The organism is Bacillus sp. V26 (assembly GCF_034296245.1).
GTDB classification, from domain to species: domain Bacteria; phylum Bacillota; class Bacilli; order Bacillales; family Bacillaceae; genus Bacillus; species Bacillus halotolerans.
Genome location: NZ_JAXKQF010000003.1, coordinates 288,358 through 345,841 on the forward strand (window position 1 = coordinate 288,358; position 57,484 = coordinate 345,841).

The 57,484-nt window shown below is 45.2% G+C and carries 62 protein-coding genes (2 of these 62 running past the window's edge); 10 read left to right on the plus strand and 52 right to left on the minus strand.

The genetic code is table 11. The features are described 5' to 3' along the window. From fdhD to UJ203_RS12260, 8 genes are all read right to left on the minus strand, one after another. Window positions 1-492, minus strand: partial view of a formate dehydrogenase accessory sulfurtransferase FdhD gene (fdhD, locus tag UJ203_RS12225; protein WP_322011099.1) — the 5' portion only. 315 nt of this gene lie to the left of the window's left edge; 492 of the gene's 807 nt are visible here — the first part of the coding sequence; its start codon is at window positions 490-492; its stop codon lies beyond the left edge, outside the window. Window positions 493-592: 100 nt separating this feature from the next. Next, window positions 593-754: a hypothetical protein gene (locus tag UJ203_RS12230; RefSeq protein WP_044159716.1), complete on the minus strand. Its 162-nt coding sequence runs from the start codon at window positions 752-754 to the stop codon at window positions 593-595. A gap of 90 nt (window positions 755-844) precedes the next feature. Further along, window positions 845-1,519: a vWA domain-containing protein gene (locus UJ203_RS12235; protein WP_229044178.1), complete on the minus strand. Its 675-nt coding sequence runs from the start codon at window positions 1,517-1,519 to the stop codon at window positions 845-847. A 320-nt stretch (window positions 1,520-1,839) separates the two neighbouring features. After that, window positions 1,840-2,523 carry a vWA domain-containing protein gene (locus UJ203_RS12240; protein WP_024123154.1) on the minus strand — a complete coding sequence of 228 codons (684 nt, stop codon included), beginning with the start codon at window positions 2,521-2,523 and terminating at the stop codon, window positions 1,840-1,842. Window positions 2,524-2,958: 435 nt separating this feature from the next. After that, entirely contained in the window at window positions 2,959-3,990 is a 1,032-nt protein-coding gene (spoIID, locus tag UJ203_RS12245; RefSeq protein WP_105954100.1) for a stage II sporulation protein D, read from the minus strand. A 195-nt stretch (window positions 3,991-4,185) separates the two neighbouring features. Then, the gene (gene murA, locus UJ203_RS12250) at window positions 4,186-5,496 is read right to left on the minus strand and encodes a UDP-N-acetylglucosamine 1-carboxyvinyltransferase (RefSeq protein WP_024123156.1); all 1,311 of its coding nucleotides are present in this window, start codon (window positions 5,494-5,496) and stop codon (window positions 4,186-4,188) included. 33 nt (window positions 5,497-5,529) lie between these two features. Next, entirely contained in the window at window positions 5,530-6,270 is a 741-nt protein-coding gene (locus UJ203_RS12255) for a YwmB family TATA-box binding protein (RefSeq protein WP_106019715.1), read from the minus strand. 142 nt (window positions 6,271-6,412) lie between these two features. Then, window positions 6,413-6,643, minus strand: a complete 231-nt coding sequence (locus tag UJ203_RS12260) for a DUF1146 family protein (protein WP_024123158.1) — start codon at window positions 6,641-6,643, stop codon at window positions 6,413-6,415. A 177-nt stretch (window positions 6,644-6,820) separates the two neighbouring features. Between UJ203_RS12260 and UJ203_RS12265 the strand changes: the two genes are divergently transcribed. After that, window positions 6,821-7,294, plus strand: coding sequence for a hypothetical protein (locus tag UJ203_RS12265; protein ID WP_322011103.1), 474 nt, complete (start codon window positions 6,821-6,823; stop codon window positions 7,292-7,294). 34 nt (window positions 7,295-7,328) lie between these two features. Here the strand turns inward: UJ203_RS12265 and UJ203_RS12270 are convergent, their stop codons facing one another. The 18 genes from UJ203_RS12270 to spoIIR all read right to left on the minus strand — a co-directional run bounded on the left by UJ203_RS12270 (window position 7,329) and on the right by spoIIR (window position 21,608). Continuing rightward, the gene (locus tag UJ203_RS12270) at window positions 7,329-7,727 is read right to left on the minus strand and encodes a F0F1 ATP synthase subunit epsilon (RefSeq protein ID WP_010332228.1); all 399 of its coding nucleotides are present in this window, start codon (window positions 7,725-7,727) and stop codon (window positions 7,329-7,331) included. A gap of 23 nt (window positions 7,728-7,750) precedes the next feature. Further along, window positions 7,751-9,172: a F0F1 ATP synthase subunit beta gene (gene atpD, locus UJ203_RS12275; RefSeq protein WP_024123162.1), complete on the minus strand. Its 1,422-nt coding sequence runs from the start codon at window positions 9,170-9,172 to the stop codon at window positions 7,751-7,753. A gap of 25 nt (window positions 9,173-9,197) precedes the next feature. Next, window positions 9,198-10,058: an ATP synthase F1 subunit gamma gene (gene atpG / locus UJ203_RS12280; protein WP_010332230.1), complete on the minus strand. Its 861-nt coding sequence runs from the start codon at window positions 10,056-10,058 to the stop codon at window positions 9,198-9,200. Between the two features lie 76 nt (window positions 10,059-10,134). Continuing rightward, window positions 10,135-11,643, minus strand: a complete 1,509-nt coding sequence (gene atpA, locus UJ203_RS12285; RefSeq protein ID WP_044159727.1) for a F0F1 ATP synthase subunit alpha — start codon at window positions 11,641-11,643, stop codon at window positions 10,135-10,137. A gap of 16 nt (window positions 11,644-11,659) precedes the next feature. Then, window positions 11,660-12,205, minus strand: a complete 546-nt coding sequence (locus UJ203_RS12290; RefSeq protein WP_101859817.1) for a F0F1 ATP synthase subunit delta — start codon at window positions 12,203-12,205, stop codon at window positions 11,660-11,662. Further along, entirely contained in the window at window positions 12,202-12,714 is a 513-nt protein-coding gene (gene atpF, locus UJ203_RS12295; RefSeq protein ID WP_024123166.1) for a F0F1 ATP synthase subunit B, read from the minus strand. The genes UJ203_RS12290 and atpF overlap by 4 nt, the downstream gene beginning before the upstream one ends. Window positions 12,715-12,876: 162 nt before the next feature. After that, entirely contained in the window at window positions 12,877-13,089 is a 213-nt protein-coding gene (gene atpE / locus UJ203_RS12300) for a F0F1 ATP synthase subunit C (RefSeq protein WP_003151167.1), read from the minus strand. Window positions 13,090-13,134: 45 nt separating this feature from the next. Continuing rightward, the gene (gene atpB, locus UJ203_RS12305) at window positions 13,135-13,869 is read right to left on the minus strand and encodes a F0F1 ATP synthase subunit A (protein WP_024123167.1); all 735 of its coding nucleotides are present in this window, start codon (window positions 13,867-13,869) and stop codon (window positions 13,135-13,137) included. A gap of 7 nt (window positions 13,870-13,876) precedes the next feature. Continuing rightward, the gene (atpI, locus tag UJ203_RS12310) at window positions 13,877-14,260 is read right to left on the minus strand and encodes an ATP synthase subunit I (protein ID WP_010332235.1); all 384 of its coding nucleotides are present in this window, start codon (window positions 14,258-14,260) and stop codon (window positions 13,877-13,879) included. Window positions 14,261-14,681: 421 nt separating this feature from the next. Beyond that, on the minus strand, window positions 14,682-15,311 hold the full coding sequence (gene upp / locus UJ203_RS12315; RefSeq protein WP_003235778.1) for a uracil phosphoribosyltransferase: 630 nt from the start codon (window positions 15,309-15,311) through the stop codon (window positions 14,682-14,684). Between the two features lie 134 nt (window positions 15,312-15,445). Continuing rightward, the gene (gene glyA / locus UJ203_RS12320; protein ID WP_044159736.1) at window positions 15,446-16,693 is read right to left on the minus strand and encodes a serine hydroxymethyltransferase; all 1,248 of its coding nucleotides are present in this window, start codon (window positions 16,691-16,693) and stop codon (window positions 15,446-15,448) included. A 208-nt stretch (window positions 16,694-16,901) separates the two neighbouring features. After that, window positions 16,902-17,444 (minus strand): TIGR01440 family protein, encoded by a 543-nt coding sequence (locus tag UJ203_RS12325; RefSeq protein ID WP_322011118.1) that lies wholly within the window; start codon window positions 17,442-17,444, stop codon window positions 16,902-16,904. Between the two features lie 12 nt (window positions 17,445-17,456). Then, window positions 17,457-17,906, minus strand: coding sequence for a ribose 5-phosphate isomerase B (gene rpiB, locus UJ203_RS12330; RefSeq protein ID WP_024123169.1), 450 nt, complete (start codon window positions 17,904-17,906; stop codon window positions 17,457-17,459). Window positions 17,907-18,063: 157 nt separating this feature from the next. Continuing rightward, window positions 18,064-18,516: a low molecular weight protein arginine phosphatase gene (locus UJ203_RS12335; protein ID WP_322011120.1), complete on the minus strand. Its 453-nt coding sequence runs from the start codon at window positions 18,514-18,516 to the stop codon at window positions 18,064-18,066. Window positions 18,517-18,590: 74 nt separating this feature from the next. Beyond that, window positions 18,591-19,148: a manganese efflux pump MntP family protein gene (locus UJ203_RS12340; protein WP_168748975.1), complete on the minus strand. Its 558-nt coding sequence runs from the start codon at window positions 19,146-19,148 to the stop codon at window positions 18,591-18,593. 77 nt (window positions 19,149-19,225) lie between these two features. Further along, on the minus strand, window positions 19,226-20,266 hold the full coding sequence (locus UJ203_RS12345; RefSeq protein WP_322011124.1) for an L-threonylcarbamoyladenylate synthase: 1,041 nt from the start codon (window positions 20,264-20,266) through the stop codon (window positions 19,226-19,228). Between the two features lie 156 nt (window positions 20,267-20,422). Further along, window positions 20,423-20,866, minus strand: a complete 444-nt coding sequence (locus tag UJ203_RS12350; protein ID WP_322011126.1) for a hypothetical protein — start codon at window positions 20,864-20,866, stop codon at window positions 20,423-20,425. A gap of 67 nt (window positions 20,867-20,933) precedes the next feature. Continuing rightward, window positions 20,934-21,608 carry a stage II sporulation protein R gene (gene spoIIR / locus UJ203_RS12355; protein WP_322011128.1) on the minus strand — a complete coding sequence of 225 codons (675 nt, stop codon included), beginning with the start codon at window positions 21,606-21,608 and terminating at the stop codon, window positions 20,934-20,936. A gap of 140 nt (window positions 21,609-21,748) precedes the next feature. On the opposite strand from spoIIR, the gene UJ203_RS12360 reads away from it, so the two are divergent. Then, on the plus strand, window positions 21,749-22,114 hold the full coding sequence (locus tag UJ203_RS12360; RefSeq protein WP_044159746.1) for a UPF0715 family protein: 366 nt from the start codon (window positions 21,749-21,751) through the stop codon (window positions 22,112-22,114). 15 nt (window positions 22,115-22,129) lie between these two features. Here UJ203_RS12360 and UJ203_RS12365 read toward each other — a convergent pair whose 3' ends face one another. From UJ203_RS12365 to prfA, 3 genes are all read right to left on the minus strand, one after another. Further along, window positions 22,130-22,417 carry a DUF5316 family protein gene (locus UJ203_RS12365; protein ID WP_322011139.1) on the minus strand — a complete coding sequence of 96 codons (288 nt, stop codon included), beginning with the start codon at window positions 22,415-22,417 and terminating at the stop codon, window positions 22,130-22,132. A gap of 74 nt (window positions 22,418-22,491) precedes the next feature. Next, a complete protein-coding gene (gene prmC / locus UJ203_RS12370; RefSeq protein ID WP_322011141.1) occupies window positions 22,492-23,358 on the minus strand; it encodes a peptide chain release factor N(5)-glutamine methyltransferase in 867 nt (288 codons plus the stop codon). 1 nt (window position 23,359) lies between these two features. Next, on the minus strand, window positions 23,360-24,430 hold the full coding sequence (gene prfA, locus UJ203_RS12375; protein WP_322011460.1) for a peptide chain release factor 1: 1,071 nt from the start codon (window positions 24,428-24,430) through the stop codon (window positions 23,360-23,362). A gap of 121 nt (window positions 24,431-24,551) precedes the next feature. On the opposite strand from prfA, the gene UJ203_RS12380 reads away from it, so the two are divergent. Beyond that, window positions 24,552-24,941: a VOC family protein gene (locus UJ203_RS12380; RefSeq protein ID WP_176471064.1), complete on the plus strand. Its 390-nt coding sequence runs from the start codon at window positions 24,552-24,554 to the stop codon at window positions 24,939-24,941. A gap of 121 nt (window positions 24,942-25,062) precedes the next feature. Next, entirely contained in the window at window positions 25,063-25,617 is a 555-nt protein-coding gene (racA, locus tag UJ203_RS12385; RefSeq protein WP_024123181.1) for a chromosome-anchoring protein RacA, read from the plus strand. A gap of 35 nt (window positions 25,618-25,652) precedes the next feature. On the opposite strand, the gene UJ203_RS12390 is transcribed toward racA, so the two are convergent. The 11 genes from UJ203_RS12390 to spo0F all read right to left on the minus strand — a co-directional run bounded on the left by UJ203_RS12390 (window position 25,653) and on the right by spo0F (window position 36,199). Next, window positions 25,653-26,612 (minus strand): AEC family transporter, encoded by a 960-nt coding sequence (locus tag UJ203_RS12390; protein WP_024123182.1) that lies wholly within the window; start codon window positions 26,610-26,612, stop codon window positions 25,653-25,655. 81 nt (window positions 26,613-26,693) lie between these two features. Further along, window positions 26,694-28,391: an oxaloacetate-decarboxylating malate dehydrogenase gene (gene malS / locus UJ203_RS12395; RefSeq protein WP_024123183.1), complete on the minus strand. Its 1,698-nt coding sequence runs from the start codon at window positions 28,389-28,391 to the stop codon at window positions 26,694-26,696. A gap of 288 nt (window positions 28,392-28,679) precedes the next feature. Beyond that, the gene (locus UJ203_RS12400) at window positions 28,680-29,267 is read right to left on the minus strand and encodes a thymidine kinase (protein WP_024123184.1); all 588 of its coding nucleotides are present in this window, start codon (window positions 29,265-29,267) and stop codon (window positions 28,680-28,682) included. An 89-nt stretch (window positions 29,268-29,356) separates the two neighbouring features. Beyond that, window positions 29,357-29,557 carry a 50S ribosomal protein L31 gene (rpmE, locus tag UJ203_RS12405; RefSeq protein ID WP_003151132.1) on the minus strand — a complete coding sequence of 67 codons (201 nt, stop codon included), beginning with the start codon at window positions 29,555-29,557 and terminating at the stop codon, window positions 29,357-29,359. 119 nt (window positions 29,558-29,676) lie between these two features. Further along, complete coding sequence (gene rho / locus UJ203_RS12410) at window positions 29,677-30,960, minus strand: transcription termination factor Rho (protein WP_010332253.1); 1,284 nt, start codon at window positions 30,958-30,960, stop codon at window positions 29,677-29,679. Between the two features lie 31 nt (window positions 30,961-30,991). After that, window positions 30,992-31,153 carry a hypothetical protein gene (locus UJ203_RS12415; RefSeq protein WP_032731180.1) on the minus strand — a complete coding sequence of 54 codons (162 nt, stop codon included), beginning with the start codon at window positions 31,151-31,153 and terminating at the stop codon, window positions 30,992-30,994. A gap of 214 nt (window positions 31,154-31,367) precedes the next feature. Further along, complete coding sequence (gene glpX, locus UJ203_RS12420) at window positions 31,368-32,333, minus strand: class II fructose-bisphosphatase (protein ID WP_044159762.1); 966 nt, start codon at window positions 32,331-32,333, stop codon at window positions 31,368-31,370. 31 nt (window positions 32,334-32,364) lie between these two features. Beyond that, window positions 32,365-33,654, minus strand: coding sequence for a UDP-N-acetylglucosamine 1-carboxyvinyltransferase (locus UJ203_RS12425; protein WP_024123187.1), 1,290 nt, complete (start codon window positions 33,652-33,654; stop codon window positions 32,365-32,367). Window positions 33,655-34,030: 376 nt separating this feature from the next. Continuing rightward, the gene (gene fsa, locus UJ203_RS12430) at window positions 34,031-34,669 is read right to left on the minus strand and encodes a fructose-6-phosphate aldolase (protein ID WP_024123188.1); all 639 of its coding nucleotides are present in this window, start codon (window positions 34,667-34,669) and stop codon (window positions 34,031-34,033) included. Between the two features lie 117 nt (window positions 34,670-34,786). Further along, window positions 34,787-35,644: a class II fructose-bisphosphate aldolase gene (locus tag UJ203_RS12435; protein ID WP_024123189.1), complete on the minus strand. Its 858-nt coding sequence runs from the start codon at window positions 35,642-35,644 to the stop codon at window positions 34,787-34,789. A 180-nt stretch (window positions 35,645-35,824) separates the two neighbouring features. Beyond that, entirely contained in the window at window positions 35,825-36,199 is a 375-nt protein-coding gene (spo0F, locus tag UJ203_RS12440) for a sporulation initiation phosphotransferase Spo0F (RefSeq protein ID WP_003227621.1), read from the minus strand. Between the two features lie 165 nt (window positions 36,200-36,364). Here spo0F and UJ203_RS12445 point away from each other — a divergent pair, with 165 nt between their 5' ends. Further along, the gene (locus UJ203_RS12445; protein ID WP_105954113.1) at window positions 36,365-36,886 is read left to right on the plus strand and encodes a DUF2529 domain-containing protein; all 522 of its coding nucleotides are present in this window, start codon (window positions 36,365-36,367) and stop codon (window positions 36,884-36,886) included. 82 nt (window positions 36,887-36,968) lie between these two features. Here the strand turns inward: UJ203_RS12445 and pyrG are convergent, their stop codons facing one another. The 4 genes from pyrG to UJ203_RS12465 all read right to left on the minus strand — a co-directional run bounded on the left by pyrG (window position 36,969) and on the right by UJ203_RS12465 (window position 42,789). Then, window positions 36,969-38,576: a glutamine hydrolyzing CTP synthase gene (gene pyrG, locus UJ203_RS12450; protein ID WP_095712807.1), complete on the minus strand. Its 1,608-nt coding sequence runs from the start codon at window positions 38,574-38,576 to the stop codon at window positions 36,969-36,971. Window positions 38,577-38,819: 243 nt separating this feature from the next. Next, window positions 38,820-39,353 carry a DNA-directed RNA polymerase subunit delta gene (rpoE, locus tag UJ203_RS12455; protein ID WP_024123192.1) on the minus strand — a complete coding sequence of 178 codons (534 nt, stop codon included), beginning with the start codon at window positions 39,351-39,353 and terminating at the stop codon, window positions 38,820-38,822. 182 nt (window positions 39,354-39,535) lie between these two features. Next, window positions 39,536-40,675, minus strand: a complete 1,140-nt coding sequence (acdA, locus tag UJ203_RS12460; RefSeq protein WP_322011163.1) for an acyl-CoA dehydrogenase AcdA — start codon at window positions 40,673-40,675, stop codon at window positions 39,536-39,538. Continuing rightward, entirely contained in the window at window positions 40,672-42,789 is a 2,118-nt protein-coding gene (locus UJ203_RS12465) for a heterodisulfide reductase-related iron-sulfur binding cluster (protein WP_322011165.1), read from the minus strand. Before UJ203_RS12465 ends, acdA begins: the two co-directional genes overlap by 4 nt. A 155-nt stretch (window positions 42,790-42,944) precedes the next feature. Here UJ203_RS12465 and cls (UJ203_RS12470) point away from each other — a divergent pair, with 155 nt between their 5' ends. The 5 genes from cls (UJ203_RS12470) to UJ203_RS12490 all read left to right on the plus strand — a co-directional run bounded on the left by cls (UJ203_RS12470) (window position 42,945) and on the right by UJ203_RS12490 (window position 46,211). Beyond that, entirely contained in the window at window positions 42,945-44,144 is a 1,200-nt protein-coding gene (gene cls, locus UJ203_RS12470; RefSeq protein WP_322011167.1) for a cardiolipin synthase, read from the plus strand. A gap of 12 nt (window positions 44,145-44,156) precedes the next feature. Beyond that, the gene (uvsE, locus tag UJ203_RS12475) at window positions 44,157-45,119 is read left to right on the plus strand and encodes a UV DNA damage repair endonuclease UvsE (RefSeq protein WP_044159776.1); all 963 of its coding nucleotides are present in this window, start codon (window positions 44,157-44,159) and stop codon (window positions 45,117-45,119) included. 80 nt (window positions 45,120-45,199) lie between these two features. Then, complete coding sequence (locus UJ203_RS12480) at window positions 45,200-45,472, plus strand: hypothetical protein (protein WP_010332264.1); 273 nt, start codon at window positions 45,200-45,202, stop codon at window positions 45,470-45,472. A gap of 142 nt (window positions 45,473-45,614) precedes the next feature. Next, complete coding sequence (locus UJ203_RS12485; RefSeq protein WP_044159778.1) at window positions 45,615-45,821, plus strand: helix-turn-helix transcriptional regulator; 207 nt, start codon at window positions 45,615-45,617, stop codon at window positions 45,819-45,821. A gap of 3 nt (window positions 45,822-45,824) precedes the next feature. Then, entirely contained in the window at window positions 45,825-46,211 is a 387-nt protein-coding gene (locus UJ203_RS12490; RefSeq protein WP_044159779.1) for a DUF3796 domain-containing protein, read from the plus strand. Window positions 46,212-46,261: 50 nt separating this feature from the next. On the opposite strand, the gene UJ203_RS12495 is transcribed toward UJ203_RS12490, so the two are convergent. The 8 genes from UJ203_RS12495 to UJ203_RS12530 form a co-directional block, all read right to left on the minus strand. Further along, complete coding sequence (locus UJ203_RS12495) at window positions 46,262-47,992, minus strand: ABC transporter ATP-binding protein (RefSeq protein WP_322011173.1); 1,731 nt, start codon at window positions 47,990-47,992, stop codon at window positions 46,262-46,264. A gap of 88 nt (window positions 47,993-48,080) precedes the next feature. Beyond that, complete coding sequence (gene cls / locus UJ203_RS12500) at window positions 48,081-49,583, minus strand: cardiolipin synthase (protein ID WP_322011175.1); 1,503 nt, start codon at window positions 49,581-49,583, stop codon at window positions 48,081-48,083. 104 nt (window positions 49,584-49,687) lie between these two features. Beyond that, window positions 49,688-50,317 carry a YitT family protein gene (locus UJ203_RS12505; RefSeq protein WP_322011177.1) on the minus strand — a complete coding sequence of 210 codons (630 nt, stop codon included), beginning with the start codon at window positions 50,315-50,317 and terminating at the stop codon, window positions 49,688-49,690. Between the two features lie 165 nt (window positions 50,318-50,482). After that, a complete protein-coding gene (narI, locus tag UJ203_RS12510) occupies window positions 50,483-51,175 on the minus strand; it encodes a respiratory nitrate reductase subunit gamma (protein ID WP_059292339.1) in 693 nt (230 codons plus the stop codon). After that, complete coding sequence (narJ, locus tag UJ203_RS12515; protein WP_322011180.1) at window positions 51,172-51,726, minus strand: nitrate reductase molybdenum cofactor assembly chaperone; 555 nt, start codon at window positions 51,724-51,726, stop codon at window positions 51,172-51,174. The genes narI and narJ overlap by 4 nt, the downstream gene beginning before the upstream one ends. 25 nt (window positions 51,727-51,751) lie before the next feature. Next, on the minus strand, window positions 51,752-53,215 hold the full coding sequence (gene narH / locus UJ203_RS12520) for a nitrate reductase subunit beta (RefSeq protein ID WP_127696383.1): 1,464 nt from the start codon (window positions 53,213-53,215) through the stop codon (window positions 51,752-51,754). Continuing rightward, window positions 53,205-56,891, minus strand: a complete 3,687-nt coding sequence (locus UJ203_RS12525; RefSeq protein ID WP_322011190.1) for a nitrate reductase subunit alpha — start codon at window positions 56,889-56,891, stop codon at window positions 53,205-53,207. The genes narH and UJ203_RS12525 overlap by 11 nt, the downstream gene beginning before the upstream one ends. 155 nt (window positions 56,892-57,046) lie before the next feature. Further along, window positions 57,047-57,484: the 3' portion of a Crp/Fnr family transcriptional regulator gene (locus UJ203_RS12530; protein WP_024123206.1), read on the minus strand. Its footprint extends 39 nt past the window's final position; the window shows 438 of its 477 coding nt (coding positions 40-477); the start codon falls outside the window, past its right edge; the stop codon is at window positions 57,047-57,049.

The window sequence follows — 57,484 nt, forward strand, 5'->3', positions numbered from 1 at the left end:
CGTATCGCAAAGCGCCGCATTATGCACGCCTCCCGTCTCCTGAAATGTCCCGCTCCCTTTTTGCATGTCTTTCATGAGCGCCAGACAAGATTCAGGCGAAATCTTCATTTGGCTGACAGCCGTCTTGGCGGTTTTGACATCCTGCTGAAAATAAAAATGGCGGCCCTTTCCGCAGCACGAGCCGATTACCCGTTTCGTATATTCCTGTTGATCCAATGTCTCAGGATGAACGAGATCGACATACACAAAACCGAGACTTTCATCTATTGTAAACCTTTTAATCTCTTTTTGAAATCGAATAACACCCTCAGATGCGAGAAATCCGATGACGAGCTCTTTGATATGCTCCGGTGTGCAAACAAGCGTGACAAACTCACTGCCGTTCACCATCACCGTCAACGGATATTCTGTCACCATCCGGTCGGTTTGCCTGCTCATTTCCCCTTGTTCATAACGCCATATCTCCCTGACCGCAGTTACTTTATCGTTCAATGTCTCTTCCCCTCCGCAATGTTCCTGCCTTTATATTTTTTCACACTCCTCAGATTTTGTCGAATCCTGTTATAAAAAAAAGAGCCCATTCTAAAGGACTCTACGTTTGGTTATGCTGATTCTTTTTCAGGATCATAAACAGCACAAGAGCTGCGATCAAAGTGAGCATGCTGACAAAAAAGAAAGCTGCCAGTTTCAGAAAAACACCGAGCAATATGAAGGCCACGGCGGCTATAAGGAATATCAGTCCTAACAATCTCATGTTTTCAACCCCTTTTACGGGTATCATTCCCGCCGGCCCTGTTTTTAAACCAATAGAAAAAGGCGCCTGGGGGAGCGCCTTTTCATTCGGTTACTCAGTAAATTTTTGTGCTTCTTTTTCCCAGGCCTGCTCAAATTCTTCCGCGCTGTCAGCTGAAATATATTCTCCGCCGCCAGCAACAGCCGCCTGTTTCATTTCCGCGTTTCCTTTCACATCAAAGTTGAAGCCGATAATATTTACAATCGTATCTACATTCGCTTCACGAAGCTTTTCAATTTCATCAGCAGGATTTCCGCCGCATGTTTCTTCACCGTCAGTGATTAAATACACCACGTTTTTCCCGTCTGCATCAAACGCTTCAAATTCTTTTCTTGTATCAGAAAGCGCTTTGGCAATTGGCGTCCAGCCGGTCGGTTTGACGCCGCTTAATGAATGGTCAAAGAGCGTTCCTTCATATGGATGGAGGCCGTAAATCGTTTCTGTTGTGCTGCATGAAAGAGCCTTTCCGGAAAGTTTATTGTTTCCCGCATGTCCAAAGACGCGAAGCATCAGATTTGTATCCTCAGGAAGCAGCTCGGCAAAAGACTTTACAGATTTTTTGGCAATGTCTATTTTTCGTTCTCCTCCTGTTTTTTGAACCATACTTCCGCTTCCATCAAACAGGACAGCTACATTCGTGTCGGCTTTTTTCTCAGCGGCAAAAGACGGTGACGCGATGGAGACAGTCAACAGTCCAATAATACCGGCAGTCAGTAATTTTTTCATGTTCAACTTCCTTTCTTTATCATATTTTCCAACCATTTGTTGGATTCTTCTTTATGCTAGAATATGAAACCACAAAATGATATAGGGCAAGCTGCCTTTTATCTCCCTTTCACTCTCTATTCAAAATCGCTGGAAACCTCAATATTTTTTAGCCATTTCCACCCAAAAAATATAGAAAGAATGTGACACCATTCATTCTTTCTTCTCCGTGATCAGGAGAGAAAAGCTGAAATCTGTTACTATGCTACAGGCGGGCAGCTGCTTACTTTTGAACGTTTTGTTAAAAACAAAAAGAGGCTGACCTTCCAGCCTCTTTTTTCTTATTTAGATAACATCAGTGATTGCTGAGTGAAAATTTTCTCAACATCTTTTTGCGTATAAGCAGGGAAATATTCTCCGCCGCCGACTTTAGCAATTGCGTTCAGCTGGCCTTTATACCCTTCTTTATAGTCAAATCCAATCACATTTACTGTGATGTTGTCTTTATGAAGTTCTTTTGCTGTTTTGATCGGGTTGCCGCCGCATGTTTCCTCACCGTCTGTTAGCAGGTAAACGACTTTTTCTCCTTTTGCATCAAGCTGATCGAAAGAGGATTTTGCCTCGTTCAGTGCTTTTGCGATCGGTGTCCAGCCAGTCGGCCCGATTGTGTTAAGAGAATTGAGGAAGCTCTGTTCGTTAAAGCTTTGGAAGCCGTATACGTTGCGAATGGCTTCGCATGATTGAACTTTTCCGGAATTCTTATTGTTTCCTTCTGAACCAAACACACTCATTTTCACTTGAGTGTCCGCAGGCAGTGAGCTTGCAAACTTTGAAATTTCTTTTTTGGCTGAATTAAATTTAGATACACCGTCTATTCTTTTCGCCATGCTTCCGCTAGCATCTAGCAAAACCGCCACGTTTGCCGGAGCTTCAGCCTTCGGTTCTGTTTTTTCAGCAGCAAAAGCAGGTGACGTCAGTCCAAATAGCAATCCTGTCATCATGATCAGTGAAAATCTTTTCTTCATGTTCGTGCCCCTTTTCAAGTTTGTTTCTGCGTGCAGATGTTCAACGCTGAACATAACTAATCGTAATCGACAAAAACAGAGAAATAAATAGGGCGGGCTTCCCCATTGCCGCTGTTTACTTTTGCATAGAAACCTTTGTTTTTATTAGTGATTTCCGCCTAACAGCAGGATGAAAAATCATGATTGTCAGCCTTTCGCCTTTCGTTATATGAGTCTGTCGAAGCCTGTCGATCAATGTGGATTACTTTACCACAATCTCAGTGTCAGCAAATATGAAAAAGGAACTGATTCCCTCATCATCATATAGGCTGTAAAATACGCAGGAGGCCTTTAGAAGGCCTTTAGAAGGTCTTTAACCGCTCTTACATAAAAATAGACTAAGGAACAGAATATACGCTTAAAAACGGCAAAAAAGACGCTTTATGAAGCGTCTTTTTATTTCTTCGCCATATATTTATTTAAAAACGAATCGGCGGTTGAAACCTGTGTTCCTTGATAATAGTACTTCACAATCTCATCAACTGTTTTGCCCTCTTTCGCCATAAAATTGGCTCCATACTGGCTCATTCCCACACCGTGTCCAAAGCCTTTTGTGGTAATGGTAATGGTGTCTCCGTTTCGTTTCCATTCAAAATCAGCTGAATTGAGGCCTAGCTTTTCGCGTATGTCCCTTCCTTTCAGCGTCTTGCCGTTAATGACGGCTGTTGCCACCTGATGGCCCGGTGTCTCTCCGGTAATTTTTCCGACTGTATTTGACCCATTCAGCTGGACGCCAAGCTTTTGTTCAAATTGCGCCACTGTAAAGGTTCTGGTGGCTTTATACTTCGGAGACTTTTTATCCCAAGAGCTTTTGACGCTTTTTAAATAAGGAATGGCACTTGTCCAATATGCTTCCGCATTTTCTGTATAACCGTTGCTTGTGGAGAAAAAGGAGGCTTCAATCGGCTGGTTGTTGTACGTTAAGATTTTGCCTTGCGTACTGGCAACCGCATCTGTGATTTTTTTCAGCTTTGCTTCATAATCTGCGCCCCACTGTTTCTTCAGCTCCGCTTTGCTTTTGTACACCTGAAACATCTGAGTATCATCCACCAGCGAGCCTTTAGGGGCCTCTACTGCAGAATTTGAGACCATCAGTCTGACAATAAACGTTCTTGCGGCGAGAGCCTGAGCCTTTAGCGCTTCAGGTTCAAAGGTAGCCGGCATTTCGGAGGCGACGACTCCGATGACATACTCTTCAAGCGGAATATCTTCTACGGATTGATTGGCGGTTCGATAGACTGGAATAGAAACAGGCGATGCTTTCAATGTTTCCGCTCCTTTTGATTCTTGTATCGTGTTGACTGCTGTCTTTCCTGATTCTCCTCTGGCCCCGGCTTCTTTATTATGCTGAAACGGGATCACTAAGAGTGTGGGGACCAAGAGAATCAATGCACATAGTACGGATAGTGTGATTGCGAATTGTTTCATATTCAGCTGCCTCCTGCTCGGGATTCGACTCTAGTCTAGTCTATGGGCAGGGACAAGCTAATATGACTCTCCTTTTGGACAGAAACTTTATTTGTCATTTACGTATTCTTTTTTGCTATTTTGCGCATAATGATGATAATACACTAAAAATAAAAAACCAGTATGCCAGAATGACATACTGATTTTTTCAATCCTTTATGCGTTTAAGTCTGAGACAACTTCTTTGCTTTCTTGCTCAGAAGCAGACTCATCGTTTACACGTTCGATGTCTGCACCAAGACCGGCAAGCTTCTGATGGAAATCAACATAACCGCGGTCTAAGTGTTTCAGTTCAGTAACACGTGTATGACCTTCAGCCACTAACCCCGCAAGAATCAACGCTGCGCCTGCACGCAAGTCAGTAGCTGCAACTTCAGCTCCTTGAAGCTGTACAGGGCCGTTAATAATCACAGAACGACCTTCAATCTTGATATCACCATTCATACGGCGGAATTCTTCCGCATGCATAAAACGGTTTTCAAAAACAGTTTCCGTAATCATGCTTGTGCCGCTTGCACGAAGCAGAAGCGCCATCATTTGTGACTGCATATCAGTCGGGAATCCAGGGTGAGGCATTGTTTTAATGTCGATCGGTTTCAGTTCTTTCGGACCGATCACACGAAGGCCTTCTCCTTCATCCTTAATCGTAACACCCATCTCTTCCATTTTTGCGATTAAAGAAGTGAGGTGTTCAGGAACCGCTCCTTTAACTAAAACATTTCCTTCAGTGATTGCAGCGGCAACCATGAATGTGCCCGCTTCAATACGGTCAGGTATAATATGGTGTCTTACGCCGTGAAGCTTGTCGACTCCTTCAATTTTAATGGTGCCGGTGCCCGCTCCGCGGATTTTTCCGCCCATGCCGTTGATATAGTTTGCTAAATCAACGATTTCAGGCTCTTTCGCCACGTTCTCAAGCGTTGTTGTTCCTTCAGCTAAAGCAGCTGCCATAATCAGGTTTTCTGTTGCTCCCACACTTGGGAAATCCAGATAGATTTTTGCGCCTTGCAGACGGCCTTTTACTTCAGCTTCAATGAAGCCATTACCGACTTTAATTTCTGCGCCCATTGCTTCAAAACCTTTTAAATGCTGGTCTATTGGTCTAGATCCAATTGCGCATCCGCCCGGAAGCGCTACTCTTGCATGACCTGTACGCGCAAGAAGCGGCCCCATGACAAGCACAGATGCACGCATTTTACGCACATATTCAAAAGGTGCTTCAGTTTGCAAAGCGTATGAAGCATTTACAGTGACTTCATTATTCTCAAAATGCACATCTGCTCCTAAATGACGCAACACTTCATTAATTGTATATACATCGGAGAGCGTAGGTACATCACAAATTACGCTTTTTTCTTCACTTGCTAATAAAGATGCAGCGATAACTGGTAAAACGGCATTTTTAGCGCCTTCAACTTTGACTGTGCCGTTTAACTTTTGACCGCCGCGGACGATGATTTTTTCCAAGGTATTCCCCTCCGCGTCCCTAAATTCTCTATATTAATATTCAGTCGTAACGATTGGTGTGCCAACCGTAACGATATGTTTTCCGCCCATTCCTGCACTTCTAAGTGCAATTTGCAAATTCATTTTATGTTCTGAGGTCATGATAGACTCTTTCCACTCATCTGTATACGCAGAAATAGAAACGAAACTTGGCTCAACTACATGTTCAACAGATCTTGCTTGAAATTCATTTAATAACTGATTTGCTTTTTTTTGCAAAACAATATTCATATTATCATCTAAATGACCATTTAGACAAGTAAAAATAACTACTTTTTCTTGGAATATCCCGAGTGCCTGCCGTTCAAACTGTTCATATGTATCATTCCAGCTAATCGGTGTCTCAAGACTCATTTGCTCATATAATAAATACGAAGTTGGGTTGTGTTTTTTGAGGGTTGTGACAAGCTGCAGTTTAAAAGAAGTATGATTTTTTTTGTCAGTATACGTGCCAATGGCCTTTACTATTTGGTCTTCCTGTGCAAGTGCCCAATTATATTGACGATACTCTGATTTTAAACGTTGCACTTTTTGATAAAATTCTTTTTCGGTCAGAGACATATTTTGTTTTGCATGCAAAGTCCACTTATCAATTGACACATTCTGGCGTTCCATTCCCTCTGCAATTTGTGCTAATGGCGTTAACTCACTCGCATGAATCGTATGGAAAACAGCAATGACGAAACTTAATACAACAGATACAATAATAGCATAGCTTACTTGTTTTTTCTTCATTATGATCTCTCCCCCTAATCTCCAGTTTTACCGGAGGCAAGGGGTGCCATACGTGGAATTCTTCGTCAAAACTCGCGTGATTACAGGAAGCGATTTAACCCGCTTCCCCAGCCATTCCCATGTTTTCGGCAATCAAAACCTATCAAAATAAATAGGGAAGCTGCTGTGAATAATTAAGGTAATCCAAAAAGAAGTTTCCGACAGTCGTTCCGATTGCAATGGTCAGCAAAATCATTAGAAGTCTTGCCTGCAGGACTTTGCCTTTTCTGATTAACGGATCAATATTGACGGCTTGAAGCGCCCACCAAGTGACCGCGATAAAAATCAAGTGAACGATAATGCCAATTGCAGCCTGCTGTCCCAATACGCTCATCTATACGCACTCCTTTCATCCATTCTCCGCTTTATACCCTTTCTTATTATATAAGAAGAAGAGATAAAGATGATACATTTTATACAGAACGGAATATTCATCCAAAACTAGGGCTAATCCCCGCTTAAACAGCGGCTCTTTTGCATGGTATACTTTTTTGGAAAGGAGCTGGCAATTATGAATCATTCATTTTTTCAGCCTGAAAAGCAATATGGTGAGGACTTGCCTGTATTTGAGCAGGAATGGGAAGCAATTGCATTCTATTATGATTATAGACAGTCACAGATTGAAGAACTGAATGAATTGTGTCAGTTTTATAACATTTCTCTCACCCAAACGAGAGAAAGCCTTGAAGAGCTTGAACATCTTTATTTTCAAAGCATACAAGAGCTTTTGCTTGCTGACTGGAATCTTCCTATTGAAGAATTCGAGAAGATGATCAGTGTTTATCTTATAGATTGTGTGATTGCCCATCACGAAGATGCCGAATGGATCGTAAAGCCTTATCCGTATAGAGACGGGGCCTATACAATGGGCTTTAGAAGACACCGTAAATCATGGCATACCGTGAATTGCTGTGAGCGTTTATACTTGCGTCAAAAAGAGAGTCAGCCGCTGCTGTCACTGTTTGATTCTCTTGTGCAGTCATAAAAAAATCCTTCTCATGAAGAGAAGGATTTTTTTATTATTTCCCTGCTACATCCAATCTGTTCAAAGCCCGCTGTAATGCAAGCTCAGCCCGACGAATGTCAGTATCATCTGATTGAGAATTCAAACGCTCCTGCGCCCGCTGACGTGCAGCTTCAGCGCGCTCTTTATCGATGCCTTCCGCTGTCTCAGCAGTTTGGGCAAGGATGGTCACCTGATCAGGACGAACTTCTATAAATCCGCCGCTGACGGCAACCAATTCAGTCTGTCCGTCTTTTTTCAGACGAACAGCGCCGATTTTAAGAGGAGCCACGGTTGGAATATGACCTGGCAAAATACCGAGATCGCCGCTTTCGGCTCTCACACTCACCATTTCGATATTCGCATCGTATACTGGGCCGTCGGGAGTAACGATATTGACTTGAACGGTCTTCATGCTTTTACCCTCCTAGGACCAGTTTAAACTTCTACACCCATTTCTTTTGCTTTCTCAATAACTTCTTCGATACGGCCTACAAGACGGAACGCATCTTCAGGAAGATGGTCGTATTTGCCGGCTAAGATTTCTTTGAAACCTTGAACCGTTTCTTTTACAGGCACGTAAGAACCTTTTTGTCCAGTGAACTGTTCAGCCACGTGGAAGTTTTGAGAAAGGAAGAACTGAATGCGGCGTGCGCGTTGAACGACAAGTTTATCTTCGTCACTCAATTCATCCATACCGAGAATCGCAATGATATCCTGAAGCTCTTTGTAACGCTGAAGCGTTGATTGAACTTCACGGGCAACCGCATAATGCTCTTCTCCGACAATTTCTGGAGCAAGGGCGCGTGATGTAGAAGCCAACGGATCAACCGCAGGGTAGATACCCATCTCAGTTAACTTACGCTCAAGGTTTGTTGTCGCATCCAAGTGAGCGAACGTCGTTGCCGGCGCCGGGTCAGTGTAGTCATCGGCAGGCACGTAGATCGCCTGGATAGATGTAACGGATCCAACGTTTGTAGACGTGATACGCTCTTGAAGCTGACCCATTTCAGTTGCAAGCGTCGGCTGATAACCAACCGCAGAAGGCATACGGCCGAGAAGGGCAGAAACCTCTGAACCCGCTTGTGTGAAACGGAAGATGTTATCGATGAAGAACAGTACGTCCTGTCCTTGCTCATCACGGAAATGCTCAGCCATTGTAAGACCTGTCAGTGCAACACGCATACGTGCGCCCGGCGGCTCGTTCATTTGTCCGAATACCATGGCTGTTTTGTTGATTACGCCGGAGTCGCTCATCTCGTAGAAAAGGTCGTTCCCTTCACGAGTACGCTCTCCTACGCCGGCGAATACAGAGATACCGCCGTGCTCTTGCGCGATGTTGTTGATCAATTCCTGGATTAATACGGTTTTACCTACACCGGCACCGCCGAACAATCCGATCTTACCGCCCTTGATGTATGGAGCAAGCAAGTCAACAACTTTAATTCCTGTTTCAAGGATTTCAACTTCTGTTGAAAGCTGATCAAATGAAGGAGCCTGTCTGTGAATCGGGTCCTTCTTCGCATCCGCAGGTACCGGCTCATTTAAATCAATATTTTCTCCGAGTACGTTAAATACACGGCCGAGTGTCACATTACCAACCGGAACTGAAATCGGCGCTCCCATATCGACAGCTTCCATTCCGCGCTGAACACCATCCGTAGATGCCATTGCGATTGTACGGACTGTGTCATCGCCTAAATGAAGAGCGACCTCAAGCGTCAAATCAATACCTACTTCGTTTTCACTTCCAGCCGGCTGTGAAATTTTAATCGCATTATATATTTCAGGTAAGTGACCGTCTTCAAAACGTACGTCGACAACTGGTCCTAATACCTGGCTAACGCGTCCTTTCTTCATCGCTATCCCTCCTGACAAAATCTTTCTATTCTAAAGCGGCTGCTCCGCCGACAATTTCCGTAATTTCTTGTGTGATCGCTGCTTGGCGAGCGCGGTTGTAAGAAAGCGAAAGTGAATCGATAAGATCCTTCGCATTGTCTGTCGCGTTTTTCATCGCCGTCATTCTTGCAGCATGTTCACTTGCTTTACTGTCAAGAAGCGCACCGAAGATTAAGCTTTCTGCGTATTGAGGAAGCAAAACCTCCAGAACCTCCTCTTCAGACGGTTCAAATTCATAAGACGCCGTTCTTTTTCCGCCGCCGCCCAAATCAGATAGCGGCAGAAGTTTTTTCTCCGTCACTTCTTGAGAAATGGCGCTGACATAATGGTTATATACAAGGTGCAATTCATCAAATGCACCGTCTATAAACATTTGAATCGTTTGACGGGCAAGGTCCTTAATTTCTGAAAACGACACTTCGTCTCCAAGTCCTGTTAACTCAGAAATGATCGGAATGTCGCGTTTTTTAAAGAAATCACGGCCCACTCGTCCGATAACGATCACTGCATACTCATCCTTAGACTGATGACGTTCTTGAATGGCCTGATAAGCACTTCGTAAAACCGAACTGTTAAAAGCGCCAGCAAGACCGCGGTCAGATGTAATAACGAGGTATGCCGTCTTTTTCACTTCTCTGCTGAGAAGCATCGGATGTTTCGCGCTGCCGGATACTTTTCCGACATTTGATACAACCTCTTGGATCTTATCCATATATGGCACAAATGATTTTGCATTGTTTTCAGCACGATTCAGCTTAGCTGCAGATACCATCTGCATGGCTTTTGTAATCTGGCTCGTTTTTTTCGTTGACGTGATCCTTGACTTAATATCGCGTAATGAGGCCAAAGATTTCACCACCTTTTCTCTTCATTTGCGTAAAAAGAGAGAAAAAGAGAACCTTTTTCTCTCATCAGCATTCGAGTTAGTTGCTTGGTGCAAATGTGCGTTTGAAGCCTTCGATTGCAGCTGCGAAGTCTTCATCAGCAGGAAGGTTCCCTGTTTTTGCAATTCCGTCAAGCAGCTCTTTATGGTTTTGGTCAAGGTACATGTAGTACTCTTCTTCAAAACGTCTGATGTCCGCTACAGGAATATCATCAAGATATCCTTTTGTCAGCGCATAAAGAATGGCTACCTGTTTTTCAACCGGAAGCGGCTTGTTCAGATCCTGCTTCAGCACTTCAACTGTGCGCGCACCGCGGTTCAGTTTCGCCTGAGTCGCTTGATCGAGGTCAGATCCGAATTGAGCGAATGCTTCCAGCTCACGGTATGATGCAAGATCAAGACGCAATGTTCCTGATACTTTTTTCATCGCTTTGATTTGCGCGGAACCGCCGACACGTGATACAGACAATCCGGCGTTGATCGCTGGGCGTACGCCTGAGAAGAACAAATCAGATTGCAGGAAGATCTGTCCGTCGGTGATCGAAATAACGTTTGTCGGGATATACGCTGAGATATCTCCGGCTTGAGTTTCTACGAACGGCAGAGCTGTAATTGATCCTGCGCCTTTCGCGTCGCTAAGCTTTGCTGCACGCTCAAGCAGACGGGAATGAAGATAGAATACATCCCCCGGGAACGCTTCACGGCCTGGCGGACGGCGAAGAAGCAAGGACAGCTCACGGTAAGCAGCCGCTTGTTTAGAAAGATCATCGTATACCACAAGAACGTGCTTGCCATTGTACATAAATTCTTCTGCCATTGTAACCCCTGCATACGGAGCAAGGTACAGAAGCGGTGCCGGCTGTGACGCAGACGCCGTTACAACAATTGTATAATCAAGCGCGCCGTGCTTACGCAATGTTTCTACTACGCCGCGGACTGTAGATTCTTTTTGACCGATCGCTACATATACGCAGATCATGTCTTGGTCTTTTTGGTTTAAGATCGAATCGATCGCAACAGATGTTTTACCTGTTTGACGGTCACCGATGATCAGCTCACGCTGGCCGCGTCCGATCGGAATCAGTGCATCAATTGCTTTAATACCAGTTTGAAGCGGTTCATGAACGGATTTACGGTCCATAACACCAGGTGCCTGGCTTTCGATCGGACGTGTTTTGCTTGTGAGGATCGGGCCAAGACCGTCTACCGGCTGACCTAACGGGTTCACAATACGGCCGATTAATTCTTCACCGACAGGAACCTCCATGATGCGGCCTGTTCTTTTTACTTCGTCCCCTTCACGGATCTCTGTGTAAGGTCCTAAGATAACGATACCTACGTTTGATTCTTCAAGGTTTTGAGCCATACCCAAAACGCCGTTTGAAAATTCAACAAGTTCACCGGCCATACAGTTGTCAAGACCGTGTACACGAGCGATACCGTCACCGACTTGGATGACTGTACCTACGTCATGAACTTCAATTTCAGATTGATAATTTTGTATTTGCTGTTTTATCAGCGTGCTAATCTCTTCAGCTTTGATGCTCACTTAGGTTTCACCCCTTCTATCGATTTTCCCCGGCAAGTTGACGTTCAATGCGCTGAAGCTTTCCGCTTACGCTGCCGTCAAAAATCCGGTTTCCAATGCGGACTTTAATGCCGCCTATTAAATCCGTCTGCACTTCATTTCTGATTCTCAGAGAAGCGACTCCGGCTTTTTTTGCAAACACTTGTGATAATGATGAAATTTCCGCATCCGTCAGCGGTTTAACTGAATATACAATTGCGTCTTCTGTTTGACGGGCCTCGTTTGCGAGTTTCACAAACTCATCTGTGAGATCAGGCACAATTGATGCCCGATGACGGTCAATCAAAAGAAAAATCGTATGGAGCACGGACTGTGATAAAGATCCAAAAGCGTTTTGGATGAGTTCTTTTTTCTTTGTGCCCGGCACCTTCGGATGGTTTAACACATCATTTAGCGCTTTTTCATTTTGAAATACTTCTTTTACAACTTTTAGCTCTTCTTCTACCTGATTGAGCTGAGAGGACTCATTGGCAATATCGAAAAGAGCTGATGCATATCGTTTAGAGACAGCTGATCCACTCATCGGCTTTCTCCTACCTCTTTAAGATAGTCCTGGATCAATTTCTCTTGAGCCTGTTCATCCAGTTCTTTTTCGATCACTTTCGACGCAATCATGACAGAAAGAGACGCTACTTGCTCACGGAGAGCAGAAACCGCCTGTTCTTTTTCCTTCACGATTTCAGTTCTGGCTGCTTCTTTCAGACGTTCAGATTCTGCACGCGCAGCCTGAATAATCTCTTCTTTTTGGTTCTCTCCCAGTTTCTTCGCGTTTTCGATAAGCGTTTGGGATTCCTGTCTTGCTTCTTTTAACATAGCGCGCTGCTCATCAATAAGCTGCTGCGCTTCTTTATTTTTTTCTTCAGCAGACGTAATTTCTCCAGCGATATGATCTTCACGCTGTTTCATTATGTTTAATAGCGGCCCTAAAGCGTATTTCTTCAGAAGCGCTAATAAAATTAACATAGCTAACAGTTGGAACAGGATATCTCCGCCGTTAAACGACAGTCCTAGTTCAAGTGGTAATTGAGACATCTACTACGGCAACTCCCTTCTGCAGGTTTTTCTTTGCTGATCCAGCAGCCGCACTTGTCTCTTTTCAGCCGGCAAGGCGGGATGCTTATCAGACATAAAGCAATGGCGAAGGTTCTCTTGGAATGATCTTCGCCATTTTTAGTTCATATAAGGCTTTTATGCTTAGCCAAAGAACGCTAAGAATGCGATAACGACAGCGATAATAGGAAGGGCCTCAACTAATGCGATACCCATGAACATAAGAGTTCTAAGTTCTTTACCTGCCTCCGGCTGACGGGCGATTCCCTCTACCGTACGTGAAACAATCAAACCGTTACCAATACCTGCACCAAGTGCGCCTAAACCAATTGCAATCGCAGCTGCTATTAAATTCATGAAAAAGTTCCTCCTTTAAAATGTTATCCGTTTGGATATAATGTTTTAATGATCATTACTGATTTTATGAGACATGTACACCATCGTCAGCATCGTAAAGATAAACGCCTGGATGGCACCTATAAATAAACTGAATGCCTGCCATGCCAGCATCGGCAGAATGGCACCGATTGTACCGACAAGTCCGAGAACCACGCTTTGCGAATAGAAGCTTGTCGCTAATCCCGCAAGCAGGCCGAGAAGAATCTCACCGGCGAAGATGTTACCATAAAGCCGCAAACCGAGAGTCAGCGTATTCGCAAACTCTTCTATGATTTTCATCGGGAGCATGAACGGAACAGGTCTTAAATACTCCTTGGAATATTCCTTGAGCCCTTTCATCTTTACACCATAATAATGGGTTAAAGCGACGACCATCACGGCAAGCGTTAATGTAATGGCAGGATCGGCTGTCGGAGATTTCCACCAGAGCTCATGTCCGATTGTGACAGAGAACGGCAGCCCCAGCATATTCGACACAAATATGTACATCAGCAATGTGACACCAAGTGCCAAGAAGTTAGCCCCTGTTTTCAAATCCATTGTACTGCCGATAATATTGCGGACAAAATCAACAATCCATTCCATAAAGTTCTGGGCTTTTCCGGGACGGATCGAAAGCGTTCTTGTGGTAAGGATGGCAATCAATAACACGATCACACTCGCCACAGTAATCATCAGAATGTTTGTCAGATTAAAAGTAAGTCCTAGAAATTCAATAGTTCTGTATTCATGATTCAAAGGGTTTTCACCTCTCTTCCATTGATGAACGTTTAAGCTGGATAAAGGAATCTATCATAATGACAGGATAAATTGTCATTAATCCAATAACTGTACTTGCCATATGAAAATGCTCGGGATATTTATAGGCGACAGCCGCAGCAAGAATCGCATTGCACCACCGCGCTGCGCTCCCAAGGGATCGTATGGACTTGCCTTTCGCAACGGCCCTGTCAAAAGCATTCATTCTTCTGACGAGCAGTAAAAAATTAAACAAACTGAAAACAGTTCCCAGAATAAGGCCTAAAAAAACGGTTTTATACGCTGTTAAACCATAACCCAGTACATACGCTGCCAAAATGAACAATAGATATTTTCGTTGTCTGCTAAATTGTAGCTTGGGATCGTCCATCAACTATCTGTCTCCTGATGAAAAAATAATGTATTTCTTGGATACGGCAAAATCAGCGGTTAACCCTAGTAGAAGACCTTTTTTGTCCGGCAAAACGGGCCTGTTCGAAAAAATCATTCATCCGCAAGCCTTGCAGGGATGCTGTTTCATTCGCTTGAATAAATCCTCATAAAACGGGTTTTCTGGGAGGATTTACATTGGGGATGAGGACTATAATGAAAGCTATGAAAACCTTCTCATAATACCCTCGTTTAGCATACAATAGCCCCTAACATGTGTCAATCTGTTTAAAGTTAAAAAACTTTTTATACTGTAAGCCTCCACAGAATGTTCACATTTTCACCTATAATTGTATAGAGATTCACCGAATAGCAAATAACTGGATAACAAAAAAAGAAAACCCGTTGGCGGGTTTTCTTTTTTATTTTGTTCCGAACATACGGTCTCCTGCGTCTCCGAGACCCGGAACGATATAACCTTTTTCATTTAATTTTTCATCAAGCGCCGCTATGTAAATATCCACGTCAGAATGATGCTTCTGCAATTCTTCCACACCTTCAGGCGCAGCTACGAGACACATGAAACGGATGTTTTTCGCACCGCGTTTTTTCAGGCTGTTAATCGCTTCAACCGCGGAACCGCCTGTGGCCAGCATCGGGTCAACCACGATGAATTCACGCTCTTCTACATCAGAAGGAAGCTTCACATAGTATTCCACGGGTTTTAAGGTTTCAGGATCACGGTACAGACCGACATGTCCCACTTTTGCCGCAGGGATCAGTTTCAAGATGCCTTCAACCATTCCTAAACCTGCTCTGAGAATAGGAACAACCCCGAGTTTTTTCCCTGAGATGACTTTTGATTTCGCAGTCTGAACCGGTGTGTTGATATCCACTTCCTCTAGAGGGAGATCACGGGTAATTTCAAACGCCATAAGCGTGGCTACTTCGTCTACAAGCTCTCTAAAATCCTTCGTTCCTGTCTCTACATTCCGAATATATGTCAGCTTGTGCTGAATTAAAGGATGATCAAATACATAAACCTTTCCCATACTGTGTTTCAGCTCCTTTTTTATTGTCCCATCGACAATTTCACACTTCTATTGATTCTACAAAAAAAGACATTGAGTTTCAAGGACATCCTCAAAAAACCCGCCGGGCATAAGCCCGAGCGGGTTTTTCAATCTTAGTAATCTAATTCTTTATATAGAGGGAACTTGCCAGTCAGAGCAGCTACGCGCTGTCTTGCTTCTTCAAGTTTTCCTTCATCTTCGTGGTTTTTCAATGCAAGCGCAATGATGGCACCGACTTCATCCAATGCCTCTCCGTCAAAACCGCGGCTTGTCACAGCAGCTGTTCCGAGACGGATACCGCTTGTTACGAACGGTTTTTCAGGATCGTATGGAATCGCGTTTTTGTTTGATGTAATCCCGATTTCATCAAGCACATGCTCTGCAACCTTGCCTGTCAGTCCGAGAGAACGAAGATCAACCAGGATGAGATGGTTGTCAGTTCCGCCGGAAACGAGCTGAATGCCCTCTTTTGTTAATGATTCTGCAAGACGCTTCGCGTTTGAAATCACGTTTTGTGCGTACGTTTTGAAATCATCGCGCAATACTTCGCCGAATGAAACAGCTTTTGCGGCAATTACGTGCATCAGCGGTCCGCCTTGAATGCCAGGGAAGATGGACTTATCAATTTTCTTGCCGAACTCTTCACGGCAAAGGATCATACCGCCGCGAGGTCCGCGAAGTGTTTTATGTGTCGTTGTTGTAACGAAATCAGCGTAAGGAACCGGGTTTGGATGAAGGCCTGCCGCAACAAGTCCTGCGATATGCGCCATATCCACCATAAAGTAAGCGCCGACTTCATCAGCAATTTCACGGAATTTCTTAAAGTCGATTGTACGAGGATACGCACTTGCTCCTGCCACGATTAGCTTAGGCTTGTGAGCGAGGGCTTTTTCACGCACGTCATCGTAATCAATATGTTGAGTTTCTTTATCTACGCCGTACTCAACAAAGTTATATTGAACACCGCTGAAGTTAACTGGACTTCCGTGTGTTAAATGACCGCCGTGGGAGAGGTTCATCCCAAGTACAGTATCGCCTTGTTCCAAAATCGTGAAATAGACAGCCATGTTTGCTTGTGCGCCTGAATGTGGCTGAACGTTTACATGCTCCGCTCCAAAGATTTCCTTCGCACGGTCACGAGCGATATCTTCAACGACATCGACGTGCTCACATCCGCCATAATAGCGTTTGCCAGGATATCCTTCAGCGTATTTGTTTGTTAAAACAGAACCTTGTGCTTCCATAACCGCTTCACTTACAAAGTTTTCAGAAGCAATCAATTCGATCTTAGTCTGTTGGCGTTCACGCTCATTTTTAATGGCGTTAAACACCTGTTCGTCTTGCGCAGGTAAATGTTTCATCAGCGAGATCCTCTCCTATCCGTATCCTGTTCTTTGTTTTTACCACCACTATTGTACATGGTTTTTTAGGCCGATGTAAAAGATTATTTTCAAAAAAACGAAAATTTTATTGGCAAAAACGAATATTTATAACTTAAATTTAATTTAAAGTTCGGAATTTATTTTGGCAGCGAAAATTAAAGAAAAGACTGGCCCATGCAGTCCTTTCTCATTCACACTCATAAACTGCCCGCATTCCGCCGATCAGCTTTGGCCGTGTGCGCGCCAATGTCACATGGGCAGCACCGAGACTGTTCTGAGAAATGCGTACAGGAACAGCAACCGGCTTTAAGTGCATGCCGATAAACGTGTCGCCTATATCTATTCCGGCATCTGCCTGAATGGTTTCTACCAGAACAGGAGACTTCATTTGCTTAAACGCATAAGAAGCCATCGCCCCGCCCGCTTTTGGAACAGGTACAGCGGAAACGGCCGGAAGCCTGAACAGCTCGGCCGTTTCTTCCTCCACTACAAGCGCTCTGTTTAGATGCTCGCAGCATTGAAACGCCAGATGGATTCCCGTTTTTTCCTTCAGCTCTGCAAGTCCGTTGTAGATGCTTTCCGCGATGTCTGTACTGCCTGATGTGCCGATATGGCTGCCGGCCACTTCGCTTGTGCTGCAACCAAGGACAAAGAGCTGATTTTCTTTCAATCCCGCTTTGTCCTGAAACTCTGACAGCATCGTCTTCCACGTTTGTGTGATCTCACTCATTGAGCAGCACCCCTACAGGTTTTTCTCTTCATAGTCCGAGATTTTTCCGATGCGGGTTTGGTGTCTACCGCCAGTAAATTCAGTGGTCAGCCAGATTTTAGCAATTTCACGTGCCAAACCGGGTCCAATCACCCGTTCGCCCATCGCGAGGATATTAGTATCGTTATGTTCTCTCGTCGCCTTTGCACTGAATGTATCATGTGCCAGCGCACAGCGGATGCCTTTGACTTTATTGGCGGAAATGCTCATGCCAATGCCTGTCCCGCAAATTAAAATGCCTCTGTCCACTTCACCGTTTACTACTTTCTCGGCCACCGGAAAAGCATAGTCCGGATAATCGACAGATCCGCTGCCGCAGTCACAGCCCATATCAACATATTCAATTTGCAATTCGTCCATTAGATCTTTGATTTCGTTTCGAATGTGAACGCCGCCATGATCCGATGCTATGGCTACTTTCATCAGCTTATCCTCCCAGCGTGTGTGATGCGGCCCGCCCGCTTTGTTGACCGCGCAGCCTGTCCGCTCATTGATTCACACCATATCGATGTGCTTTTCACTATATTCTACTCCTTCACGCAGGATTTGCAAATGACCTGTCTGCAGATTCTCTGACAAGTTATTTGCCGTTATTTTTCAATCGTTCTGCCAGCTGCTGAAGAAGCTCTTCAAGCTCATCTCTCGTTTTTTTGTAAATTTCAACGGAGCCGCCAAACGGGTCTATAATATCGCCCCGGCTGCCTGTCACATATTCTTTTAGCGTAAACACTTTATCACGATAACGTTCGAATTGGCTGACGATAACCTGTTTGTGCTGGTGGGTCATTGCCATAACCAAATCTGCCGATTCCATATGTTCTTCAGTTAATGGCGAAGAAACATGATTAAGGGCAATGCGCTTTTCAAAAAGCGCTTCGACCGCGTGAGGCGACGCTTTCCCGTTAGGTGAGGCAAATACGCCTGCCGAGCGGACGCTGACATCCAGCCCTTCCGCTTCTGCAATTGATTTAAAAAGCGCCTCAGCCATTGGACTGCGGCACGTATTTCCAGTACAGACAAAAATGATGTTCATGTCAGTCACCCCTTATTTTTTCTATTATATATGAAGAAAAAAGAAACGGCGACATCGTTTCTTTTATTGGTATATTAAATTGGCAAAAGCAGCTTAAGGCCAAATACGATTAATATGGTTCCCCCGAGCGCTTCACTGTATGAGCCGAGCCAGGACTGCACTTGCTTTCCGATCAGCAGGCCCAGCCAAGTCAACATCATGCTGAAAAGCCCAAACAGGGTAATGGTGAGAAGCGGATGCGAGCCGTAAATTCCAAGGCTCAGACCGACGGAGAAACTATCGAGGCTGACGCCGACTGCAAATAACAATAAGCCAGGCCCAGCCGGTGACATCAAACGTTCTTCTGACTGTTTAAAAGATGCGATCACCATTTGAACACCGAGAACAAACAGCAGCGAACCCCCGATATATACGGCTACCATGCCGAGGAGCCCTGACAGCATATTTCCCGCCGCCATCCCTCCGAGAGGCATGATGACGTGAAAGAGACCGATAATGAATCCAATATAGAATATCTGCTTTTTTCTGAGTTTGACCATGCCCATTCCGAGGCCGACAGAAAAAGCATCCATACCTAAAGCAAACGCCATGATGCTTAAGGTAATCAGTTCGCCTATAAACATATCCGACATCACATACATAACCCCCTTGGACACGCCCGCTTTTTTAGCCTATGCGTGTCCAAAAGGGGTTAGAACTTCTGACTGTGTCAGCGAATCACTCTTCCTCCGGCAGCTTTCATCAGCCTGTTCATAATAGCAAGTCCGACGCCTGTGTCAGGAAACGATTCTGCAATAATAAAATCAACCTTTTCTTCATCAAAACTGCGCAATGCATCATAAAGGGCTGCCGCTACTGTTTCAAGCTGATCTCTTCTGCCGCAGCTCTTCACATAGTCAGCCGAATAAAAATCCGCATTTTCTTCTGTCGTCAGGACGCCGACCCGTTTTCCGCCCTGCTGATATTCTTGAATAAGCGTTTGAATGCGCTCAGGGCTTCCTTCAGAAATAACAAGCGGCGCTGACGGCGCGTAATGTGTATATTTCATTCCCGGAGAAATCGGCTTCTCATTTTGATCAGCAAGCCCTTTATCCACAAGAATCGGTCCGATTTCGGCTTCTATTTGTTCTTTTGTAATGCCGCCCGGACGAAGGAGCACAGGGGTTTCTCCTGCACATGAAAGTACGGTTGATTCGACACCGATTCCCGTAGATCCCCCATCCATCATTCCAGCTATGCGGCCATCCAAGTCGTGAGCCACGTGTTCAGCCTTTGTCGGACTTGGTTTGCCCGATAAATTAGCACTCGGCGCTGCAATCGGGAGACCCGCGGCACCGATGAGTGCCAGAGCCAGCGGATGATCAGGCATTCTGACGGCCACTGTATCCAGCCCTGCCGTTACACGGGGTGACAGCGCACCAGGTTTACAAGGCAAAATCAGTGTAAGCGCCCCTGGCCAAAAGCGCTTCATTAATATTTTCGCCTTGTCTGGCGCCGGGCCTGTTAAACCGTCAAGCTGACTGATATCCGCAATGTGGACAATCAGTGGATTATCACTCGGCCGCCCTTTCGCCTCATATATTTTTTTGACAGCATCTGTGCTTTTCGCATTTGCGCCGAGACCATATACAGTTTCTGTCGGAAACGCGACAACCTCATTATCCCGGAGCAAAGCGGCTGCTTGTGCAATTTGTGGATCATTTGTGGATAACTCGTCCATTACATCCACAAACCATCTTTTCGTTTTCATTTCTGACCAAACTCCTTATTCACAACAATAAAACGATCGTTTTACGCGTGTAATCCTTTTGAAAGTATAAAAGATGTCCTGTAATAAAACAAGCGTTATCCACAAATTGTGGACAACGCATATAAAGAAGTGGATAAGTTTGTGTATAAATCTCACTTATCCGGATGTTTTTTTCATTAAGACGGCCCCTTCCGCTTGCCTCGATTCACAGAAGTGATCCGAGGCAAACAGCTCTTCCGGCACACTCTCTGCCCGTTCAAAGCCCATGGCCCCCAGGAAATCAGCCGAAGAATGCTGATTGGCTACCAAGTATACCGTTTTAATCTCATGCTTTTCACAAAGCACCTCCATGCTTTGAAAGAGCGATACAATATGACCTTGGTGAAGCTTGTCCGATATCACAAGTGAGCGAAGCAGGGCTTGATCGCAGCTGATTTTTTCGATCCCCAGACAGCCGGCTATGTTTTTCTCGCTGTCTTCCAGCATCAGAAACTGGGTGAACCCTTCCTTTACGCCCTCATGATTCGTTTTGGCCTGTTTTAAAAATTCCTCAAGTATGTCTCCGTCCTTTTCCCTTGCCACCCGCAGTTGATAAAACATTCGTTCACCCCGTTTTCAGCGTTCTTTCTTCCAATCTATGAGGCAAATCTATTTTTAGACCTGGCGATTAAGAAAAAAGATCGGAAAACCATTCGACGACGAAGAATTTTACTTCTGTATTGTCTTCTTTCTCTTTCTTATCTTCTTTTTCAGCTTTCTCCGCTTTGGCTGTTAAGTCCTCAAGCGCTTTTTCCGTTTGTTTTTTTGAGGCTTCTTGATCTTCTTGTTCTTTTACGGCTTCCCCATTCGAAAAATCAAGAAAGCAGAGCGGCGGGAATAACACGCACCACCAATTGGCGCCTTCACCGTTCCCAAGCGTAATCAGAATGGCTTCGTATTCTCCAGCAGGATATACCATGCTGCCGTAAAGTTTTGTCGGAAATGAGATTTTGTCAAAATCAACAGATATTGATTGACTGGCGCCTTCTTTTTCCATGGTTTCTTTTGCAATTTCCTTGATCTCAGGCAGCTTTGAGCGGATCAAACGCCGCGCTTCTTCAATAGAAGCAATATCCTTGACCCATGTTGTGATTTCTTTATTGACGGCGTCTCTGATATGACGCTTTAATTCTTGATCCTCGTCACGATCGCTGTTTGCCAATATTCTCAGGCGAATCGCCTCGTCCGGAATGACAACCGGCTCATTTTCAGATTGCTGTGCCGTCTCTTCTTTCGCCAATCCTACGAGTGCCCCAGATAATAAAAGAAACATATATATACAAATGATAACTGTTTTTTTCATCGGTCCCCACCGTTCCTCTCCGTGCTTTGTATCTAGCCCTATTATGGACAAGGAACGTATGGAGTAAACCTGCAGCGGCAAAAAAATCTAGCAAGCTTTTAATCTAATTTATGGTACGATAGTGTTTTAGGAGGTTTAAAATGAAATATAATTACACAGTGCTGCTGTCAGCGTTCACGATGTCAGTTCTTTATTCGATTATTTACATTCATTCCTTTATTATAGCTGCTCTCGTAACGATGGCCTTTTATTTCTTATTCCCTTATTTACTATTCGCGCTGCCGCTTCAGATCATGATGAATAAAAAGCCGAAACGGTTCAGCCCTTTGTACTTGCTGTATTATCTTGCCGCGGCGTTTATCGCCAACGCGATCATCTTTGGCGTGCTGCAGCCTTCCGGGCAATCCCTGCTTCAAAATACAGCCTTTTACATCTTCGCTGTATTAACAGCTGTTGTCTACTGGATATGGGATTCTGTTTTGCTGCAAAAAAAGGAAGCCTCCTAAGGGCTTCCTTTTTCATTAGATCAATACGGTCAATAGATAACATAGAATAGAAGGTATGGCAGCAACAAAGAAAGCAGCTGATATTTTCAAACGGGCTGTCCGGCCTTCTTTGGTTTCTGAATGATAATTCGCCCGCTGGTCGCTTCCGCTTACAGCTAAACCCGATGTCACAATGGCAAGCCCGATCAAAACAAGAGACGCAATGCCGAAAATGAATTCATAAGAAATGGCTTGCTCAAAAATAGAACCCACCATACTTTCAATGGCAATAAGTAAAATTCCTGCTGTCAGGGCCTTTTTCATCTTTTACATCCCCTTTGCTGGTGTTAAAACAGCTTGCTGGTCCCGTTCTTATCTCAAACTCACCAGCAAGCTGCTTATTTATTCTTATGAATTATCGCGCATATGGTTCTGTCTTTTCCGTTAATATCCTTCAGGACTTCAACTTCCGCATCCTTAAACGCATGCAGAATCAGCTCTTTTACAGCTGCGCCCTGCTTCCACCCGATTTCAAAGACGACAAGCGCGGTATTCTTCATGACCAGCGGAATGGCTTCCATAAACCGCTTATAAAATTTCAGCCCGTCTCCGCCGTCAGTGAGAGCATGCAAAGGTTCATGGAAACGGACAATCTCAGATAAATCGGCCATTTCTTCTTCAGAAATATAAGGAGGGTTTGAGACGATAATATCCGCTTTTTTTCCTGCCTTAATAAAGGGCTCAAGCAGGTCGCCTTGAAGAAAATGCACCTCCGCTCCGAGCTTTTCCGCGTTGCCTGAAGCAACGTCCAGCGCCTCTTTGGAGATATCAATCGCTGAAACAGAAAAGTTTTTGTTTTCCAGTGCAAGCGTGACGGCTATTGCTCCGCTGCCGGTGCCTACATCTACCACTTCGAGCTGTTCTCCTTCAGAAAAGACACTTCTATATTTCTCCAGAAGATGGCAGACAACCTCTTCCGTTTCCGGACGCGGGATCAGCACATCATCATTCACCATAAATTCCCGTCCATAAAAAAACTCTTTTCCTATAATGTATTGAACCGGCACGCCCTCTTTATGCATCTCAACGTGACGCTTAAAGCGATACAGTTCGTCTTCACCGATCGGTTCCTGTAAGCTTGCGAGCAGTTTGCTTCTCTCCATTCCGGTATCATAAAGCAATAGGAGCTCGGCCGCATTTTCTTCTCTTCCCGCTTCGGTTAAATAAGAAGAAGCCCATTTCAGGGCTTCGAATATCGTCTTCATCTTAACCTTCCGACTGCTGAAGCTTGCTTGCCTGATCTTCAACAATCAGCGCTTCAACCACTTCGTCAAGTTTTCCTTCAAGAATCTGATCAAGCTTTTGAATCGTCAAACCGATTCTGTGATCCGTCACACGGTTTTGCGGGAAGTTGTATGTGCGGATACGTTCAGAGCGGTCGCCTGATCCGACTGCTGATTTCCGTGTTTGATCATATTCAGCCTGGGCTTCCTGCTGAAATTTATCATAGATTCTGGCACGGAGAACCTTCATTGCTTTTTCTTTGTTCTTAATTTGAGATTTTTCGTCCTGGCATGATACAACAACACCTGTCGGCAAGTGAGTCAGACGAACCGCAGACATTGTTGTGTTAACGCTTTGTCCGCCCGGTCCGCTTGAAGCAAACGTGTCGACACGGATATCCTTCTCATGAATGTCAACCTCTACCTCTTCTGCCTCAGGAAGACATGCCACTGTTGCAGTGGATGTATGGATGCGTCCGCCTGATTCTGTTTCCGGAACACGCTGTACGCGGTGGGCGCCGTTTTCATATTTGAGTTTAGAATACGCGCCGCTTCCTGTAATCATAAAGATGATCTCTTTGTAGCCGCCCGTTCCGGTCACATTCGCTTCCATGACCTCTGTTTTCCAGCCTTGAAGCTCAGCATAACGGGAATACATTCTGTACAAGTTGCCCGCGAATAAAGCGGCTTCCTCGCCTCCCGCGGCTCCGCGGATCTCCATAATAACGTTTTTATCATCATTAGGATCTTTCGGGATCAGGAGCACTTTCAGCCGTTCTGACAGTGTTTCCGTTTCCTTCTGGAGTTCAGAAATCTCTTCCTTCACCATGTCGCGCATCTCAGCATCAAGCTTATCCTCAAGCATCGCTTTTGCATCAGCCAGCTGTTCTGACGCATCTCTGTATTGTCTATATACGTCAACTGTTTCTTGTATATCAGATTGCTCTTTCGAATATTCTCTAAGCTTTTTCGGATCGTTGACAACTTCTGGATCGCTTAAAAGCTCATTTAATTTTTCATATCGTTCTTCGATTGACTTTAAACGGTCTAACACGGTCTTCACCTCTGTTTTCCTGTGCGTAACATTCTCATTATAGTATAGGGACTATCGCCAGTCAAAAGCATTTCAATCCCAGTTAAAAAAGCCTCCTCTGCTATACTGAAAAAGAGGAGGGATCGTATTGCTTACATCCATACATCATATTGCAATCATATGCTCAGATTATGAAAAGTCGAAAGCTTTCTACGTACATAAGCTCGGTTTTCAGGTGATACAAGAAACATACCGAGAAGAGCGCGACTCCTACAAGCTGGATTTGTCGCTTAACGGCTCGTACGTCATTGAACTGTTTTCTTTCCCTGATCCGCCCGCACGTCAAACCCGTCCTGAAGGTGCAGGGCTCCGTCATCTTGCCTTTACGGTCAGCAGCTTAGAACAGGCTGTTCAGGAGCTTCACGAAAAAGGAATCGAGACAGAGCCGATCAGGACAGATCCGCTGACAGGCAAGCGGTTCACCTTCTTTTTTGATCCCGATCAGCTTCCGTTAGAGCTGTATGAGCAATAACGGTTTTTGAAGAAAAAAGGGAGATGCCCACTTTCTTTGCCGAATCTTTTCTTGTTTTGTCTAATAGGAAGGGAACCGCTCCCCATGGTCGAATACCTAGCTAAAAAGGAGGTATGGGATCATGAATACAAATATGGTAGCAAGTGAACTCGGCGTCTCCGCAAAAACAGTGCAGCGGTGGGTGAAGCAGCTGAACCTTCCGGCTGAACGGAACGAGCTCGGACACTATTCGTTTACGGCTGAAGATGTGCAAGTCCTGAAATCTGTCCAAAAACAAATTTCTGAAGGCACGGCGCTTCAGGATATCAATGTGCCGCAAAGCAATAAGAAGCGCACAGGCTTCCTTGTCCAAAAAACAAACAGTGACACAGAGAAAAGAATCGAACAGCTCGAACAAAAGCTTGACACCTTATTACAGCAAAAACAGGACGAAAACGGGCTGCTGGCAAGAATTGAGGAACTGGAACGCCAGCTTAAACAAAAAGCCGATGAAGGCGTATCCTATCAGCTTCTGCAGCACAGAAGAGAAATTGATGACATTCTTGCTGATCTGCAATCACTGACCTCACAAATGAAAGAATTCACCGCTCAGCCGACCCCTGAGACTGCTGCTTCTTCCGAAAAAATAAAAACAAGAAAAAAACCGCTGCTGTCACTGTTTAAATTTCAAACGTAAAGTAAAAAAGCTCCCCTTAAAGGGAGCTTTTTTGATTACGCAGTAAGCGCAATAATAATTGGAAGTGAAATCAATGACAGAATCGCACTGATCACAAACGCAGTCGCAGTTTCTTCCTCTTGTTTCTCGAAACGAGTCGCAATCATGGCTGCAACGGCAGAACCAGGGAATGCAACAAGAAGGATCGCTTTTGTTGTTTGGTCAGCTGGAAGTCCGACTGCAAGAGCAATCAGGAACATTAACGCAGGCTGAACCGCAACTTTTAGTAACGCAATACCGATAGCCGGCAGACTGAGTTTAATTTTACGAATACCAACGGTAACACCGACAGCAAAGAGAGCAACACCAGATGTTGTGCTTCCAAGCTGATCAAGCATTTTAACACCCAGCTCAGGAAGAGTGAAATTGAAAACCAGCACTAAGATCATACTGATTAACGGAGCAGCTGCAAGCGGCTCACAAAGACCATGCAGGATTGATTTCCCTGTCATCTTCCAGAAACTGTCGCCGCTCTCTTCGTTTTTCTTAGAAGACTCACCCACTGTAGCAACAATGATCGCAAGCGGATCAAGAATCGCGTTAACAACGATACCTGTTACAGCGATCGGAATCGCAACCTCTTGTGCACCGAACAAGCTTCCCAATACAGGAATACCCATAAATGCGAATGTCGGCTGTGCAGAGTTCAAAGAAAATACGGATGAGTTCGTTAAATCATACTTAAAGACAAATCTGCAAACCAATAGAATGATGATATAGAAACCAACAATTCCGATAAGTAAAGAAACCATTAATGGAACTTGTGATAAAAATTCACTTCTGGAAGTTGTCAAAATACCAGCGATAAAGTGAGCTGGAAGTGCGTATTTCGTTACTAACGTACTTACCCCTTTTGCTGACTTGGCATCATAACTTCCGAAATGTCCTGCAAACCAACCCAGCACGATAACAAAGAAGATCGGTGCCAGGAGGATTAAGATATCTAAGATGCTCAAAATATTCTCCTCCAAATCCTATGTCCGTATACTTTAGCTTTATTCAAAGCTTTCCCTCGGACAGAAAAATTACACGCTCAATTATTTTGCGATGACTTTTTTGTATTCAGGTGTCCACATTGCATCAAGAACAGCTTGTTTTACATCTTCAGGCTGACGATTTGCTACGCCGTCTTTGATCGCTGCTTCAGCTACAGCAATGGCAACTTGAATAGATACTTCTTGAAGCTTGTCGATGCTTGGAAGCAATCCAGCTCCAGGTGTTTCAAAATCAACCATTTCAGCAATCGCATCAGCTGTTGCAGCAAACATAGCAGGCGTAATAACACGCGCTTCAGCTACGATTGAACCAAGGCCAAGACCAGGGAATGCGAATGCGTTGTTAGATTGTCCGATTTCATAAGAAACGCCATTGTACTCGACATTGTCAAATGGGCTTCCTGTTGCTACAAGCACTTTTCCGTCAGTCCATTTGAACAGATCTTCAGGAACAGCTTCTGCAAGGTGAGTCGGGTTAGACATCGGCATGATCACCGGACGGTCTACGTGAGATGCCATCTCTTTCACAATTTCCTCTGTGAACGCTCCTGAAACCCCTGAAGTACCGATTAAGATTGTTGGTTTCGCTTGGCGAACCACTTCATCAAATGAAATTTGGCCTTTTTCATCACGTTTCCAGTCTTTCACTTCTGCTGCACTGCGAAGGTAAGGTTTTTGGAAATCAAGGATGCCTTCCATATCGTCTGTTAACAGGCCTCTGTAATCAAGTGTGAAGAACGCTTTGTTTGCTTCTTCCTCAGATAATCCAGCAAGCACCATTGTGTCACGAATTTGGTCAGCAATACCGATACCAGCTGAACCTGCACCGAAGACAACTACACGCTGATCTTTAATAGATGCGCCTGTTTTCTTCATAGCAGCAAGCACACCAGCAAGTGTAATTGCGCCTGTACCTTGAATATCATCGTTGAATGTCAGGATTTCGTTGTTGTATTTTTTCATGATATTGCGCGCGTTTTTGTTGCCAAAGTCTTCCCAGTGAAGAAGCGCTTTAGGGAAGAATTTAAGCGCAGCTTTTACATACGCATCAACGAATTCTTCATAACGTTCATCAGAAATACGTTCATGATGGTTACCAATGTATAAAGGATCATTTAAAAGTTTTTCGTTGTTTGTACCGACATCAAGCACTACAGGGATAACACGGCTAGGGTCAATACCAGCTGCAGCAGTGTAAACAGCCAATTTACCGATAGCGATGTTAATACCGCCTACACCCCAGTCACCGATACCAAGGATACTTTCAGAGTCGGTTGCAACGATAAGATCAATATCGCCTGCTGTCGCATGAAGGTTTTCAAAAGCCTTTTCAATACCGTCAATGTTGTCGATTGACAAGTAGATACCTTGAGGTCTTCTGTATTCATGGCTGTATTCTTGAATTGCTTCACCAACTGTTGGTGTGTACACAACAGGAAGCATTTCACGAAGGTGATTTTGCAGCAATTTATAGAAAAGAACTTCATTGCGGTTAGCAAGATCATTTAAGTAAACATTTTGACGAAGGCGGTCTGGCTGAGCTTTAAATTGCTCGTATGCGCGTTTTGCTTGTTGATCAAGAGAAAGTACAGTTGGCGGAAGAAGTCCTTCTAAGCCAAGTTCTTGTCTTTCTTCTAATGTAAAAGCAACACCTTTATTTAAAGTAGGAATAGATAAAACTTCTTTTCCTCTTAATGTTGTTTCTAAATGGCCTTCCTTAGTTTTTTTAATGTTATTCAAGCAAATCTCCTTCTTTCTTGAAATAGTTAACCAAGTTAAGTAATAACTCATCTAAAAATAACCGATCATGATCTTTATGCGACTTTGTGACAATTATTCGAACAATGTCTCAAAACTATTTACATTACGTTAGTTATTTTATGCCTGTCAAAATCAAAATTCAAGGGAAGAAAATTACTTAATTTTTTAATACACTTAATTAAATTTTTTAATTGATTGTTATCAGAATATATAAAAAAACACCAGCTTTTCGGCCGGTGCTTTCTATCTTTTTACCCATGTTTTGTATTAGTTTTTAGATTTTCCCGGGACTTCGTGATGATGTCTGCATCTTGCTTCATAGGATTCGGACGCACCCACCAGAATGACCGGATCATCATAAGAAGCCGGCTTTCCGTCAATGAGCCGCTGTGTTCTGCTTGCCGGTGATCCGCAGACGGAACAGACGGCCTGCAGCTTCGTCACACTTTCAGCGATGGCCATAATATCCGGCACAACGCCGAACGGCTCTCCTCTGAAATCCATATCAAGGCCCGCCGCGATCACACGGTAGCCTTTATCGGCAAGAGACGATAAAACACCAATGATTGACCGGTCGAAGAATTGAACCTCGTCCACTGCAATCACATCTGTGCTCTCACTGATATGATTCCAAATGTCCTCAGCCGAAGAAATGGCATAGCTCGTCATAGATGTTCCATTATGGGAAACAACAGCATCCTCGCTGTATCGATTGTCAATCACAGGTTTAAAGACCCTGACCTCCTGCTTGGCATAAGTTGCTCTCTTCACTCTTCTGATCAGCTCTTCAGATTTTCCCGAGAACATGCTGCCGCAAATCAGCTCCAGCCACCCGCTTTGCTTCATTATGTACATTGGCTCTGCTCCCCTCTCTCTGCCAGCTGTGTTTTTGACAATATAAAAAACAGGCAAGAAGTGCTTCTTGCCTGTTGAAAAATCTATTATTACTTAAGACCGTATTTTTTATTAAAGCGATCAACACGACCATCAGCAGAAGCGAATTTTTGACGGCCAGTGTAGAATGGGTGGCATTCAGAGCAAATCTCAACGCGTACCTCTTCTTTTACTGAGCCTGTTTCAAATTCATTTCCGCAAGCGCATTTAACTGTTGCTTTTTTGAAATTAGGATGAATTCCTGCTTTCATTGTATCCATCTCCTTCCGCCCTGAATCCCGTGTGGAAACAGAGTTAACTATTTCGGAGCATTGTCCGAAACGCATATGAGAAAATTATATCAGTGATTTACTTCTTTTGCAAATAGATTTTATCGTCTGGCTGATGATAGATTTGCCTGTTTCCATTCTTGATTGAGAATATCGAAAAATTCCTGGTTTGTTTTGGTTTTTTTCATTTTTCTCATGAATTTTTCCGCGAAATCAGGCGAATCTGACATCGTTTTGCGGATAGACCATAAACGGTCAAGATGCTCTTTAGGCACAAGCAGCTCTTCCTTACGCGTTCCAGAACGGCGAATATCGATGGCAGGGAAGATGCGGCGTTCTGCCAGAGAGCGGTCAAGATGAAGCTCCATGTTGCCCGTTCCTTTGAATTCTTCATAGATGACATCATCCATACGGGATCCTGTATCAACAAGAGCAGTGGCGAGGATCGTTAAGCTTCCGCCCTCTTCGATATTTCTCGCCGCCCCGAAGAAACGCTTCGGACGGTGGAACGCTGCCGGGTCAATCCCTCCGGAAAGTGTTCTTCCGCTCGGCGGAATCACTAAGTTGTAGGCGCGGGCCAGACGTGTGATACTGTCCATCAGGATAATGACGTCTTTCTTGTGTTCAACGAGGCGCATAGCGCGTTCAAGCACAAGTTCGGCTACTTTGATATGGTTTTCCGGCACTTCATCAAACGTTGAGCTGACGACATCCCCAGCAACAGAACGCTCAATGTCTGTAACCTCTTCCGGTCTTTCGTCGATCAACAGCACAATCAGCTCTGCTTCAGGCTGGTTCGCTGTAATGCTGTTGGCGATTTCCTTCAGCAGCATCGTTTTCCCGGCTTTCGGCGGCGCAACAATCAAGCCGCGCTGGCCAAAGCCTACCGGCGCCATCATGTCCATAATTCTTGTAGACAAGAAATTCGGTTTTGTCTCGAGCACCATATGGCGGTCTGGATAAAGCGGAGTTAGGGCTGGGAAGTGAACACGCTCTTTTGCCGATTCCGGATCATCTCCATTTACCGCTTCAACGTGCAAAAGTCCATAATAGCGCTCATTTTCTTTTGGCGGGCGAACCTTGCCTGATACTTTGTCTCCGTTCCGTAAATCGAAACGGCGGATTTGTGAAGCTGAGATGTAAATGTCTTCAGAGCTTGGAGAATAGTTGATCGGTCTCAGGAAGCCAAATCCCTCTGATTGGATGATCTCAAGAACACCTTCCATAAACAGAAGATCTTCCTGCTCTGCATTCGCTTTCAGAATGGCGAAAATCAGTTCTTTTTTTGTCAGTTTGCTGTAGTAGGAGATTTTATAATGTCTTGCAAGTTCATATAGCTCTTTCAATTTCATATTTTCCAAAGAGGAAATAGATACGTCTTTCATAAAAAACACCACGCTTTTCATAGTCAATATCTTACTTTACACATGTAATCTGCTGCTTTTGCACAACATCCGCCAAAGCACATTCTTTTTTTAACATAAAGGAACTTCTATCGGTAACACTTCCACCCATGATCGGCGCTTTTGTTAAAAGGATTGTCTTAATGAGTTTTGAAGGAAGCGAGGACAAAAACATGAGAAGATCAATACTTATATCGTCTGTATGCGGTAGAAATTGAAACTTTCCTAGTGCTTAAAAGAAGGAATTACGCAGTTAAAAATCGCAGCACTCTTTATTTTTACCTTATTTCAAACAATTATTCAACTGAAATAAGGTTTTGACACGCAATTGATAGGGTTGTCTCTTTTTTGCAAAAGAAAAGCGGGTCAACACCCGCTTTTTCTCTTTGTTATGGACGGATTACGAGATTTGGTTTTTTCTTCAGGCTGTGTCTGCCGTCAACGAAACGGACAGTTCCTGACTTCGCACGGATGACCAAGCTTTCAGTCGTGCCGACAGACCCTTTGAATTGAACGCCTTTTAACAGCTCGCCATCAGTTACGCCGGTAGCCGCAAAAATCGCGTCATCGCCTCTCACAAGGTCTTCCATACGCAGCACTTTGCTTAAATCAAGGCCCATTTTGTTGCAGCGTATGATTTCTTCCTCGCTTTGCGGAAGAAGTTTACCGATAATTTCTCCGCCCAGCGCTTTTAACGCTACAGCAGATAGGACGCCTTCAGGAGCTCCGCCTGATCCGAACAGGATGTCTACGCCTGTGTGGTCGAAAGCCGTGTTGATGGCGCCTGCGACATCCCCGTCATTGATCAGTTTGATTCTGGCGCCGGCCTCGCGAAGCTCGGAAATGATTTTTTCGTGTCTATCACGGTTTAAAATGGTGGCAACGACGTCCTCGACGTCTTTGTTTTTCGCTTTTGCTACCGCTTTAAGGTTATCAATGACTGGAGCTTCAATATCAATGCAGCCCACTGCTTCCGGACCGACTGCGATTTTCTGCATATACATATCTGGAGCGTTTAAAAGCGTGCCGTGGTCCGCAACTGCAATGACCGTCAGCGCATTCCAGCCGCCGCTTGCCAAAATGTTTGTGCCTTCGAGAGGATCAACGGCGACATCGACACGCGGACCGTACCCGTTTCCGAGTTTTTCCCCGATATAAAGCATCGGCGCTTCGTCCATTTCCCCTTCTCCGATCACAACCGTTCCTTTCATCGGAACTGTATCAAAAACGTCTCTCATTGCGCTTGTTGCTGCTTCATCAGCCTCGTCTTTTTTTCCCCGGCCCATCCATCTTGCAGATGCTAATGCCGCAGCTTCAGTCACACGAACCAATTCCATTGATAAACTTCTTTCCATCTCAACACGATCTCCTCTCGCAAATAACCAATTAAGAATTTTGCAGCTGTTCTATCTCTTCATCAGTCATTCTCTCGCGCCAGATTGTGGCTCCCAGACCCTCGAGTTTTTTCTCAAGGCTGCTGTATCCGCGATCAATATGTTCCAGACCTGTAATTTCCGTGACGCCGTCGGCCATCAGCCCGGCAACCACTAAACAGGCTCCGGCCCGCAGATCGCTCGCCTTGACCTTAGCGCCTTGAAGGTCGACAGGTCCCGTTATGATTGCAGATCTGCCCTCTACCTTCATATTAGCGCCCATTCGTCTCAGCTCATCAATATGCTTGAATCTCGCCGAATAGATGGTGTCAGTCACGACGCTTGTCCCTTTTGCTCTCGTCAAAAGCGCTGTCATCGGCTGCTGCAAATCAGTCGGAAAGCCCGGGTATACTAGGGTTTTTACATCAACCGGCTTTAGGTTTTTCTGCCCGCCGACAATAAGCAGCTGGTCGTCGCTTGTCTCAATGTGAAAGCCCATTTCTCTCAGCTTTGCTGTTAAGGACTCAAGGTGTGTCGGGATTACATTATCGATGATGACCTCTTTGCCCATCGCAGCACCGGCAATCATAAAGGTTCCGGCCTCAATTCTGTCCGGGATGATCGTATGTTTGCAGCCGTGCAGTTCCTTTACGCCATCGATTCGGATTACGTTGGTTCCAGCGCCTTTGATTTTTGCGCCCATGCTGGTGAGCAGTGTCGCGACATCAATAATCTCCGGCTCTTTCGCAGCGTTTTCGATGATGGTTTTCCCTTCTGCCAAAACTGCCGCAAGCATAATGTTAATCGTTGCCCCGACGCTTACGACATCTAAATATATACGTGCGCCTCTCAGCCTTTCAGCGCGCAAATAAATCGCGCCCTGTTCATTGGTCACTTCAGCTCCGAGCGCTTCGAAGCCCTTGATGTGCTGGTCAATCGGACGGGGGCCCAAGTGGCAGCCGCCAGGCAATCCGATGACGGCCTGTTTAAAGCGGCCGAGCATCGCCCCCATTAAATAATACGACGCGCGCAGTTTTTTCACTTTTCCGTTAGGAAGCGGCATGCTGATCATTGATGTGGGGTCTACAATCATATCCCCATTCTCAAAATGCACATTGCCGCCGATTTCCTGTAACAGGTCACGCAGCGTTTCAATATCTGAAATCTCAGGAAGCCCTTCTATTGTCACCTCGGAATTTGCCAAAATGGTTGCTGGTATTAATGCAACAGCACTGTTTTTAGCGCCGCTGATGTGTACTGTACCGTTTAACGAGTCACCGCCGGCAATATTCAACTTTTCCATGATAGTCTCCTTCCATAAGAAGATAGCTGCGGAGCTAAATAAAATGGCATTTTATTCTGTCTCTGCAAATAAAGCTCATGTCCAAAATCTAGCCAATTCGAAGAGAAAGAATACAACACATTGTAAAATATCAGGAAGAAAATAGCGAAGCTTTGCGGGGGCATAGGTTTCAAAAAATCGACAGAGACCCGCCGGCTAAAGAGACATCTTCGTCATCCGGCAAAAGCAGCACGCAACCTTCATTCCGATATCAGCTTCTGCAGCCCAATGATTCCTTCTCTGTAAGCGGCGTGCATCTGAAGGTCCGCTGGATCAGGACGGTGAAAAGCAAAGGCCGCGGCAAACAGACACTACACTCTGTTTGCCGCCGCTTGAATTACTTGTTCCAGTCTGCCAGGAATTGTTCGATTCCTTTGTCTGTTAACGGGTGCTTTGTCAGCTGATAAATGACTTTAAGCGGCATTGTGCCGATATGAGCCCCTCTTAATGCAGCTTCAGTTACATGCTGAGGATGGCGGATTGACGCCGCGATGATTTGCGTATCAAGCCCGTGGATATCAAAAATCTGCTTGACTTCTGAAATCAGGTCAAGCCCGTTATGGCCGATATCATCTAAGCGGCCTAAGAATGGAGATACATATGTAGCGCCCGCTCTTGCAGCAAGAAGCGCTTGGTTTGCATTGAAGATCAATGTGACATTTGTTTTGATGTTTAAGTCAGTAAGTGCTTTTACGGCTTTTAAACCGTCAGCCGTCATCGGGATTTTCACCGTGATGTTCGGAGCGATTTTCGCCAGTTCTTTTCCTTCCTCGATCATTTCCTCAGCTTTCAGAGAAATAACCTCCGCGCTTACAGAGCCCGGAACGACTTCTGTGATTTCACGAAGGCGGTCATGGAATGATACGTTAGCTTCTTTTGCTACTAAACTAGGATTCGTTGTTACACCGGCAAGAACTCCTAATTCATACGCTTCTTTAATCTCATCGATATTGGCTGTATCAATAAAAAATAACATTTACAAAAGCCTCCCTGAGTAAGAATTTTCAGAACTGTGAATATGATTGCGCTTTCTAAAGATAGACGGAAAACCGCCTGTCAAGCTGTCAGGCGGCTATAAAAAGTTCCAATTGAATTAAGCTTGGTTTGAAGAACCAAATTCACGCATTTTACCGATAACAGTTTCTTTAATCGCTTCGCGAGCAGGTCCAAGGTATTTACGAGGATCGTACTCGTCAGGCTTAGCTGCCAACGTTTCGCGAACAGCTTTTGCAGAAGAAATTTGGTTTTCAGTATTTACGTTGATTTTAGCTGTACCAAGTGAGATTGATTTTTTGATGTCTGCAGTCGGAATTCCAGTACCGCCGTGAAGAACGAGCGGAAGACCAGTTGAATTTCCGATCTCTTCCATTTCTTTGAAGCCAAGGTTTGGCTCACCTTTGTAAGGGCCGTGAACAGAACCTAATGCAGGTGCAAGGCAGTCGATGCCAGTGCGCTCAACAAGCTCTTGGCACTCTTTAGGATCAGCGTAGATTACGCCTTCAGCGATAACGTCGTCCTCTTGTCCGCCGACTGTTCCTAGCTCAGCTTCTACAGATACACCGTGGAAATGAGCAAGCTCAACAACTTTAGAAGTTGTTGCTACGTTTTCTTCAAATGGATGGTGAGAAGCGTCGATCATTACAGATGTGAAACCTGCATGAATCGCTTTCGCACAAGATTCAAAGCTTGAACCGTGGTCTAAGTGGATCGCAACAGGAACTGTCACTTTGTACTCTTCCATTAGTGCTTTTACCATAGCTACGACTGTTTTGAAGCCGCCCATGTAGCGTCCCGCACCTTCGGAAACACCAAGGATCACTGGAGATTTTTCTTCTTCAGCTGCTTGTAAAATCGCTTGAGTAAACTCAAGGTTGTTTAAGTTAAATTGTCCTACAGCATAACCTTTTTCTTTAGCTGTATTCAACATTTCCGTCATTGAAACTAAAGGCATGTCGAATGTCCTCCTTATGTAGCCTGATTGTCTTCTAGCGAAAAAAGCTTTCCACCCTAGCATGACCCATAATTTGCTGTCATATGTAAATACTCAGATCGCTTTTTCTCCATAACTAGAATACCAACTTTTCGACAAATCGGCAACACAATGAGCTCATTCAATTGTTTCTTCTTTTTGTCAGTTAGACTTCAGGGGCAGATATTTTTTGACGGCGTCTCTGATTTCGTCGATGTCAAACGGCTTGGCGAAGTGCGTCAATGCGCCCAGTTCCTTTGATTCCTGGATCATATCGAGTTCTCCGTAAGCCGTCATGATGATCACGCGGATGTTTTCGTCAATGACTTTCATCCGTTTTAAAATTTCGATTCCGTCCATGCCGGGAATTTTCATATCCAGAAGGACAAGGTCCGGACGTTCTTTTGTCACAATATCAAGCGCTTGAAGGCCGTTCGCAGCCTGAAATGTCTGATAGCCCTCTTTATTGAACACTTCGTTAAGCAAAATACGTATTCCGTATTGATCATCAACGATTAAAATTTTTTCATTCATCATTTTACACCCCAATATTATGATTTTCGTCAAAAGTAAGCAGTAGTTTATGTATTCTGTTTGATTTTCCTATTTCCTTTAATTATAATAGTCTACTTTACGACATTTTCTGAGCATTTTCTCTTTTGTTGTATACTGTTATTGTACGTTATAAAGGAGGATTCACTTATGTTGAAAATATTTACGACACAGTTAACAGGTATTTTTTCCCGCATTCAGGATAAGGAATCTGACGCGATTGAAGATGGGGCGCGATTGCTTGCTCAAGCGGTGGTCAGCGGACATTCCATATATATATACGGGGCAAATGAGCTTCAGGGCGTCTTATATGAGGCTACCGAAAGCAAAGAGCCGCTTCCTTCCGTCAAATCGTTTCCCGCCAACGCGGATGAAGTCACAGAAAGCGACAGGGTGCTGATGTTTTGCTCAGGGACAGGTACAGATGAAGAACAGGCGCTCGCGAAAGAGCTTTATGAAAAAGGCGCGGGAGTCGTTTGCGTATCGCCGGCAGCCAAAGACAGCGCCGGAATCGAACAATATTGCGATGTGCATATTGATTCGAAGCTGAAAATGCCGCTCGTTCCCGATGAAGACGGCACCCGTTACGGCTTCCCTTCATTAATGACAGCATTGTATGTCTACCATGCTCTATCATTTACATTAAAAGAAATTTTGCAAGAATATGCATAATCATTTATTGTACATGCTGTATCTTGCCGGAAACAAATAAAAAAGACTTGTCCGCTTTTGACAAACGGCAAGTCTTTTTTTATTACTTCTGATTTGCAGCTTCAACAGACGCTCCGATAAAGCCTTTGAATAATGGCTGAGGTCTTGTCGGTCTTGACTTGAACTCTGGGTGGAACTGAGAAGCCACGAACCAAGGATGGTCTTTCAGCTCGATAATTTCAACAAGGCGTCCGTCCGGGCTGGTGCCTGAGAATACGAAGCCTTGGTCTTCCATTTGCTGTCTGAATTCGTTGTTGAATTCATAACGGTGGCGGTGACGCTCGTACACCACTTCATCCTGATACACTTCAAATGCTTTCGTGCCCTCTTCAAGCTTACAAGGGTAAAGGCCGAGACGAAGTGTTCCTCCAAGATCTTCAACATCCTTCTGTTCAGGAAGAAGGTCGATGATCGGGTATTGAGTTGACGGATCAATTTCCGCAGAGTGAGCGCCTTTTAAGCCTAATACGTTTCGGGCATACTCAATAGATGCAACCTGCATGCCTAAGCAAATGCCCAAGAACGGAATCTTGTTTTCGCGCGCATGTTTTGTCGCAATGATTTTACCTTCAACACCGCGGTCACCGAAGCCGCCCGGTACGATAATACCGTCTGTGCCGCTAGTAAGCTCTCCGATGTTGCTTTCTGTTACTTCCTCAGCGTTAATCCATTTCACTTTTACATCTGTGTCAAACGCGTAGCCCGCGTGGCGAAGTGATTCAACGACAGAGATGTAAGCGTCAGGAAGCTCAACATATTTTCCGACAAGTCCGATTGTGGTCGTTTGAGACAGGTTGCTGACTTTGTTTACAAGCTCTTTCCACTCGGACATTTCCGCTTCTTTGCATTCCAGCTGCATGTGCTGGCAAACAAGCTTATCAAGTCCTTGCTTTTGAAGCTCAAGCGGAATGGAATAGAGGTTGTCCGCATCTTCACATTCAATAACCGCTTTTGTATCAATGTCGCAGAATAATGCGATTTTGTCCTTCATATCTTGAGAAATCGGCATTTCTGTACGAACAACGATAATGTTTGGCTGAATGCCCAGGCTTCTTAATTCTTTTACGCTGTGCTGTGTCGGTTTTGTTTTCAGTTCGCCGGCAGCTTTAATGTAAGGCACAAGTGTACAGTGGATGTACATCACGTTTTCACGGCCGATGTCACTCTTCATTTGGCGGATCGCTTCAAGGAATGGCAGAGATTCGATGTCTCCGACAGTACCGCCGATTTCTGTAATCACGACATCCGCGTTTGTTTCTTTACCCGCGCGATATACGCGGTCTTTCAATTCATTTGTGATGTGCGGAATAACCTGCACTGTTCCGCCGAGGTAATCGCCGCGTCGTTCTTTTTTAAGAACTGTTGAATAGATTTTACCTGTTGTTACGTTGCTGAATTTATTCAGGTTGATGTCGATAAAACGCTCATAGTGGCCCAGGTCTAAGTCTGTTTCAGCGCCGTCATCTGTTACGAATACTTCACCGTGCTGGTACGGGCTCATTGTTCCCGGATCGACGTTGATGTATGGATCGAATTTTTGAATGGTGACGTTCAGTCCGCGGTTTTTCAGCAAACGCCCTAATGAAGCTGCTACAATACCCTTTCCAAGTGAGGATACGACTCCCCCGGTTACAAAAATATATTTCGTCATTTCGTTTGCTCCTCTCTTCGCTCTAAGCTACATTTCTTAAAATGTACCGTTTTATAGGAAATCATTTAGCCTTTTAAATGATTTATAAGAAAAATGAGGGGTGAAAATAAGAAAGCTCCCTTTCAATTTCTTGAAAGGGAGCATAACGTTCTATGTTCTCTCTTCGTTTTTGAAGAGCCCAAAATACATACTACATAGTTCGACTATGAAAGTCAAGATCGATTTGAGGATGAAATTCTTTTACTATTTTTTATCCTCATCGCCTTCATCATAGTCATCTTCATCTTCTTCTTCATCGTCATCAATGAGATCATCATCAATTTCGAGCTCGTCTTCGTCGTCATCTTCATCGATATCGTCAAACTCATCAGCATCGAGATCAAGCTCTTCCTCAACCTCAGCCAAATCGAGCTCGTCTTCGTCAACCTCTTCAAATTCATCAAGATCAAGATCTTCTTCAACAGCTTTTTTCGCTTTTTTCTTTTTCGCCTTAACTGTCGGCTGTGTTTCTTCATCAAGCTGATCGTACGGATACCAGCTGCGAAGGCCCCAAGTCTGGTCAGAGAGCGCCAAGAAGCGGCCGTCAATGTTTAAATCTGTATAAAATTGTGCGACGCGGTCTCCAAGCTCTTCTTTTTTTACGCCGAGCAATGATGCAATTTCATTTAAAAGCTCCTGAAACGGAACTGGTTTTTTATGATCTTCAAATAATTCGTGAGCGATTTCAACTAAAGCCATTTCCTTTAGCTGTTCCTGTGAATATTGTTTGATACCCAAGGTCGGACACTCCCTTTCTATTACTTATATGTATCTGTTTTATCAATAATGAAAGCGATATTGTATCGTTCTTATACAAACCATACCTCTCATTATAAACAAAATAAAACAGAATATGCTACCCTTAACAGCGTTAATTTAAATAATTTTACAAGAGTGATCCGACTGATAGATGTTTTGCCTTATTCTGAGAGCATTCTGGAGATAACCAGCCTTTGAATTTCTTGGGTGCCTTCGTAGATTTGCGTAATTTTCGCGTCGCGCATATAGCGTTCAACCGGATAATCCTTCGTATAGCCGTAGCCGCCGAAAATCTGCACAGCTTCGGTCGTCACCTTCATTGCCGTATCCCCTGCCAGCAGTTTGGACATAGCGGAGGCTTTTCCATACGGAAGGCCTGACGATTCCAGCCATGCCGCCTGATAGGTCAGTAGCCTTGAAGCTTCTATCATTGTCGCCATATCTGCAAGTTTAAAAGCTATGCCCTGCTGCTCGGCGATCGATTTGCCGAACTGTTTTCTTTCTTTTGCGTATTGAAGTGCCGCATCAAGCGCTCCCTGAGCGATGCCAACAGCCTGTGCCGCAATGCCGTTTCTTCCTCCGTCAAGCGTCTTCATCGCGATTTTGAAGCCTTCTCCTTCTTCACCGAGACGATTTTCTGCGGGAACGACACAGTCTTCGAAGATGATCTCTGTTGTCGGAGAAGAACGGATGCCTAGTTTCTTTTCTTTCTTGCCTGTCAAAAATCCTTCGAAATCCTTTTCTACAATAAAAGCGGAAATGCCTTTTTTCTTTTTCTCAGCGTCAGTGACTGCAAACACAATATAAATATCAGCGGCGCCGCCGTTTGTAATAAACACTTTTGATCCGTTTAATACATAGTCATCACCGATTCGCTCAGCGGTTGTTTTCATCCCGCCGGCGTCTGAACCGGAGCCCGCTTCAGTCAAAGCGAAAGCCCCGATTTTCTGCCCAAGGGCCAGCTGTGTTAAATACGCTGCCTTTTGTTCTTCTGTGCCAAATGCAAACAGCGGCCAGCCGCAAAGCGAGATATGGGCTGAAAGCGTCACGCCGGTGGAGGCGCAGACTTTTGACAGTTCCTCCACCGCTATGACATAAGCCAGGTAGTCACTTCCGATTCCGCCGTAAGCTTCAGGCCACGGAATCCCCGTTAATCCTAAATCCGCCATTTCCCGAAACAGGTCACGATCAAAGCGTTCTTGTTCGTCACGTTCTGCCGCTGTCGGTGCAACCTCATGCTTCGCAAAATCACGAACCAATTTCCGAATCATTTCGTGTTCTTCTGTTAATGAAAAATTCATCGCTTTTCCCCCATTGTCATATCAGCGCCCAAGACAGATTGAGCCAGAAGCTCCGCGACGTCATACGTTTTGACACGATCTTCCGCTTCTTTTGCCTTTGTGCCGTCCCCAAGCATCGTGAGGCAGTACGGACAGCCGGAGCTGATTACCGACGGATTGACTGCCAGCGCTTGCTCTGTTCTGGCGACATTAATCCTGTTGCCTGACTCTTCCTCCATCCACATCAAGCCTCCGCCAGCTCCGCAGCACATGCCGGTTTCCCGGTTTCTCTCCATTTCAATAAGCCGCACACCCGGAATGGCTTTTAAAATTTCTCTCGGCGGATCATAGACTTCGTTGTACCGTCCCAAGTAGCACGAGTCGTGGAAGGTGATCGTTTCATGAACTGGGTGCTGCGGCTTTAGTTTCCCGCTCTGCACAAGATCGGCCAGCACTTCCGTATGATGATACACTTCGCCTTCAAAGCCGAAATCAGGATATTCGTTTTTAAATAAATTGTATGCGTGCGGATCAATCGTAACGATTTTTTTCACATTATTTTTTTCAAATTCCGAGATATTCTTTTCGGCCAGTTCTTGAAATAAAAATTCATTTCCGAGGCGGCGCGGGGTGTCCCCTGAATTTTTTTCTTTGTTGCCGAGGATCGCAAAGGTCACACCTGCTTGGTTCAGCAGTCTTGCAAAGGAGATGGCGATCTTTTGGCTTCTGTTGTCGTATGAACCCATGGAACCGACCCAAAAAAGATATTCGAATTCTTTTTCCTCTTTTTTTAATTCTTTTACTGTCGGAATATCGGCATCTGGGGCTGCGTCGCGCCAATTTTCACGTTCCTTGCGGTTGAGGCCCCACGGATTTCCCTGCCGCTCAATACTCGTCATCGCCCGCTGTGCGTCACTGTCCATTTTTCCTTCAGTCAGCACGAGATAGCGGCGAAGATCAATGATTTTATCAACATGCTCGTTCATGACGGGGCACTGATCTTCACAGTTCCGGCAAGTGGTGCAGGCCCAAATTTCTTCTTCGGTAATGACATCACCGATTAAGCTCGGACTGTAATCAAGCGCGGCGGCGGCTTCCTGTGATCCGCTCCCTGAGGCAGCCGCAGCCAGCTGGTTCCCTTTCGTATGCCGGAATGCTGCAGCCGGCACCCATGGCGAGCGCGAAGTGACGGCAGCGCCTTTTTCTGTGAGGTGGTCCCTGAGGCGTAAAATTAAATCCATCGGCGACAGCATTTTTCCGGTGCCTGTCGCAGGGCACATATTGGTGCAGCGGCCGCACTCGACACACGCATACAGATCAATCAACTGGGACTGTCTGAAATCCTCAATTTTTCCCGCTCCGTAGCTTTCTTTCGTTTCGTCTGTGAAATCAATTTTTTCGAGCTTTCCGGACGCTTCAAGCCTGTTGAAAAAGACGTTGGCAGGACCGGCAATTAAATGAGCGTGCTTTGACTGCGGCACATACACTAAAAAGCTCAGTAAAAACAACAGATGCACCCACCATGCGATATAGAAAATCACCGCGGCGCCCGTCTCCCCGACGCCGCCAAGCAGAAACGCGATGCCTGAAGCGATCGGCTCGCTCCAAGAAAGCCCGTGATCATGCCAGATCAGATTCATTGCGTTCCCCAGTAAAACCGTCAGCATTAAACCGCCGATAAAAATGAGAACAAGTCCAGATTTAAAGCCTCGTTTCAGCCTGACGAGCTTTTCGATATAGCGTCTGTAAAATGCCCAGCCAACCGCAATTAAGATCAGAAACGTAACGATTTCCTGAAAAAAAGTGAAGGCGGGATAGATCGGGCCAAGCGGCAGATTTCGATCCGGGACCAGCCCTTTGATGATAAAGTCAATCGCTCCGAACTGAACCAATATAAAGCCGTAGAAAAACATGACGTGAATGATGCCGCTTTTCTTATCCTTGAGCAGTTTTTTCTGCCCGAATACATTCACCCATATGGCCTGAAGCCGTTCCTTGATCCGTTTATCGAACTGTTCCTTTTGACCGAGCCTGATATAAGCAAGCCTTGTTTTGACCAAATAGACAAACAAACAAACAGCGTAAGCGGTTACAATCAGAAATAATAATGCATTGACAATGAGAAAGCCGCTCATTCCAATTCCCCCTTTTTACTGATGAAGACCGTGATCCCCTGCCCCAAAATCTGTATAAGATTATCTTTATGATAAATAATGAATGAGTGTTCAGTCAATAATTAAATTCCTGCTGTTCGGGCACACTACCTACAACTACGGAAAGGAGTGCCGGGATGAAGGTATTTTTCGTGATTCTCATCATTGTCATCATACTATTGGCTTTAATCCTGCTGGATATCTTTATGGGCCGCGCCGCACACAGAAAGAAAGCGTACGAGCCTGTTTTTTCAAAAAAGAAAAGTGATATCGAATTGATTCACTGCGGCGCTGATCTTGTTGAACGGATGATGGAAGATATACGCGAAGCCGTCTCTTCCGTTCACGTGATGTTTTTCATTATGAAAAACGATGAGGTCAGCCACAATATGTTCACACTGCTGAAAACAAAAGCCCAGGCCGGCGTATCGGTTTATTTGCTTCTGGATTGGTCGGGCAGCCAAAAAATTAAAAAACCGGCGCTGGAGACAATGAAAAACGCCGGCGTTCACGTTCATTTTCTGAACCGGCCCCGTTTCCCTTATTTCTTTTTTCATATCCAAAAACGAAATCACCGGAAAATTGCTGTGATGGATGGAAAAGTCGGCTATGTCGGCGGGTTTAACATTGGTGAGGAATACCTTGGGAAGAAGGCGAAGTTCGGCAATTGGGAGGATTATCATCTGCGTATGACGGGAGAAGGTGTCCGCGATCTTCAAACACTTTTTACAGCCGACCTGAAACGAAATACCGGATCAGCCGAACTGGGTCCGGATGTTTGGCCTGAGCTTCCCCAAGGGAATATCCCTCATAAGATTTATGCGACTGACGGCTATTCTCTTGAAAAAACGTATTTGGCAAATATCGCACAGGCGAAAGAGCGCATTACGATTTGCACGCCTTATTATATTCCGACTAAACCGCTTCAGCAGGCTTTGGTCAAAGCAAGAAAAAACGGTGTAGACGTTACATTGATTGTGCCGATGAAATCAGATCACCCGCTGGTCAGAGAAGCTGCTTTTACATATTATTCGGACCTGCTGGATGCCGGCTGTCTCATCTACCGTTTTTACCAAGGGTTTTATCATGTGAAAGCCTTGATCATTGACGATCACTTCAGCATGATCGGCACAGCCAATTTTGATCAGCGCAGCCTGTTTTTAAATGAAGAGGTAAACGTTGAAATTGATGATGTTGCATTTACAAAAGAAGTCTATGCCACGATTGAAGAGGATATTAAAAAGTCGGAGCTGCTGACAAAAGAAAATTTCAAAAAACGCACGTTCAGGCAGCGACCGGCGGAATGGCTCGGTAAAGCATTATCTTATTTTCTATAAAGGAGAGTTCCTATGATTTTCAGATTCGGGTTCGTCTCAAATGCGATGAGCCTTTGGGATGCGTCTCCCGCCAAAACACTGACATTCGCCCGTTATTCAAAGCTGCCCGAGAATGAGAGAAAAGAAGCCCTTTTGGCTGTCACGAAAGCCAACTTGCGCAATACCATGAGAACCCTTCACTATATCATCGGCCACGATATTCCATTGTACCGTTTTTCCAGTTCAATTGTGCCGCTGGCCACTCATCCTGACGTGATGTGGGACTTTGTGACGCCGTTTCGCAAGGAGTTCCGTGAGATTGGAGAACTCGTGAAAAGATACAATCTGCGCACAAGCTTTCATCCTAACCAGTTTACCCTGTTTACGAGCCCTAAGGAATCCATTACAGCAAATGCAGTAACCGATATGGCTTATCACTACCGCATGCTTGAAGCGATGGGGATTGCAGACCGCTCAGTTATCAACATCCATATCGGCGGCGCTTACGGAAACAAAGAAAACGCTCTGAAACAATTTCATCACAACATGAAAATGCTGCCGAAAGAGATCAAACAGCGGATGACGCTGGAAAATGACGATAAAACGTACACCACGGAAGAGACGCTTCAGGTCTGTGAACAAGAGAATGTTCCGTTTGTCTTTGATTTTCATCATTTTTACGCAAACTCGGATGATCATGCAGACCTGAATGAAGCACTGCCCCGGATGATCAACACATGGCAGCGGATCGGATTGCAGCCGAAGGTCCATCTTTCCTCTCCAAAATCGGAGCAAGCGGTGCGCAGCCATGCGGAATATGTAGACGCCAACTTCTTGCTGCCGCTTTTGGAGCGCTTCAGACAATGGGGAACCAATATTGATTTTATGATCGAGGCGAAACAGAAGGACAAGGCGCTTCTCCGGCTGATGGATGAACTGAGCTCAATCCGCGGCGTGAAACGGATTGGCGGCGGCACTCTGCAATGGAAATCATAAGTGTGCAAAAACAGGTTTACAGTTTGTACACATTGGGAACATACGCTATATAAGACAAGAATCAATGGAGGAGAAAGAACATGAAAAACATCAAGTCTCTAAAAGTAGCCGCACAGGCATTTACTTTAAGAAATTTGATTCACCTATATAAAATGTGCCATTCCGGAAGCCACGAGGTTTATATTTACTCAAAGAAAACGATGTGCAAAATCAAAAGCTTAATCGAGCTGGAAACGTTCCGTATGGCTCATAACGAAAAAGAATATCTGATTGTGGTTGAAGGAACAAAAGCGTCTCAGCTGGTTGAAAAGTTTCAGAATATGATTGAGCCCGCTGAGAGAGAAGCGCTCTAATTCATCTTACATATAAAAGGGTAGACAACCTTGAGGTTTGTCTATCCTTTTTTCTTTTTTTAAAATGTAAAATACATTTGACATTTTACCCACCATCACTTACGATAAAAATGTAAAATATCTTTTACAAAAAGGAGTATTTATGGAAAACGTTATTAAACAAGCCAGAAAGGAAAAAGGGTTTTCTCAAGAGGAATTGGCCAAGGCATGCGGTGTTTCTCGGCAAACCATTAATGCCATTGAAAATAATAAATATGATCCGAGTTTATCCCTTGCTTTTCAATTGGCCTATTGTTTAGGCGTAACAGTCGATCATTTATTTCGATTCGAAACGGGAGAGGAGACATAGGAAATGAAACGAATGGAACTGTTTAGTTTTTTATTTTTACTCATTGTCACCCTATACTTCGGCGGAACTTTACTGAGCTATATGAAAATTGAAGGCGCCACCATAGGCGTTACTGAATGGTTTTTAATGATTAGTCTACTGGTAGCGTGGGGCCAGTTCTTTACATGGAGAACGAGAAATGAGGTAAAGAAGGATGAAATGGGCAAACAAATCATAAAAAACAGTGCTCATATGAGTTATAATATCGTGATTATCACTTTATTTATTCTTTGGATCATCGATTTCTTTTTTATCAACAACGGTAAAAACTATACTTTATTTATTGCATTGTGCATTGCGTATATCACGTATCCCGTTATTCAGTTTGTGCTGATGAAAAAACAGGTATAAAAGTTTATACATTAAGAGCATGTTCCTGCACAGAACATGCTCTCTCTTTTTTACGATTGTGTCATCAAATCCCCGAACTGTGCATGATGCAGTCTGCTGTAAATACCGCCGGCTTCGATCAGTTCCTGATGCCGCCCTTGTTCCTCGATACCGTTTTTTGTCACGACGACAATTCTGTCCGCGTGTTTGATCGTCGCCAGTCTGTGGGCGATCACCAGCGTCGTGCGCCCCTCCGACAATTCTTGAAGCGCCTTTTGGATCGCCGCTTCTGTTTCTGTATCAAGGGCAGAAGTTGCCTCGTCCAGAATCAGGATAGATGGATTTTTCAAGAACATCCTCGCAATGGAAAGGCGCTGCTTCTGCCCGCCGGAAAGTTTTACGCCGCGTTCTCCGATGACAGTGTCCAATCCATCCGGCATGTGACTGACGAGTTCTTCCAAGTGAGCCTGCTTCACAGCCTGCCAGATTTCCTCTTCTGATGCGTCCAAACGGCCATATGCAATATTCTCTCTCAGTGTGCCCGAGAATAAGAAAACGTCCTGCTGCACAACGCCAATCTGCCCGCGCAAGGAAGACAGCGTCATGTCTTTAGTGCTGATGCCGTCAATGGTAATGTCGCCTTCTGACGCTTCATAAAAGCGCGGAAGCAGACTGCAAAGTGTTGATTTCCCCGCTCCGGACGGACCGACAAACGCTACCGTTTCCCCCGCCCGAATGGTCAGGTTAATGTCATGAAGGACATGTTGATTCTCATCATAGCCAAACGAAACATGCTGATAGCGGATATCACCTTTCAGTCCGGAAACGTCTCTCGCCTCAGGAGAATCCTGAATATCCGGCTCTGTCTCCATCAGTTCCATGTAGCTTTTAAAGCCGGCAATTCCCCGCGGATACATTTCAATAATGGCGTTAATTTTGTCAATCGGCCGAAAAAGGACATTCGTTAATAGCACAAACGCCACAAATTCTCCGTATGACAAGGAGCCTCGGATGACAAACCACGTACCGCACAAGAGGACAAACAGCGTGACAAACCGTGTCAGCATATAGCTGATGGAGCCGTTTTTCGCCATGATTTTATATGATGACAGCTTAGTGATACGGAATCGCTGATTGTTAACAGCGAAGCGCTCTTTTTCAAACGATTCATTGCCGAACGCCTGAACGAGCCGGATGCCGCCGATATTATTTTCTACCCGCGCACTGAAGTCTCCGATATCCTTGTTCAGCGTCGTAAACGCTTTGGTCATTTTTTTATTGAAGTAAAGCGCAAGCCAAATGACAATCGGCATGATCATAAACGTCAGCAATGCCAGCTGCCAGTTGATAAACAGCATAACCCCGAACGCCCCGAGAATCGTCATAATGGCGATGAACAAATCTTCTGGACCGTGATGGGCGACTTCGCCGATGTACATTAAGTCGTTCGTCAGCTTCGACATTAACGTTCCCGTCTTGTTGTTGTCGTAAAATTTGAAGGACAGCTTTTGCAGATGGTCAAATAGCGACTTTCTCATATCGGTTTCGATATTGATTCCGAGCATATGCCCCCAATACGTAACGACATATTGAAGAGCCGAGCTGAGCGCGTAAACCGCGAACAATCCGATTGAGGTCGCGATGATCAGGCCCCAGTCTCTCCCCGGAAGCAAGGTATCAATAAAATAATTGACGATTAAAGGAAAACTCAGCTCCATTAAGCCTCCTGCGATCGCCGAGAAAAAGTCGAGAAAGAACAATGTTTTATATGGTTTATAATACGCAAAAAATTGCCGCAGCACCCTATCTTCCCCCAATGCATTAATAACTGATAAGATTTCTCAATTATACTATACACTGGCTGTTTTGAAAGACAGTATTTCTTTTTTCTTACAGAACACTTGAAAAGAGACGGGCAACTGATTCCTTTGTCCGGTCGGCCATTCCTCTTTTATAAAAGCCGACAGGGCTAAGCTTCTCACTTTCCAGCATATCCTCTTCGAAATGGTCTTCCAGGGTGCGGATCGCTTCGGCATCCGTGAAGAAAACGTTCACTTCAAAATTGAGCTGAAAGCTGCGCATATCCATGTTTGCGGTTCCGACTGAGGCGAGATCGCCGTCAATGATTATCACTTTTTGATGCATGAAGCCTTTTTGATAGGAATACACCTCAATCCCTTCTAGAAGCAGCTCAGGGAAATACGATCTCGACGCGTATTGCGTTAAAAAGCTGTCATTCGTCTCCGGCACCATAATCCGCACCTGAACCCCTTTTGTCGCGGCGGCTTTTAAAGCCGTGCGGATGGATTCATTCGGGACAAAGTAAGGCGTGGCGATCCACACAGATTTCTGCGCTGTAGAAATCATTTCATAGTAGAGGTCACTCATGCTTTCCTTCATGTCAGGCCCTGTCGCGACAATTTGATAAATGCCTCCTCCCTCCACGGGGACTGGCGTATTGTATTCTTTTTGATCAATTAACACTTCATTAGAGACATATTCCCAATCCAGCATAAAGATGGCGTGAAGCGTTTGCACAATTTCTCCTTCCAGCCGCAGATGAGTGTCTCTCCAAAAACCGATAATCGGGTCTCGGCTGATATATTCCTTCCCAACATTCAATCCGCCGACAAAGCCGATTTTTCCGTCTATGATCACGATTTTACGGTGATTTCGAAAATTCAATTTCTGATTGAAGAACCCGTATTTCAGCGGAGAAAAAGGAACGATGTCCACGCCCGCTTTTTTCATTTTCATAATATCTCTACTTGCCAATTTGATGCTGCCCGCAGCGTCATACAAAAAACGCACCTCGACACCCTGACGCGCCTTCTCCATCATAATCTCCATCATGCCGCGGCCAAGCATGTCCGATTTGAACATATAGTATTCGATATGCAGATAAGATTTTGCTTTCCGCATTGCTTTGAAAATATCAGGAAAGGTTTCTTCCCCGTTTTTCAAAACCTTTACCTTGCTTTTCGTGTTGATATTCATATGTGAAGCCCTGATGGAATAGGTAAAAAACCTTTCTTGATTGTCCTTCAATCCGGTCACTTCAGGCGTTTCCTCCATGTCAAACTGCTTTCGAAGCTTCTCCCTGTTGTACATTCGTTTTGTTTTAAACAGCTTTCCTTTTACATAAAGCTGTCCGGAAAACAGATAAAACATGTAGCCCGCGATCGGAAAAAAGACTAGAATATGTATCCATAACAGCGTGTGCTGTGACGTTCGATTTTCAAGGATTAACGAATAAATGCTGAACAAAATAATGCCGGCATAGCAAAGCAATCCTCCGTAAAACTCAAGTCTGGAAACCGGAAAAACCCATATGACGTATGCCCCGATGAGCATGATATATAAAAAGAAAAACTCCAGTCTCCTTTTCAGCATTTGTCCCCTCTCCATTCCAATCCGATTACCTTCGTATTTCCTCTTATTTCTAACCTTTAAACCTTTCTATGAAAAAAGCCTCTCCGCGCACGGGGCGGAAAGGCTTACGAGGAGGCTTCCTGTGATTGGCCGGAAGTAAAGTTCTTGAGCACATCTGGCTTCAGCGAGTAGCTGCTTTTGATTTTATGCTTAAAGAAGCCGACAGCCAATCCCGTGATGGCAATGGACAGGATGGAGCAGAGGCCTTTTTGCAAACCGACGGAAAAAATGCCGGCCAGCACAACGGCGAAATCGAAGGCGAAATTAACCGTCCCCGGATTCCACCCGTATCGCTTTTGCATAAATAAAGCGAGAATATTGGCGCCGCCAAGGGATGCCTGATGATAAAACATGAGCGACAGGCCGAACCCGATCAATGCTCCGCCGCAAATCGCGCCGGCAAACGGGGAAAAAGAGACGGGCGGAAGCCAGTGATCAGCGCTTGTAAAAAGAGTCAGTGCTGTTACTGCAAATAACGTGGATAAAGTGAAGCTGGCACCCATTCTGATAAAAGAGAAGACATAAAACGGGATATTAATCAGAAAGAAGATAATAGCAAACGAGGAATGAAACACGTACGTCAGGCTTAGAGAAAGGCCGGCTGTGCCGCCGGTTAATACATGAGAATGTCTGAGAGTCAGAACCCCGGCGCTAGTGATGAGGCAGGCCGTTAAAATGAGGAACATCCGTTTCATTCTTCACTCTCCTTTTTCGAACTTATTGTTATTTCCAAATACAAAAATATCAGTATTCCTTGCCGCCAAGCAATTGTCTTGTAAGAAAATATCTTAGGTTTTTATTTTTTCCTATAAAGTAAAGAGAAGATGAGAAATCCCCCTTTTTGGCAAAGGGGGATGTTTTTACGGATGCTGTATGTGCTGTTTCGAACGCTTGCGATATACGACATAGCTGCGGGTCAGGTATTTGAGCGGCAGGCTGAACACGTGAACCAATCTCGTAAATGGCCACATGATAAAAATGACGTATCCCATGAGAATATGAAGCTTAAACCATAGCGGAACACTCTCCATTAAAGAAGCGTCCGGCCTCAACAAAAAGATCTGCCTGAACCACGGCCCGACTGTTGTCCGGTAATCGAATCCTTTCGAATCAACGTTGAGAAATGTGGCTGCAACGCCCGAGACCATCACAAACAGCAGCAAAAACAGCGTGAGAAAATCGGAGGGCGAGCTGGTTTTGCGGATTCTTTTATCAAACAGCCTTCTGTATGTCAGGATGAAAAGTCCAATTACTGCAGCAATTCCCGCCGGCAAGCCGACGCCAATCGCCATTTTGTGATACACGTGTTCTGTGATGCCGATTGCACGATATACACCTTCGGGGATGAGAATGCCCATAACGTGTCCGCCGATAACAAACAGCATCCCCCAATGAAAGAGCGTGCTGCCCGCCGCAAGCTTTTTCTTTTCTAACAGTTCGCTTGATTTGGCGGTCCAGCCAAACTGGTCGTGCTGATAGCGGTAAATATGCCCGCCGATAAATATCGTCAATACCATATACGGCATGATGACCCACAGGATCTGCCCGCTCATGTCCGAACAGCTCCTTCGCTGCTTTCACACAAGCCGATTTCCTCAAGTGCGGTAAGCAGTGCATCCAGCAATACGGCATATAAACTTTGGTTTTGATCTAAACGGGATGTCAGCTCCCGCAAATTAGACAGATACTTCTCAAATATGCTCTTTGTTTCCTTCATCTCCGCAATGGCGGCGAATTCCAGCATAAGCGGCAGGTAATCGGGAAGCTCTTTGTCTGTCGGGAGGAAGCCGGATTGCTCATAAGTATTCTTTAACTGCAGCAATTCAATGCCGCGTTCCCTTTGCTCACCTGAGTTAAAGTAGGTGACATACATATTCGTTTTTTTCCCGAAGTCAAACGTGTATACATAATGTTCAATCAGGGCCTGCGGGGAAAAGCATGCTGATGACTTTACAAAGTGAAGCAGTTTCTCCCGGATATGCTGATTTTCGATTTCATTGATCAGATCTTCCCATTCGGGATGTTCCGCTCTCCACTCTTCATCCGGATACGAAAGAAGATAAGAAAGAGCCGAGAATGTGATTTGCCGGTCTGTGGTGTTCATCGTGTTACACCTCATTTTTCTTTGGTTATATACAAGAGCCGGGACCGCCTGAAAATGATAAGCCGCAGCTCCCTTGTTCAGCGTATAAATCAGAAATGTCTTCACGGTGGCTGCTCGGAATCACAAATCGGTCATCGTATTTGGCGATCGCAAGCAGCCGATACATGTCTTCAATTTGCTGTTCTGTTAAGCCGACACTGGAGATCAGTGCCGGGTCGATGGATTTATTCGTCTGGACCGCTCTCATATACTGGCGCATGACAGACATTTTCTTTAATGTCGACCGAATATGATCTGTATCACCGGCCGTTAATAGCTGCGCCAAATAGTCAATCGGAATCCTCATTTGGTCGATAGCCGGAAAAATATCTTCCGCTGTTTGCCGGCTTCCCTCTCCTTCAAAGAGATTCATGATCGGACTCAAAGGAGGAATGTACCAAACCATCGGCAATGTCCGATACTCCGGATGAAGCGGCAGGGCAATTTTCCAGTCGATAATCATCTTATAAATGGGCGATTGCTGTGCAGCCTCTATCCATTCTGTCGGGATGCCCTGTTCTTTTGCTTGTTTAGCAACCTCGGGATCATTCGGATCAAGAAACACTTCTAATTGAGAATGATAGAGATCCTTTTCATTTTCTGCAGATGCCGCTTCCTCCACCTTATCCGCGTCATACAGCATGACGCCCAAATAACGGATTCTCCCTACACATGTTTCAGAGCAAATGGTCGGCAGTCCCGCCTCCAAACGCGGAAAGCAGAGTGTGCATTTTTCCGCTTTGTTCGTTTGCCAGTTAAAATAGACTTTTTTATAAGGACAGGATGAAACACAGTATCTCCATGAACGGCAGGCATTTTGATCCACGAGCACAATGCCGTCTTCCTCGCGTTTATACATGGCGCCAGACGGGCAGGACGAGACACAGGCCGGGTTGATGCAGTGCTCGCAGATGCGCGGAAGATACATCATAAAGACTTCATCGAATTCTGTTTTGATAGACTCCTCCATCTTTTGAACGTTCGGATCTTCAAGTCCCGTAATGTGGCCGCCCGCCAGATCATCCTCCCAGTTCGGTCCCCATTCAATATTCATAAAATCTCCTGTCAGCGACGATTTTGGCCGCGCTACGGGCTGATGTTTTTTCTGCGGACTGTTAGTCAGCGTTTCATAATCATAGTTCCAAGGCTCGTAGTAATCATCAATGGTTGGCTGATTCGGATTATAGAAAAGATTTGCAAGACGGTTGGTTTTCGGGCCTGATTTCAGCTCGAGCTTTCCTTTTTTTAAGGTCCAGCCGCCTTTATATTTGTCCTGATCCTCCCATTGCTTCGGATAGCCGATACCCGGCTTTGTTTCTACATTATTGAAATACATATATTCGGCACCGGAACGGTTTGTCCATGTGTTTTTGCAGGTCACGCTGCACGTGTGGCAGCCGATGCATTTATCTAAGTTCATGACCATTCCGATTTGCGCTTTAATCTTCAAGCCAATCGACCTCCTTCAGCTTGCGGATGACCACATTCAGATCGCGCTGATTCCCCGTAGGGCCATAGTAGTTAAAGCCGTAGCTGAGCTGGGCATAGCCGCCGATCATCTGTGTCGGCTTGACGTGAATCCTTGTCGGACTGTTATGGGTGCCTCCGCGGTTATTGGTCAGTTTTGTGCCGGGCACGTTGATGTGGCGGTCTTGGGCATGGTGCATAAACGCCATTCCTTTTGGTATCCGGTGAGACAGAACCGCTCTGGCTACGACAACACCGTTTCGGTTAAAGCATTCAATCCAATCGTTGTCTTTGATATCCGCATCTGCCGCATCATCTTTATTCATCCATACTGTCGGCCCGCCGCGAAATAGCGTAAGCATCGGCAGAGAATCAAAATACATGCTGTGCACGGACCACTTATTATGCGGAGTTAAATAATTGAGAACGATTTCTTTGCCCTCTTGATCAGGCCGTTTGCTTAAGAAAGGGCGATGCTGGAGGATCGGTTTAAAGGTCGCCATCGTTTCCCCGAACTCCATCATCAGCTCATGATCGACATAGTAAGACTGTCTGCCCGTCAGCGTCCGCCAAGGGATTAATTTTTCCACATTTGTCGTAAACGGCGAATACCTGCGCCCGCCTTTTTCCGAGCCTGTAAATGCCGGAGATGTGATCACCGTTTTGGGCTGAGCCGTGATTTGTTCGAACGTAAAGCATTCTTCCTCCCGCTCTTCAGCCAGATCTTTCAGCTTCAGATTGGTGATATCTTCAAGCGATTCCCATGCTTTAACGGCAACTTTTCCATTCGACGTGGACGAAAGGGTTAAAACGGCTTCTGCCGCCTGCTTGGCCTCGCTTATATTCGGACATCCCTTTGCGACACTGTCTGAGGTGACTTCTCCCAGCCTTTTTTTGAGTGATTCGTATTCATCGGCAATCGACCAGCTCATTCCTTTTGTTCCGCTTGGTTTTAAGGCGGCGTTTGGGCCGAGCGCAGTCATTTTATGAAAGATTTGCTTGTAGTCCCTTTCAACGACTTGAATGTTCGGCATCGTTTTCCCCGGGACGGCTTCGCATTCGCCTTTGCTCCAGTCCTTAATTTTTCCGAGAGGCTGCGCCATTTCCTGCATGGTGTCATGAAGGAGCGGTGCGGCGACAGCTTCTTTTACCGGCTTCATATCAACTTCGTCTGCGAGATCGGAGACGGCTTTTGATAAAGCCTTGAAAATATCCCAGTCCGACTTCGATTCCCAAGGAGCCGAAATAGCCGGGGCAAAGGGGTGGATAAACGGATGCATATCAGTGCTGCTGAGATCGTGTTTTTCATACCATGTCGCCGCCGGAAGCACGATATCGGAATACAGCGCGGTACCGGCCATTCGAAAATCGAGATTGATTAACAAATCGAGCTTTCCTTCCGGTGCCTGCTCGCGCCATTTGATTTCTTCAGGACGGATGCTGTCGCTGTCGTCATTCATCAAGCCGTTCGTCGTTCCCAAGAGATGCTTGAGAAAATATTCATGCCCTTTTCCCGAACTGGAGATCAGGTTCGCCCTCCACACGAACAGGTTTCTCGGAAAATTCGCTTCATTGTCAGGATCTTCAATGGCAAATTTCAGTTTTTTCTCTTGAAGCTGGCGGGCCACATAGTCAGCAACGTCTTTTGTTGTCTCCGCCCCCGCTTTTTCAGCTTCTTTGTACAGGTCAATTCCGTTTTTATCAAATGTCGGATAAGACGGAAGCCACCCGAGTCTTGCCGCCAGCACATTGTAGTCGGCGTGATGTTTGTAGCGGGAGGGTGCCGCGATCGGAGATGCTAAGTCACTGACCGGCTGATCCTCGTAGCGCCACTGGTCAGTCGCAAAATAGAAAAAGGAAGTGCCGTTTTGCAGCTTTGGCGCCCCCTCCCAATCCTTAGCGTTGGCGATTGTCTGCCAGCCTTCAGCAGGGCGGAGTTTTTCCTGTCCTACATAATGAGCCCAGCCTCCGCCATTAACACCTTGGGCGCCTACCAATAACACAAGATTTAACACAGCGCGGTATATCGTATCGGAATTGAACCAGTGATTAATGCCCGCTCCTACAATAATCATCGAACGGCCCTCTGTATCGATCGCATTTTGGGCAAACTCTCTGGCAATTTTAATGACGGCTTCTTTTTTGATTCCCGTCATCTGTTCCTGCCAGCCAGGTGTAAACGGCTCAGGATCATCATAAGAAACGGCGGATTGTTCACCGATACCCCGGTTTACGCCGTAGTTGGCCAGTATCAAGTCAAATACGGTTGTGACACATACCTCTTCACCATTCAGGTCCAGTTTTTTAATAGGAAGATCCCGTTCAAGCACTTTGTTTCCGTCATTTGAAAAATACGGGATGCGCACCGTTCCGATTTCGTCCTCTATTCCGAGCACAGAGAGACGGGGCTTAATCGGTTCTCCGGTTTCTTCATCGACCATGTGCAGGTTCCATTTCTTTTGGCCGTCCCAGCGGGAGCCCATTGTTCCTTGCGGGATCGCGAATGCGCTTGTACGTTCATTCCACACCGCAGGCTTCCACTGATCATGCTCCGTCTGCCGCCCGATGTCCTTTGCGTGAAGAAAACGCCCGGCCGTATACACGCCATCCTCTTTAGTTAGAGTGACAAAGAACGGGAAATCCGTGTATTGCTTTGCGTACTCTATGAAACGCTCTGTCTTCTGATTAACGTAAAACTCCTGCAGGATCACATGCCCCATCGCCATCGCAAGCGCGCCGTCTGTTCCTTGGCGGATGCTCAGCCAGTCATCTGCAAATTTAGAGGATTCCGCGAAATCGGGGCTGATTGAGATGACCTTAGCGCCTTTATAGCGGGCTTCTGCCAAAAAATGCGCATCCGGCGTCCTCGTTAACGGCACATTGGAGCCCCATGTGATGATATAGCCTGAGTTGTACCAATCACTGCTTTCCGGGACGTCTGTCTGGTCGCCCCAGATTTGCGGCGATGCCGGGGGAAGATCCGCATACCAATCATAGAAACTGAGCATAGGGCCGCCAATCAAAGACATAAACCGCGAGCCTGACGCATGGCTGATCATGGACATAGCCGGAATCGGAGAAAACCCGATATTCCGGTCAGGGCCGTATGTTATAACCGTATACAGCAGAGAAGCAGAAATCAGCTTCAGTACCTCCGGCCATTCAGCGCGCACAAAGCCGCCCTTTCCCCGCGCCTGTTTATAGGACTTCGCTTTATCCGGATTTTCAACGATCGATTTCCATGCTTCCAAAGGGTTTTGATGAGCCTGCAATGCTTCCCGCCACAAATTGATCAGGACACCGCGCACGTATGGGTATTTCACACGGAGCGGGCTGTAGATATACCATGAAAAACTGGCCCCTCGCGGACAGCCTCTCGGTTCGAAATCAGGCATATCCGGTCCGGTTGATGGGTAATTCAAGTTTTGCCCTTCCCACGTGACGATGCCGTTTTTCACGTATATATTCCAGCTGCAGGACCCTGTGCAGTTGACACCGTGGGTGGAGCGGACGACCTTATCGTACTGCCATCTGTTTCTGTATACATTCTCCCAATCACGATCTTCATAGGTTGTTTGGCTATGTTTATTTGATTGATGCTCAATAGGAGAGAAATAGTTTAATCTCCTGAACAACGGACTCATTTTCTTTTTTTTCATGAATATTTCACTCCTTCCGAGTCAGGTATTCTAAGTTCACTATATACAGAGGCAGGATGTTTCCTTGTGAACTATGTCACACACTCCCCTTTTTTCACAGAAAGTTCACATGAGGAAGAAGGAATGGAAATACCGAACAAAAAACCCGGTTCCTTTTAGGAATCGGGCTCAGCGTTTTCATCCTGAGATCTATGCATGTATCGCAAAAACAGCTCATAAGAGAAAAAGACATTTTGCTGGAGCATCACCAGAAAATTCATCTGCAGCTGCGGATAATAGGACATGATTTTCTTTAATATGTAAAAAGGGATATTGAGCATAAGAATGTCTTCGGATGTTCGGACTGAAATGAATGGAGATAAGAACATCCCGCCTTTTTGATCAATGGGAAACACATCGCCTTTTTCCCACAGCGCCACGGTTTGCGACCCTTCAGGCAGCCTGCTGTCAATAAAACGAATACTGCCTTTTAATACAATATAAATGGATTGAGAATGGAGAAAAGATGGATCCTGATCACATGAACCGCGGATAAACGTCCCGTTATTCAGCAATGTTTCGACAATGGATAGAGGCACTTCATTAAACATAGG

Coding starts and splice junctions, on each gene's coding strand:
- UJ203_RS12435 (WP_024123189.1), bottom strand. CDS start 35,644: ATGCCTTTAGTTTCAATGACGGAAATGTTGAATACAGCTAAAGAAAAA.
- spo0F (WP_003227621.1), bottom strand. CDS start 36,199: ATGATGAATGAAAAAATTTTAATCGTTGATGATCAATACGGAATACGT.
- UJ203_RS12235 (WP_229044178.1), bottom strand. CDS start 1,519: ATGAAAAAATTACTGACTGCCGGTATTATTGGACTGTTGACTGTCTCC.
- UJ203_RS12425 (WP_024123187.1), bottom strand. CDS start 33,654: ATGGAAAAGTTGAATATTGCCGGCGGTGACTCGTTAAACGGTACAGTA.
- rho (WP_010332253.1), bottom strand. CDS start 30,960: ATGAAAGACGTATCTATTTCCTCTTTGGAAAATATGAAATTGAAAGAG.
- atpE (WP_003151167.1), bottom strand. CDS start 13,089: ATGAATTTAATAGCAGCTGCGATTGCAATTGGTTTAGGCGCACTTGGT.
- UJ203_RS12365 (WP_322011139.1), bottom strand. CDS start 22,417: ATGAAAAAGGCCCTGACAGCAGGAATTTTACTTATTGCCATTGAAAGT.
- spoIIR (WP_322011128.1), bottom strand. CDS start 21,608: ATGAAAAAAACAGTTATCATTTGTATATATATGTTTCTTTTATTATCT.
- UJ203_RS12335 (WP_322011120.1), bottom strand. CDS start 18,516: ATGAACATCATTTTTGTCTGTACTGGAAATACGTGCCGCAGTCCAATG.
- atpF (WP_024123166.1), bottom strand. CDS start 12,714: ATGTCTCAATTACCACTTGAACTAGGACTGTCGTTTAACGGCGGAGAT.
- acdA (WP_322011163.1), bottom strand. CDS start 40,675: ATGAATTTTTCATTAACAGAAGAACACGAAATGATTCGGAAATTGGTT.
- narI (WP_059292339.1), bottom strand. CDS start 51,175: ATGAGCGGGCAGATCCTGTGGGTCATCATGCCGTATATGGTATTGACG.
- prmC (WP_322011141.1), bottom strand. CDS start 23,358: ATGAAGACGATATTCGAAGCCCTGAAATGGGCTTCTTCTTATTTAACC.
- UJ203_RS12340 (WP_168748975.1), bottom strand. CDS start 19,148: ATGTCGGATATGTTTATAGGCGAACTGATTACCTTAAGCATCATGGCG.
- cls (WP_322011175.1), bottom strand. CDS start 49,583: ATGCTGAAAAGGAGACTGGAGTTTTTCTTTTTATATATCATGCTCATC.
- rpiB (WP_024123169.1), bottom strand. CDS start 17,906: ATGAAAGTAGCCATAGCATCGGATCATGGCGGCGTTCACATTCGAAAC.
- cls (WP_322011167.1), top strand. CDS start 42,945: ATGAAGGTATTTTTCGTGATTCTCATCATTGTCATCATACTATTGGCT.
- UJ203_RS12230 (WP_044159716.1), bottom strand. CDS start 754: ATGAGATTGTTAGGACTGATATTCCTTATAGCCGCCGTGGCCTTCATA.
- UJ203_RS12505 (WP_322011177.1), bottom strand. CDS start 50,317: ATGAAACGGATGTTCCTCATTTTAACGGCCTGCCTCATCACTAGCGCC.
- glpX (WP_044159762.1), bottom strand. CDS start 32,333: ATGGAAAGAAGTTTATCAATGGAATTGGTTCGTGTGACTGAAGCTGCG.
- pyrG (WP_095712807.1), bottom strand. CDS start 38,576: ATGACGAAATATATTTTTGTAACCGGGGGAGTCGTATCCTCACTTGGA.
- UJ203_RS12415 (WP_032731180.1), bottom strand. CDS start 31,153: ATGTTTTTGTCCTCGCTTCCTTCAAAACTCATTAAGACAATCCTTTTA.
- fsa (WP_024123188.1), bottom strand. CDS start 34,669: ATGTTATTTTTTATTGATACAGCCAATATCGATGAGATTAAAGAAGCG.
- narJ (WP_322011180.1), bottom strand. CDS start 51,726: ATGAACACCACAGACCGGCAAATCACATTCTCGGCTCTTTCTTATCTT.
- UJ203_RS12525 (WP_322011190.1), bottom strand. CDS start 56,891: ATGAAAAAAAAGAAAATGAGTCCGTTGTTCAGGAGATTAAACTATTTC.
- UJ203_RS12445 (WP_105954113.1), top strand. CDS start 36,365: ATGTTGAAAATATTTACGACACAGTTAACAGGTATTTTTTCCCGCATT.
- UJ203_RS12290 (WP_101859817.1), bottom strand. CDS start 12,205: ATGAGTGGATCAGCTGTCTCTAAACGATATGCATCAGCTCTTTTCGAT.
- UJ203_RS12350 (WP_322011126.1), bottom strand. CDS start 20,866: ATGTTTTATCAACTGCGGGTGGCAAGGGAAAAGGACGGAGACATACTT.
- spoIID (WP_105954100.1), bottom strand. CDS start 3,990: ATGAAACAATTCGCAATCACACTATCCGTACTATGTGCATTGATTCTC.
- UJ203_RS12325 (WP_322011118.1), bottom strand. CDS start 17,444: ATGAGTGAGATCACACAAACGTGGAAGACGATGCTGTCAGAGTTTCAG.
- rpmE (WP_003151132.1), bottom strand. CDS start 29,557: ATGAAAGCAGGAATTCATCCTAATTTCAAAAAAGCAACAGTTAAATGC.
- UJ203_RS12265 (WP_322011103.1), top strand. CDS start 6,821: ATGAATCATTCATTTTTTCAGCCTGAAAAGCAATATGGTGAGGACTTG.
- atpI (WP_010332235.1), bottom strand. CDS start 14,260: ATGGACGATCCCAAGCTACAATTTAGCAGACAACGAAAATATCTATTG.
- glyA (WP_044159736.1), bottom strand. CDS start 16,693: ATGAAACATTTACCTGCGCAAGACGAACAGGTGTTTAACGCCATTAAA.
- UJ203_RS12255 (WP_106019715.1), bottom strand. CDS start 6,270: ATGAAGAAAAAACAAGTAAGCTATGCTATTATTGTATCTGTTGTATTA.
- UJ203_RS12480 (WP_010332264.1), top strand. CDS start 45,200: ATGAAAAACATCAAGTCTCTAAAAGTAGCCGCACAGGCATTTACTTTA.
- UJ203_RS12345 (WP_322011124.1), bottom strand. CDS start 20,266: ATGAAAACGAAAAGATGGTTTGTGGATGTAATGGACGAGTTATCCACA.
- uvsE (WP_044159776.1), top strand. CDS start 44,157: ATGATTTTCAGATTCGGGTTCGTCTCAAATGCGATGAGCCTTTGGGAT.
- UJ203_RS12240 (WP_024123154.1), bottom strand. CDS start 2,523: ATGAAGAAAAGATTTTCACTGATCATGATGACAGGATTGCTATTTGGA.
- UJ203_RS12270 (WP_010332228.1), bottom strand. CDS start 7,727: ATGAAGACCGTTCAAGTCAATATCGTTACTCCCGACGGCCCAGTATAC.
- UJ203_RS12360 (WP_044159746.1), top strand. CDS start 21,749: ATGAAATATAATTACACAGTGCTGCTGTCAGCGTTCACGATGTCAGTT.
- upp (WP_003235778.1), bottom strand. CDS start 15,311: ATGGGAAAGGTTTATGTATTTGATCATCCTTTAATTCAGCACAAGCTG.
- UJ203_RS12400 (WP_024123184.1), bottom strand. CDS start 29,267: ATGTACATAATGAAGCAAAGCGGGTGGCTGGAGCTGATTTGCGGCAGC.
- atpD (WP_024123162.1), bottom strand. CDS start 9,172: ATGAAGAAAGGACGCGTTAGCCAGGTATTAGGACCAGTTGTCGACGTA.
- UJ203_RS12260 (WP_024123158.1), bottom strand. CDS start 6,643: ATGAGCGTATTGGGACAGCAGGCTGCAATTGGCATTATCGTTCACTTG.
- UJ203_RS12490 (WP_044159779.1), top strand. CDS start 45,825: ATGAAACGAATGGAACTGTTTAGTTTTTTATTTTTACTCATTGTCACC.
- UJ203_RS12485 (WP_044159778.1), top strand. CDS start 45,615: ATGGAAAACGTTATTAAACAAGCCAGAAAGGAAAAAGGGTTTTCTCAA.
- UJ203_RS12465 (WP_322011165.1), bottom strand. CDS start 42,789: ATGAGCGGCTTTCTCATTGTCAATGCATTATTATTTCTGATTGTAACC.
- racA (WP_024123181.1), top strand. CDS start 25,063: ATGAATACAAATATGGTAGCAAGTGAACTCGGCGTCTCCGCAAAAACA.